Annotated in this window: 45 protein-coding genes and 1 pseudogene (2 of these 46 only partly in view); 24 read left to right on the forward strand and 22 right to left on the reverse strand. The window is 60.8% G+C overall.

The window, feature by feature from the left end; translation table 11 throughout:
• A protein-coding gene (locus tag CRO62_RS05755) for a dipeptidase (protein ID WP_097099525.1) crosses the window boundary here: on the reverse strand, positions 1-385 show its 5' portion. The gene continues 671 nt to the left of window position 1, outside the view; only the first 385 of its 1,056 coding nucleotides appear in the window; it begins with the start codon at positions 383-385; its stop codon lies off the left edge, out of view.
• Between the two features lie 205 nt (positions 386-590).
• On the reverse strand, positions 591-1,283 hold the full coding sequence (locus CRO62_RS05760) for a phosphoribosyltransferase (protein ID WP_097099526.1): 693 nt from the start codon (positions 1,281-1,283) through the stop codon (positions 591-593).
• 207 nt (positions 1,284-1,490) lie between these two features.
• Between CRO62_RS05760 and CRO62_RS05770 the strand changes: the two are divergent.
• Positions 1,491-2,664: pseudogene (locus CRO62_RS05770) on the forward strand (M20 aminoacylase family protein).
• 74 nt (positions 2,665-2,738) lie between these two features.
• Here the strand turns inward: CRO62_RS05770 and cml are convergent.
• From cml to CRO62_RS05815, 9 genes are all read right to left on the reverse strand, one after another.
• Positions 2,739-3,929, reverse strand: a complete 1,191-nt coding sequence (gene cml, locus CRO62_RS05775; protein ID WP_097099528.1) for a CmlA/FloR family chloramphenicol efflux MFS transporter — start codon at positions 3,927-3,929, stop codon at positions 2,739-2,741.
• 213 nt (positions 3,930-4,142) lie between these two features.
• Entirely contained in the window at positions 4,143-5,936 is a 1,794-nt protein-coding gene (locus CRO62_RS05780) for an adenine deaminase (RefSeq protein ID WP_097099529.1), read from the reverse strand.
• A complete protein-coding gene (locus CRO62_RS05785; RefSeq protein WP_097099530.1) occupies positions 5,933-6,853 on the reverse strand; it encodes a nucleoside hydrolase in 921 nt (306 codons plus the stop codon). Before CRO62_RS05785 ends, CRO62_RS05780 begins: the two co-directional genes overlap by 4 nt.
• A 2-nt stretch (positions 6,854-6,855) precedes the next feature.
• Positions 6,856-7,881: an ABC transporter ATP-binding protein gene (locus CRO62_RS05790; RefSeq protein ID WP_097099531.1), complete on the reverse strand. Its 1,026-nt coding sequence runs from the start codon at positions 7,879-7,881 to the stop codon at positions 6,856-6,858.
• Positions 7,874-8,653, reverse strand: coding sequence for an ABC transporter permease (locus tag CRO62_RS05795; RefSeq protein ID WP_003504740.1), 780 nt, complete (start codon positions 8,651-8,653; stop codon positions 7,874-7,876). Before CRO62_RS05795 ends, CRO62_RS05790 begins: the two co-directional genes overlap by 8 nt.
• Positions 8,650-9,477: an ABC transporter permease gene (locus CRO62_RS05800; protein WP_097099532.1), complete on the reverse strand. Its 828-nt coding sequence runs from the start codon at positions 9,475-9,477 to the stop codon at positions 8,650-8,652. The genes CRO62_RS05795 and CRO62_RS05800 overlap by 4 nt, the downstream gene beginning before the upstream one ends.
• Positions 9,478-9,646: 169 nt before the next feature.
• The gene (locus CRO62_RS05805) at positions 9,647-10,669 is read right to left on the reverse strand and encodes an ABC transporter substrate-binding protein (RefSeq protein ID WP_097099533.1); all 1,023 of its coding nucleotides are present in this window, start codon (positions 10,667-10,669) and stop codon (positions 9,647-9,649) included.
• On the reverse strand, positions 10,666-11,733 hold the full coding sequence (locus tag CRO62_RS05810) for a LacI family DNA-binding transcriptional regulator (protein ID WP_097099534.1): 1,068 nt from the start codon (positions 11,731-11,733) through the stop codon (positions 10,666-10,668). The genes CRO62_RS05805 and CRO62_RS05810 overlap by 4 nt, the downstream gene beginning before the upstream one ends.
• 134 nt (positions 11,734-11,867) lie before the next feature.
• The gene (locus CRO62_RS05815) at positions 11,868-12,788 is read right to left on the reverse strand and encodes a LysR family transcriptional regulator (protein WP_097099535.1); all 921 of its coding nucleotides are present in this window, start codon (positions 12,786-12,788) and stop codon (positions 11,868-11,870) included.
• Positions 12,789-12,884: 96 nt separating this feature from the next.
• Between CRO62_RS05815 and CRO62_RS05820 the strand changes: the two genes are divergently transcribed.
• A complete protein-coding gene (locus CRO62_RS05820) occupies positions 12,885-14,072 on the forward strand; it encodes an acyl-CoA dehydrogenase (RefSeq protein ID WP_097099536.1) in 1,188 nt (395 codons plus the stop codon).
• Between the two features lie 88 nt (positions 14,073-14,160).
• Here CRO62_RS05820 and CRO62_RS05825 read toward each other — a convergent pair whose 3' ends face one another.
• On the reverse strand, positions 14,161-16,260 hold the full coding sequence (locus tag CRO62_RS05825) for a TonB-dependent receptor (protein ID WP_097099537.1): 2,100 nt from the start codon (positions 16,258-16,260) through the stop codon (positions 14,161-14,163).
• A 269-nt stretch (positions 16,261-16,529) separates the two neighbouring features.
• Between CRO62_RS05825 and CRO62_RS05830 the strand changes: the two genes are divergently transcribed.
• Positions 16,530-17,306, forward strand: a complete 777-nt coding sequence (locus tag CRO62_RS05830; protein ID WP_097099538.1) for an IclR family transcriptional regulator — start codon at positions 16,530-16,532, stop codon at positions 17,304-17,306.
• 2 nt (positions 17,307-17,308) lie between these two features.
• Here CRO62_RS05830 and CRO62_RS05835 read toward each other — a convergent pair whose 3' ends face one another.
• Complete coding sequence (locus CRO62_RS05835) at positions 17,309-18,610, reverse strand: NtaA/DmoA family FMN-dependent monooxygenase (protein ID WP_097099539.1); 1,302 nt, start codon at positions 18,608-18,610, stop codon at positions 17,309-17,311.
• Positions 18,611-18,810: 200 nt separating this feature from the next.
• On the opposite strand from CRO62_RS05835, the gene CRO62_RS05840 reads away from it, so the two are divergent.
• The 7 genes from CRO62_RS05840 to CRO62_RS05870 all read left to right on the forward strand — a co-directional run bounded on the left by CRO62_RS05840 (position 18,811) and on the right by CRO62_RS05870 (position 26,957).
• The gene (locus CRO62_RS05840) at positions 18,811-19,626 is read left to right on the forward strand and encodes an ABC transporter ATP-binding protein (RefSeq protein WP_097099540.1); all 816 of its coding nucleotides are present in this window, start codon (positions 18,811-18,813) and stop codon (positions 19,624-19,626) included.
• The gene (locus CRO62_RS05845; protein ID WP_097099541.1) at positions 19,623-20,636 is read left to right on the forward strand and encodes a FecCD family ABC transporter permease; all 1,014 of its coding nucleotides are present in this window, start codon (positions 19,623-19,625) and stop codon (positions 20,634-20,636) included. The genes CRO62_RS05840 and CRO62_RS05845 overlap by 4 nt, the downstream gene beginning before the upstream one ends.
• Positions 20,637-20,647: 11 nt before the next feature.
• A complete protein-coding gene (locus CRO62_RS05850) occupies positions 20,648-21,712 on the forward strand; it encodes a FecCD family ABC transporter permease (protein ID WP_097099542.1) in 1,065 nt (354 codons plus the stop codon).
• Positions 21,713-21,735: 23 nt separating this feature from the next.
• A complete protein-coding gene (locus tag CRO62_RS05855; RefSeq protein WP_097099543.1) occupies positions 21,736-22,689 on the forward strand; it encodes an ABC transporter substrate-binding protein in 954 nt (317 codons plus the stop codon).
• 232 nt (positions 22,690-22,921) lie between these two features.
• Positions 22,922-23,761, forward strand: coding sequence for a siderophore-interacting protein (locus CRO62_RS05860; protein WP_097100396.1), 840 nt, complete (start codon positions 22,922-22,924; stop codon positions 23,759-23,761).
• The gene (locus CRO62_RS05865) at positions 23,754-24,032 is read left to right on the forward strand and encodes a phosphopantetheine-binding protein (protein WP_097099544.1); all 279 of its coding nucleotides are present in this window, start codon (positions 23,754-23,756) and stop codon (positions 24,030-24,032) included. Before CRO62_RS05860 ends, CRO62_RS05865 begins: the two co-directional genes overlap by 8 nt.
• A 69-nt stretch (positions 24,033-24,101) precedes the next feature.
• Positions 24,102-26,957, forward strand: a complete 2,856-nt coding sequence (locus CRO62_RS05870; RefSeq protein WP_097099545.1) for a condensation domain-containing protein — start codon at positions 24,102-24,104, stop codon at positions 26,955-26,957.
• A 319-nt stretch (positions 26,958-27,276) separates the two neighbouring features.
• Here the strand turns inward: CRO62_RS05870 and CRO62_RS05875 are convergent, their stop codons facing one another.
• Both CRO62_RS05875 and CRO62_RS05880 read right to left on the reverse strand, forming a co-directional pair.
• On the reverse strand, positions 27,277-28,623 hold the full coding sequence (locus CRO62_RS05875) for a condensation domain-containing protein (protein ID WP_097099546.1): 1,347 nt from the start codon (positions 28,621-28,623) through the stop codon (positions 27,277-27,279).
• 48 nt (positions 28,624-28,671) lie between these two features.
• Complete coding sequence (locus CRO62_RS05880; RefSeq protein WP_097099547.1) at positions 28,672-33,111, reverse strand: amino acid adenylation domain-containing protein; 4,440 nt, start codon at positions 33,109-33,111, stop codon at positions 28,672-28,674.
• An 81-nt stretch (positions 33,112-33,192) separates the two neighbouring features.
• Here CRO62_RS05880 and CRO62_RS05885 point away from each other — a divergent pair, with 81 nt between their 5' ends.
• The 10 genes from CRO62_RS05885 (at position 33,193) to CRO62_RS05930 (ending at position 45,605) form a co-directional block, all read left to right on the forward strand.
• Positions 33,193-34,368 carry an isochorismate synthase MenF gene (locus tag CRO62_RS05885; protein ID WP_097099548.1) on the forward strand — a complete coding sequence of 392 codons (1,176 nt, stop codon included), beginning with the start codon at positions 33,193-33,195 and terminating at the stop codon, positions 34,366-34,368.
• A gap of 18 nt (positions 34,369-34,386) precedes the next feature.
• Positions 34,387-36,006, forward strand: a complete 1,620-nt coding sequence (locus tag CRO62_RS05890; RefSeq protein ID WP_097099549.1) for a (2,3-dihydroxybenzoyl)adenylate synthase — start codon at positions 34,387-34,389, stop codon at positions 36,004-36,006.
• A gap of 73 nt (positions 36,007-36,079) precedes the next feature.
• Positions 36,080-36,949, forward strand: a complete 870-nt coding sequence (locus CRO62_RS05895; RefSeq protein WP_097100397.1) for an isochorismatase — start codon at positions 36,080-36,082, stop codon at positions 36,947-36,949.
• 13 nt (positions 36,950-36,962) lie between these two features.
• Positions 36,963-37,718: a 2,3-dihydro-2,3-dihydroxybenzoate dehydrogenase gene (gene dhbA, locus CRO62_RS05900; RefSeq protein WP_097099550.1), complete on the forward strand. Its 756-nt coding sequence runs from the start codon at positions 36,963-36,965 to the stop codon at positions 37,716-37,718.
• A gap of 30 nt (positions 37,719-37,748) precedes the next feature.
• The gene (locus CRO62_RS05905) at positions 37,749-38,462 is read left to right on the forward strand and encodes a 4'-phosphopantetheinyl transferase family protein (RefSeq protein ID WP_097099551.1); all 714 of its coding nucleotides are present in this window, start codon (positions 37,749-37,751) and stop codon (positions 38,460-38,462) included.
• Between the two features lie 129 nt (positions 38,463-38,591).
• Complete coding sequence (locus CRO62_RS05910) at positions 38,592-40,505, forward strand: PhoX family protein (protein WP_097099552.1); 1,914 nt, start codon at positions 38,592-38,594, stop codon at positions 40,503-40,505.
• A gap of 162 nt (positions 40,506-40,667) precedes the next feature.
• Positions 40,668-41,063, forward strand: coding sequence for a cupin domain-containing protein (locus CRO62_RS05915; protein ID WP_003518141.1), 396 nt, complete (start codon positions 40,668-40,670; stop codon positions 41,061-41,063).
• A gap of 219 nt (positions 41,064-41,282) precedes the next feature.
• On the forward strand, positions 41,283-42,914 hold the full coding sequence (locus tag CRO62_RS05920; protein WP_414896250.1) for a SulP family inorganic anion transporter: 1,632 nt from the start codon (positions 41,283-41,285) through the stop codon (positions 42,912-42,914).
• Positions 42,898-43,515, forward strand: a complete 618-nt coding sequence (locus CRO62_RS05925) for a ParB-like protein (protein WP_097099554.1) — start codon at positions 42,898-42,900, stop codon at positions 43,513-43,515. Before CRO62_RS05920 ends, CRO62_RS05925 begins: the two co-directional genes overlap by 17 nt.
• A complete protein-coding gene (locus tag CRO62_RS05930; protein ID WP_097099555.1) occupies positions 43,512-45,605 on the forward strand; it encodes a mechanosensitive ion channel domain-containing protein in 2,094 nt (697 codons plus the stop codon). The genes CRO62_RS05925 and CRO62_RS05930 overlap by 4 nt, the downstream gene beginning before the upstream one ends.
• Before the next feature lie 24 nt (positions 45,606-45,629).
• Here CRO62_RS05930 and purU read toward each other — a convergent pair whose 3' ends face one another.
• The 6 genes from purU to CRO62_RS05960 form a co-directional block, all read right to left on the reverse strand.
• Positions 45,630-46,514, reverse strand: coding sequence for a formyltetrahydrofolate deformylase (gene purU, locus CRO62_RS05935; RefSeq protein ID WP_013762268.1), 885 nt, complete (start codon positions 46,512-46,514; stop codon positions 45,630-45,632).
• Positions 46,515-46,604: 90 nt separating this feature from the next.
• Entirely contained in the window at positions 46,605-47,873 is a 1,269-nt protein-coding gene (gene glyA, locus CRO62_RS05940; protein WP_097099556.1) for a serine hydroxymethyltransferase, read from the reverse strand.
• A gap of 17 nt (positions 47,874-47,890) precedes the next feature.
• Entirely contained in the window at positions 47,891-48,445 is a 555-nt protein-coding gene (soxG, locus tag CRO62_RS05945) for a sarcosine oxidase subunit gamma family protein (RefSeq protein WP_179784465.1), read from the reverse strand.
• Positions 48,446-48,458: 13 nt separating this feature from the next.
• Entirely contained in the window at positions 48,459-51,449 is a 2,991-nt protein-coding gene (locus CRO62_RS05950; RefSeq protein WP_097099558.1) for a sarcosine oxidase subunit alpha, read from the reverse strand.
• Complete coding sequence (locus CRO62_RS05955; RefSeq protein ID WP_097099559.1) at positions 51,446-51,766, reverse strand: sarcosine oxidase subunit delta; 321 nt, start codon at positions 51,764-51,766, stop codon at positions 51,446-51,448. The genes CRO62_RS05950 and CRO62_RS05955 overlap by 4 nt, the downstream gene beginning before the upstream one ends.
• Positions 51,767-51,777: 11 nt before the next feature.
• Positions 51,778-53,031, reverse strand: coding sequence for a sarcosine oxidase subunit beta family protein (locus tag CRO62_RS05960; protein WP_097099560.1), 1,254 nt, complete (start codon positions 53,029-53,031; stop codon positions 51,778-51,780).
• 85 nt (positions 53,032-53,116) lie between these two features.
• Here CRO62_RS05960 and CRO62_RS05965 point away from each other — a divergent pair, with 85 nt between their 5' ends.
• Both CRO62_RS05965 and CRO62_RS05970 read left to right on the forward strand, forming a co-directional pair.
• On the forward strand, positions 53,117-54,163 hold the full coding sequence (locus tag CRO62_RS05965) for a GlxA family transcriptional regulator (protein WP_179783978.1): 1,047 nt from the start codon (positions 53,117-53,119) through the stop codon (positions 54,161-54,163).
• A gap of 129 nt (positions 54,164-54,292) precedes the next feature.
• Positions 54,293-55,171 (forward strand): hypothetical protein, encoded by an 879-nt coding sequence (locus CRO62_RS05970; RefSeq protein WP_097099562.1) that lies wholly within the window; start codon positions 54,293-54,295, stop codon positions 55,169-55,171.
• An 8-nt stretch (positions 55,172-55,179) separates the two neighbouring features.
• On the opposite strand, the gene CRO62_RS05975 is transcribed toward CRO62_RS05970, so the two are convergent.
• Positions 55,180-56,217 carry a LacI family DNA-binding transcriptional regulator gene (locus CRO62_RS05975; RefSeq protein WP_097099563.1) on the reverse strand — a complete coding sequence of 346 codons (1,038 nt, stop codon included), beginning with the start codon at positions 56,215-56,217 and terminating at the stop codon, positions 55,180-55,182.
• 139 nt (positions 56,218-56,356) lie between these two features.
• Between CRO62_RS05975 and CRO62_RS05980 the strand changes: the two genes are divergently transcribed.
• A complete protein-coding gene (locus CRO62_RS05980; protein ID WP_097099564.1) occupies positions 56,357-57,391 on the forward strand; it encodes a Gfo/Idh/MocA family protein in 1,035 nt (344 codons plus the stop codon).
• Positions 57,392-57,403: 12 nt separating this feature from the next.
• Positions 57,404-57,671: the beginning of a sugar phosphate isomerase/epimerase family protein gene (locus CRO62_RS05985; RefSeq protein WP_097099565.1), read on the forward strand. 635 nt of this gene lie beyond the right edge of the window; 268 of the gene's 903 nt are visible here — the first part of the coding sequence; its start codon is at positions 57,404-57,406; its stop codon lies beyond the right edge, outside the window.

A 57,671-nucleotide genomic window follows, 5' to 3' on the forward strand; every position in this document is an offset into this window, starting at 1 on the left:
GCAGCACGGCCGCGAAAATATCCTCGGCAAAGGCCTTGCGGATATCGGCCGTCGAGCGGCAAAGGCGCCAGGCGCCGGCACGGTCAAGCCTGAGCGCGATCGCAGCCTTTTCCATCGCGATATCGAGCGAGGGCTGGCGTTCGAGCGGCGCCGCAAGCGGTGTATCGTAATGACCCTGCGCGTCCGGCTCCTGCAGGACCAGATCGCCGGAGGGAATGTAGATGGCGCAGATGCCGCCGCCGAGACCGCCTGCACGTGCACGCGGACCATCGATATGGCCTTCGCGCGTGCCGTTCTTGAATTCAGCCACCGGATCGCCACCGGCCTTGCTGTTGCGCCACAACCGAAGCAGCACATCATTATGACCGTCGAACACTGCATGCATGTCAAGAAATTCCAGTAAGCGGCAAAACCAAAGGGGGCGGGCAGACGCCGGAATAACACCGCGCGAGAGCAAACCGGCGCGTTTTTCGCCGACTGCTATAGTCTGTCAGAAACGATCTTAGGACGATCTCTCACGGCTCCGCAAGACGCAAATTAGGCAACGATGAAATTATCACCACTTGCGTTTTGCCGGGAATTGCGCAACGTCAAGCCCGCCAGCCGCCTTCGGCTTTTTTCAGCAGCGGCGTCGCGAAAACACCCCTCACCCGCTCCGGCCATTCCGGCCCGAAAGCAGCAATTTTTTCCACCCAGCGATCCGATTGCAGCATGGCAGCCCCGATTGCCACCGGCTTGATGCCGGATGAGGCGAGAAGCGAAAGACCTGAAATGATGGAACTGCCGCTGGAGATGACATCGTCCACCAGCGCCACCCGCCTGCCCTCGATGAGGGGCAACATGCGCGGATCGATGTAAAGCCGTTTTTCCTGCTTGGTGGTGATTGAGGACATCGGCACCGACAGTTCCTCCAGATACCAGAATTTGCGCGAGGTGCCGAGCGGCACATATCGCGAATGGCCGAGGTGACGGGCAACGGCTGCGGCAAGCGTGAGCCCCAGAGTCGGCAGGCCGATCACGACATCTGGCTTGAGGGGGCGAAGCTTTTCGGCAAGGTCGGCGGCCAGCACTTCCAGCACGTCAAAAGAGGCCTGATTGACGATGAGCGAGGCGAGCGCATGTTCGCCATCCGCCAAGGGCCGGATCGGCAGGCAGATCTGCCGCCCGTCATCGAGCTCCGCCGGAAAGAAGGCCGAATGCGGGCCTGCCGTATCGAATGAACGGGGCGGCAGAACATCCTGCCAGAACTCATGCGGCGCGGCGGGCGATGCGGATTGCGGCATCGTTTTTCCTTTCAGAAGCGGGACGGCAAAAGCGGAAGTGATTTTCATCCGCGCCATCCCCGTTCGGCATATCAGGCATTTCGACAACCGCAGCATGCGGCGGGTTCATTTCATTGGGTTTTTCAGCTAGAAGGAAACAAAGCAACAGGCATTCGGACAAGCCCACCTATGGCGTGGGTTTTCCCCATATTCAAGGACAAGCTACCCATGAGACTGCTGGACCGCATCGGCGAGGACCTGCCATTCCTGACGGAGCTTCGCCACGATCTCCACGCCCATCCGGAACTGGGCTTTGAAGAGGAGAGAACCAGCGCCATCGTTGCCGATCTTCTCGAAAGGGCGGGAGTGAAGGTGCATCGCGGCCTTGGCGGTACCGGCGTGGTCGGTACTTTGCAGGTGGGCAACGGCACCCGCAGCATCGGTCTTCGCGCCGACATGGATGCGCTCGCCATGCCGGAAATTCCAGACCGGCCCTATAAATCGAAGTTCGCCGGCAAGATGCATGCCTGCGGCCATGACGGCCACACCGCTATGCTGCTGGGCGCTGCGCGATACCTCGCCAGTACCCGCGATTTTTCCGGCACCGTCCATTTCATCTTCCAGCCGGCCGAAGAAGGCCGTGGCGGCGCCAAAAAAATGGTTGAGGACGGGCTTTTCGACCTGTTTCCCTGCGATGCAGTTTATGGCCTGCACAACATGCCGGGGCTTGGCGTTGACGAGATGGCCGTGGTGGAAGGACCGCAGCTTGCCTCTTCCGATAGCTGGCGCGTCACCTTCAGGGGCATTGGCACCCACGGCGCCAAGCCGCATCTCGGCCGCGATCCGGTGACGGCAGCGGGCACCTTCCTCGCTTCGCTGCAAACCATCGTCGGCCGCGTCGTCGATCCGCTGCAACCTGCCGTCGTCAGCGCCTGCTCGGTGCAGGCGGGTGACCCGAAGGCGCTCAACGTCATTCCCGATCTCGTCGAAATCGGCGGCACGGCGCGGGCCTATGCGTCGGATGTGCGCAGCCAACTTGAAACGGAAATCGGCAGGCTCGCCAAGGGTACGGCCGCGATGTTCGGCATCGAGGCCAGCTATGAATTCATCCGCCGCATTCCGCCCGTCATAAACGATGCCGATGCGACGAAACGGGCGCTCCGAGCCGCCAAGACCGTCTTCGGCAACAAATCCCGCACCGCCTTCCCACCCTCGACCGCTGGCGACGACTTCGCCTTTTTCGCGGGCGAGGCCCCCGGCTGCTACGTCTGGCTCGGCAACGGCCCCGGCGGTGGATGGCGCGCTGCACCACAACACCTCCTACGACTTCAATGACGCCGCAATCGTTCCAGGGGTCGCCTTCTGGGCGACGCTGGTGGAGCAGGAACTGGCGGCGGAATAAGGCCGCAAGCCACTTTTTGCATTTCCAAAGCCTAAAAGCCGGGCAACAACAATCGTGCTGCCCGGCATTCTGTCTCAGATATTCCGGCGGTTCAGCAAATACAGCGCCGTCAGGACAAGGCAGGCCATGATCGATGAATAAGCGACCACGGGCCATGCCGTATCACCCGGCAGGATGACGACAGCCAGGGTGCCCGCTATTCCCACAAACAGACTTTGAATGCAGAAATAGAAGGCGACGGCTGTTCCAGCCATGTGCCCGAACTCCTCCAGCGCGCCATTGGCGGTGACCGAAACCGTAAAAACGATTCCGACCGCTATGACCCACATCGGTACGATAAACGTCAAAAATGACGGAACCGCCGCGACTTCACCTGTGGTGAACAGAGACGCCCCCACCAACAACACGGCCATGCCCCTCACGAGACTACCCTGCACACCCCATCTGGCAACGAAAAACTTCGCAAAACGGGTGGTAACGATCATTGCGATTGCCACCGTTGCAAAAGCCAGGCTGAACTCCAACTCGGAGAGACCTGCCCTGCCGATCATGACGAGCGGAGCGGTGGAGAAGAATACGAAAAACGTACCCATGGCAGTGCTGAACCCAAGTGTATAGGTCCAGAAGCGACCACTGCCCAACATGCGCAGAGGCGATGGGCGTGACATCGCTGCCGTCGCCGGTCGGGTTTCGCTCCAGTTCATCACGGCGGCAACCGTCGCAATGAAAGCTACCGCGCCCAGGGTGACGAAGATGGCACGCCAGCCGAATTCATTGGCGATGATCGCCCCGACAATCGGACCGAGTGCCGGGACGAATGCGAGAATGGAGCTGAACGTTCCGTATATCGTCGTTGCTTCCGCGCTGTCCGCATAGACGTCGCGAACGGTGGCGAAAGTGGCGACCAATGCCGCCGCCGCTCCAGCCGACTGAAGGAACCGGAAAACGATAAAGGCGCTCGCGGTTGTCACAGCTGCGAGGCAGAACGAGGCCACGACAAACAGTAGGGCGCCGCCGATCAAGACGGGCCGGCGGCCAATGCGGTCGGAGATAGGCCCAAACACGATTTGCCCAAGGCCGAGCATCACCATGTAAACGGTGAGCGTGAGTTGAACCACCATCGGTGTCGTGCCGAGGGCTTCCGGCATGATGGGAACGACCGGCAGGTAAATATCCATGGCCAGCGAGGCGAGAATATCAAAGGGAGCCATGAGCAGCATTGCTGCCAACAGCGATCTCCCCCAAACGGGAGTTGGAATAGACATGAGAATTGATCCGCTCAAATGAGGACATTTGGCGGCGTCTGCCCGATGAAACAGGGATCGCTCGACAGAACGCCGCAACAACGAAATATCGTCGTTGCGGCTTACTTATCTGATGACTTCGAGGCACCCATGTTCAACATCCATATAGAGCGACAGGTAAACAGGGGTTGGATTTAGCAATATGCCGGCTTTTTGGCAACGCTCGACCCTGGTTTACCCCATCACCGCAAGCACCGGGCTTTCCATCACCCGTCCCGTTAACACATCGGCAATGCCCATATCGGTCTGGTGCGGGCCGATGTTGCAGGCGAGCGTGGCGCCGAAGCAGGCTTTGAAAACGAGATAGGGCGGTTGCCATTCCACCACCCTGCCAACGGCGGCGCGCAATTCCTCGAAAGCCTTTGCCACGTCTTCAAGCGGCGCATCGGAAACGAGGCCGGAGAGCGGCAGGGAAAGCAGTGCGGTGACCCTGCCTTCAGAGGCGACAGCCATACCGCCGCCTGCCGCAATCACCGCATTGGCGGCCAGCGCCATGTCTTCGGCATTACCGCCGAAGACAGTGAGGTTGTGGCTGTCGTGCGAGACGGTGGTGGCGAAGGCGCCGTTCCAGCGTCCCCAGCCGGTAAGGAAGCCGGTCCTGGTAACTGGCTCGGCCTTGCCGTGGCGGTGGGTAACGGAAATCATCGCCGCGCCTTCGGGCGGAACGACGAAACCATCCTTCACCTCGGCTTCCGCCTCGCCCCATTGCGTGAAGCGTGGGCGGTCGATGGTGGCAAGGCGCACCCTCGCGCCCTCGCAGGCAACCCGGAAATCATCGGCATTACGCCGCGGCAGCTTCATCGAGCCTTCGAGCACCGCCGCATCACAGGCCGGAACATCGATGAGCATGCGCCCGCCTTCCGCAACCGCCCTGCCCCCTGCCAGAACGTGGCGGGCGGCAAAACCACTCAAATCCTCGAAAACGACGATGTCAGCGCGACGGCCGGCAGCGATGAGGCCGAGATCGGCACGGCCAAGCCTTTGCGCAGCATTCAGTGTTGCGGCGCGCAGCGCCCATTCGGGCCTCAGCCCGTAACCGACGAGCCGGCGCACCACGTCATCCAGCCCACCGCCCCGCAACAGATCGTCCGGGAAAACATCGTCAGTGCAGAGCGTCAGTGTCTGCGGCAGGTGGCCGAGCGTATTCAGCGCCTCCACAAATTCCGGCAGCAGATGATCGTGCGAGCCGCGCAGCTCGATGGTCAATCCCGCCCGAAGCTTCGCCATCAGGTCTTCAGCCGAGACCAGCTCGTGATCGGAAGAAACACCGGCCGCCATGAAGGCGTTGAGATCGGCGTCCTTCAGGCCGCGCGCATGGCCACAGATCAGCTTTTCCGAGACAAGACCGGCCTGTACGATGCCGCTCATGCGCGGATCGCGGTCGATGACGCCGCGCATGTTCATGATTTCCGCAACGCCGCCAATCTGCGGCCATGACAGGATATCAGCGAGAATTCCGGCATCGAAATCAGCGCCGCCGCGCTCCAGACCCGGTGCTGACGGCACTGAGGAGGGTGCAAGCAGAATGGCGCGCAGCGGCAGGTTTTCAATGGATTTCGCCGCCCAGCGCACCCCTTCGACACCATGGACATTGCCGAATTCATGCGGGTCCCAGACGATAGTCGTAACGCCGCGGGCAACCACTGCCGCCGCATAGGCAGCAGGCGTTATCATCGAGCTTTCGATGTGCATATGCGTGTCGATCAGGCCGGGCGAGACAAAGGCGCCCGACGCATCGACGACCTGCGCAGCATCGCTGCGGCTTACCGGTTCGTGAACGCTGGCAATTAGCGGACCGACAATGCCGATATCGGCGGCGCGAAGCTCTCCCGTCACCACATCCACCAGCGTTCCGCCGGTAATGAGAACATCGAAAGCCGCATCGCCGCGCGCAGCGGCAACCGCGCGGGCGCGCAGCGCATCGTCGTTGAGATCGGCCGGCTCGCGTATCGGGAATTGTGCACTCATCGGGCAGCCTCGCGGCGCAACGCCTCGAGAACCGCAGCCTTTGCCGCTTCGGCATTCACGGTGTCGGCGAAATGCGCGTTGAAAGCGGCAACCTTGTCGGCACGCGGCTCAACCACCGTTCGCCCGCGCGTCAGCGCTGCGTGAAGCTCGACATCGATCCGCGTATGGCGCCAGCCAAGCAGGTCGGAGGTGAAGCCGACAGCGGCAACGGGATCGTAAAGCGCCATGGCCGATCTGCCGCGTCTCGTGGCGATGCCGATGAAACCTTCCAGCAGGTCGGCAATCAGGCCGGCGTTTTTGCCGCCGGCATTTCGGATCGGCAGCACGTCGGCTGGCGAGGCGGTGACCTTGCGGCAGACGTCCAGATCGACCATGCGCAGCGGCAGGCCGTGGGAAAGCACGATGGCCAGCGCTTCCGGATCGGCAAAGGCGTTGAATTCGGCAGATGCGGTGTGGTTGCCGCTCGTCACGCCGCCGCCCATCCAGGTCAGGTCGGAAATTCTGGCAACAAGATCGGGCCGGGCAAGGCAAAGTGCTGCGATATTGGTAAGCGGGCCGAGCGCGAGGATACGCTTTTCGCCTGCCCCCTCCAGCCAGCCGCACAGCGCAGTGAAAGCGTCGCTTTGCGGCAGAGCGGGCGCTTCCGGCAGGCTGCGGCCGACGGTCGGAATGCCGCTGTCACCCAGAATGCATTGTGCGGTTTCGAGCGCGCCAAGGACGGGTTTGGCACGGCCCTGATGGATCGGCATGGACCAGCCGAACGCGGCGACCGCGCCTGCGGCGTTGCTGCAGACAGCATCCAGCGTCGCATTGCCGAAGACCAGCGAAATGCCGTCTATGGCAAGGCCTGCCGATTGCACCACCATGATGGCGGCGATATCGTCAAAGCCCATATCGGTATCGATCCACACACCCATGATCAGCCAAACACCTTGAGGCTTGCCGCCTTTTCGACCGGAAGGTCGAAGGCGAGCGTATCACCGATCGTATGGGCGGTCAGCGCAGCATCGGTCTCCGCCTTGATGGGACCAAGCGGCGTATCCAGCAGGTACTCACGGGAATTTCCGGCAAAGGATGTGCCGCGCACGGTTCCCTGGAAAGGACCTGAACCAAGGGTGACCATGCGCGGCCGCCAGGCCAGTCCAGATGCTGAAGGGACTGGTCCGGTAAGCGGTGTTGTGCCGTTTTCGGTTTTCAACGCGCCGCCTTCCAGCGCGAAGATGTTTTCAAAGCCGACGAAATCCGCCACGAAGGCGGAAACCGGCGCATTGTAGATCTCTTCCGGTGTACCGATCTGCTCAATCTTGCCGCCCTTCATGACGACAATACGGTCGGCCAGCGCGAGCGCCTCGATCTGGTCATGGGTGACGAAGATCATCGTCACACCGGTTTCCTTCTGCACGCGCTGCAATTCGGTGCGCATTTCAAGCCTGAGGCGCGCATCGAGGTTGGAGAGCGGCTCATCGAGCAGCAGCACCTTCGGCTCCATGACCATGGAGCGCGCCAGCGCCACGCGCTGCTGCTGGCCGCCGGAAAGCTCGGCGGGCTTGCGCGATGCGAAGTTCGACAATCCCACGGACTTCAGGCCGGAGGCGACCTTGTCATCAAGCGCCTTGCCGTTCATGCCCTTGAGTTTCAGGCCGAAGGCGACGTTTTCGTAAACCGTCAGGTGCGGAAACAGCGCATAGGACTGAAACACCAGCCCGACGGCGCGCTTGTTGGCGGCGACGCGGGTGATATCGGCGCCGTCGAGATCGATGCGTCCGCCCGCCACCGGCATCAGCCCGGCAATGGCGCGCATCGTGGTGGTCTTGCCACAGCCGGAAGGACCGAGCAGTGCGAGAAGTTCACCCTTGCGGATATCGAGGTCGAGATCCTTGACGGCGATGCTGTTGCCGTAGGCGAGCGAGACTTTTTGGAGCGAAAGGTAATTTACGTCAGACATAACGGGAGAACCCCAGAAAACGTTCGGCCAGGAAGACGATGCCGATGGAAAGGAAGGCGAGCAGCGATGAGAGTGCGGCGACAGAAGGATCGAAGACGATCTCCATGTAGCCCAGCATATCGATGGGGAGCGTGCGCACGCCCGGACCCGACAGGAACAGCGACACGGGCACCTGATTGAAACTCGTCACGAAACCGAGGATGAAGGCCGACAGGATGCCGCCGCGAATATTGGGCAGCACCACACGGAAAAATGCGCCAAACCGCGACGAGCCGAGCAGCACCGCCGCCTCCTCGATATCCGAACGCAGATTGTTGAGGCTGGCCGAAACCACCCGTACCGCATAGGGCAGGATGAGCGCCGTGTGCGCGAGAAACAGGGCAAGCGTGATGCCGATGCCGAAGGGCACGACAAAATAGCGCAGCAGCGCCAGACCGACGATGATACCCGGCACGATGATCGGCGCCGAAACAATCGTGCGCACGGTTTCCGCAAAGGGCAGCTTGTAGCGCGACATGGCGTAGGAAGCGGGAATACCGAGGACGAGCGCCGTAAATGTGCCGCCGATGGCGAGGAACATCGACATCGCGAAGCTTTCACGGAAACTTTCGACGGTGAAGACCTTCGCGATCCATTTCAGTGAAAAGCCCTGCGGCGGAAAGGCGAGCGTGTCGCCGGCCGAAAATGAGGCCGCAACGATGATGAGGAACGGCCCGATGAGGAAGCCGACAACGAGCAGGAGCGTGAGCGGAATGAAGAGCTGCCGGGTCATTTCTTGTTCCTTGCGGTGGCGATGCGCTTCAGCAGGATATTGGCGGCAAAGCTCATGACGATCAGGATGAAGGCGATGACGCTGGCGGCGACAAAATTGTTGGAGACTGTCACCTGCTGGTAGAGCAGGGTTTCCAGCATCAGCACCTTGGAGCCGCCGAGAATGGCCGGCGTGATATAGGCCGTGAGCGAACCGGTGAAGACCAGCGTGCCGCCGACAACAAGCCCCTCCTTGGTGAGCGGCAGGATGACCTTCCAGAACACCTGAAGCCAGTTTGCGCCGAGAACGCGGGCGGCTGCGATCGTATCCTTGGGCATATTCTCCAGCGCGCTGATGAGGGAAATGATCATCAATGGCAGGAACAATTGCAGAAGGCCGATGAAAACAGCCGTTTCGGAAAACAGGATGCGGATCGGCGCATCGCTCAGTCCTACCGCCTGAAGCGCCTGGTTGACGATGCCGGTTCTGCCGAGAATGACGATCCAGGCATAGGTGCGGGCAACCGGCGAGATCATCAGCGGCAAGACGACCAGATTGACGACATGGCCTTTCGCGCCCTGCGACAGATTGACGATGGCGAAAGCCGCCGCATAACCCACCACCGCAGATACGATGGTGACGAGCGCGCCAAGCTTCAGGGTGCGCAGGAAAACCGCCCTGTTCAGCGGATCGGAGAAGAAATCGGCGTAAGCGGACAATGTCCAGCCGTCAGCGGTGTGAAAGCCCTCCGACAGGAGCATGAAGACCGGCACAAGAAAGACCGCCGCCGCGAAAATAGCGGCGGGCAAGGCAAGCGCCAGCGCTTCGGCCCGGTTCTGAAACATCGCTTTATTCCCTGAACGGCCCGCGGCCGATTGTTACTGCAACCGGCCAGAGCCAGCTTGCGGAATTGAGAGGTGGAAAAGCGGTCAGGGGACGACCAAACCGCTTTTCCGGGAATGGAGCCGCCCTTTCGGACGTTTTAAATGCCCCATTCCAAACCTTGATAAGGACTTACTGGCCGACCTTGGCGTTCCACTCCGACAGCCACTTGTCGCGGTTGTCGAGCGTCACGTCGGAAGGAATGAGCTGCAGGCTTTTTGCGGTTTCGTCGCCATAGGTGATGTTGTTCGCCACCTCGTCGGACACCTTGACTTCCCTGTTGGTCGGGCTGTCCACCAGCTTTTCGGCCAGCGCCTTCTGAACTTCGGTCGAGAGCCAGAAATCCATGAACTGCAGCGCCAGCTCTTCGTTCTTCGTGCCCTTCGGCACCACGAGCACGTTCATGCCGCCGGTCTGGCCTTCCTTGGGGGTTGCCCAGGCAAGCGGCAGATCGAGCTTGGTGAAGGGCGCCCAGGAGAAGCGGCCGATGGGGGCGGCCCAGATTTCTTCCTGCTGCATCAGCTGCACCAGCTGCGACGATTTCACGTAGAACGTGACGATATCGTCCTTCTTTTCGCCCACGGCTTCGATAGCGCCGGAAAGATCAGGCGTGTCCTTGCCGATGGCCTTGCCCAGCATGTAAAGCGCCGGCGGGCCCTGATTGGTGGTGACATTCGGGAAAGCGACGTGGTCGACGATACCGTCCTTCAAAAGATCGGCCCAGCTATCGATCTTCATCTTGTCTGTGCGGTAAACGATTGACGTGGCGTAGAAATTGACGCCGACGCTCATGCCGTCGCCATTCGGATCCTTGGCGATGTCATAGAGCTTGCCGATATTCGGCACCTTGGCGGCATCGATCTTCTGGATCAGGTCCTTGCGGGTGGCGGAAAGCGCATCCGCCATGGAAACGATGGCGAGATCGACCACCGGATTGGCCTTGTTGGCCTCCATCTTGGCCAGACGCTCAACGCTGTTGCCGGTCTCGACGACCAGCTTGCAGCCGCATTGTTTCTCGAACGGTGTATAGACCAGTTCCTTGAATTCGTCCTGCGCGAAGGCGTAGACCGAGATCGTCAGCGTCTTGTCCTGCGCCTGCGCGGCACCCATCGTCAGCATCAGGGCGGCGCCCGATGCAAGAATGATTTTTTTCATGGTGTGAGTTCTCCTGCTGTCGTGTTTTTGGCTTCAATCGCATCATGCTTTTTTTCGCCGGTGGAGCCGCGCATGATCAGCGCCATCGGTACTTTCGAGATTTCTGCCGTAACCTCGGCAGCAATGCCGTTTTCGAAACCCGCCTCGCCATCGATCGCGCGCAACAGTGCGTCCACGGCCAGATCGGCGATGCGGCGCATATCCATGCGCATCGTCGTCAGCGGCGGCGTCACAACGGCGGAAAAAATCAGATCGTCGAAGCCGGTTACACTCGCCTCTTCCGGCACCTCGATGCCCTCGCGCTGCAATTCGGTGAGCGCGCGCAACGCATGCAGGTCGGATACGGCAGCAAAGGCAGTGAAACCATCCCTCACCTTTTCGGCAAGGCCGAGACGGCAGCCCGCACCATCAGCCTTTTCAATGGCGTCCACCCACAGCGTCTCCGTGACGCAGGCTTTGCCCAGACCATCGCGAATGCCGCCGAGGCGGTCGTTCTGCACATTGGAGTCGCGGTTTTTGCCGACCAGCACCACCTTGTCGTGTCCAAGGGCTGTCAGGTATTCGCCGATCTGCCGGCCGCCATCCCAGTGGTCAGCGGCTACCGTGTTTCCGGGCGTCGAGGGGCTATCGATCACCGCCACCGGGCAATCGACATCCGCGATACGCGTGCCGCGGCGGGGAACGACGACCATGCCATCCACTCCACGCTCGATCAGCCGGTTGATGGCATCCGTCTGCATGGCGATCTCGCCGCGCGAGTCGGCGATCAGAACACCGTAACCGGCATTGACGGCTGCCTTTTCGATGGCCTGCGCGATCTGTGGGAAGAGTGGATTGGCGATATCCGGCAGCACCAGCCCGAGAACTCCTGACCTGCCGGTGCGCAACGCCCTGCCCGCCGAACTCGGCACATAACCAAGTTCGCTTGCGGTCCTGCGGATGCGCTCCACCAGTTCCGGCGAAACACGGCCCTTGCCCGACAGCGCATTGGACACGGTTGCAACCGACACGCCGAGTGCCGCTGCTATCGCGCTCAGATTGGTGGCAGGCCGTGAAGACGCCATGATGGTCCGAAAGGGCTGATTAAACGTTTAATCACGATAGTCGACCAAAACCGTCCTGTCGAGTCCGGCCACAGACAAAACCGGGCAAAAATCGAGGCACGAACTCTAAATGCCCGAAAAAAGTGCGCTTATTTTTACAGTGGCAGATTGCCCGCCGCACGATAGGCCTCGACCTGCCGTACCAGCCAGTCCCGAAACAGCACGACTGGAACGTGGTTGGCACGGGATAGCGGCGCCACCGCATAATAGGAACTCGGGCTTTTGGCCTGATGATCGTAGGCTTTCACCAGTTGCCGCGATTTCAATTCGTTATCAATCAGGAAAAGCGGCATCAAAGCCACGCCAAGCCCGGCGATACAGGCCTGTGCCACGCTGGAAAACTGCTCAAACCGCATGCCCTGCGGCAAGGCGAGCGAATGGCCGAGACTCTCGAACCAGTGGCTCCAGGCACCCGGCCGCGAGGCCATGTGCAGCAGTGGCAGGCCGGCAATATCCTCACCCTTTTCGACCGGATGCGCCTTCAGGAATTCGGGGCTGCACACCGGCGCAACCATCTCATGCATCAGAAAGGTGCTTTCCGCCCCCGGCCAATCCGCCTGCCCGATGTGGATCGCCATATCCAGTTGCTCACGCTCGAAGTCGAACTGGCCGATGCGGGTGGCGAAATTGATGGTGATTTCCGGATGACTGGAGACGAAATCAGGAATGCGCGGCAGAAGCCAACGGGTGCCGAATGTCGGCAGCATCGCCAGATTGAGCGTATTGCCATGCGTTTTGGTCATGATCTGCAGCGAGGCGGCGCGTATCTCGCCAAGGGCTGCGGCAATCGATTTCGCGTAAGCACCACCCTCGGTCGTCAGTGACACTCCACGCGCGCCGCGCTCGAACAGGCGCACGCCAAGCTGTTCTTCCAGTGACATAACCTGACGGCTGATCGCCCCTTGCGTCAAGGCAAGTTCATCGGCAGCGGCTGAAAAGCTGCCAAGCCGAGCAACGGAATCAAAGGCGGCAAGCGCACTGGTGGAAGGCAGGAGTTTGCGGCTGAGAGACGTCATGAGCCATTACTATATGTAATGCAAAAATGAGTAAACATGGCTTGTGCCATCAGGGGCTAACACGAATAATCCGGCCAGCAAATCCGGAGGCATAACGTGAGCGAACGCGCAGCATTCAATTGGCAGGACCCTTTTCTGCTGGAAGACCAACTGACCGACGACGAGCGGATGATCCGCGACGCCGCCGCAGCCTTCGGCAAATCGGAACTTATGCCGCGTGTGTCCGAGGCCTATCTTTCCGAGACCACCGAACCGGAACTGTTCCGCCTGATGGGCCGTACCGGCCTGCTCGGCATCACCCTGCCGGAAGAATATGGCGCCGCAAATGCCAGCTATGTGGCCTATGGCCTTGTAGCGCGTGAGGTGGAGCGCATCGACAGCGGTTATCGCTCGATGATGAGCGTGCAGTCCTCGCTCGTCATCCATCCGATCTTCGCTTATGGCTCGGACGAACAGAAGAAGAAATACCTGCCCGGTCTCGTCTCCGGCGAGCTGATCGGCTGTTTCGGCCTGACCGAACCGGATGCCGGCTCCGATCCGGGCGGAATGAAGACCCGTGCCGAAAAGATCGCCGGCGGATATCGCCTGCGCGGTTCGAAAATGTGGATTTCCAATGCGCCCATCGCCGATGTCTTCGTCGTCTGGGCGAAATCCGAAGCCCACGACAACCAGATTCGCGGCTTCGTGCTGGAAAAGGGCATGAAGGGTCTGTCTGCTCCGAAGATCGGCGGCAAGCTTTCGCTGCGCGCCTCCATAACAGGCGAGATCGTCATGGATGGCGTGGAAGTGGGCGAAGATGCGCTGCTTCCGAATGTTTCCGGCCTGAAAGGCCCGTTCGGCTGCCTCAACCGCGCCCGCTACGGCATTTCCTGGGGCGTGTTGGGCGCTGCGGAAGATTGCTGGTTCCGCGCCCTGCAATATGGTCTCGACCGCAAGCAGTTCGGCAAGCCGCTGGCCGGCATGCAGCTTTACCAGAAAAAGCTGGCCGACATGCAGACCGAGATCGCTCTCGGCCTCCAAGCATCGCTGCGCGTCGGCCGCCTGATGGACGAGCACAAAATGGCGCCGGAAATGATCTCCATCATCAAGCGCAACAATTGCGGCAAGGCGCTGGATATCGCCCGCCAGGCCCGCGACATGCACGGCGGCAACGGCATCCAGATCGAGTACCACGTGATGCGCCACGCCCAGAACCTCGAAACGGTCAACACCTATGAGGGCACGCACGATGTTCACGCGCTGATCCTCGGCCGGGCACAGACGGGCATTCAGGCGTTTTTCTGAGACCTTCTCCGCATCATTTCCTTCTTGAAAAAAAGGCCTTCGAAAATCACTTCGAAGGCCTTTTTAGTTTTCCGGTTCAGGCAATCGCTTAGAACGTGCCTCTGACACCTATGCCAAACATGCGCGGTTCGGTCATGCTGGCCTCGATGCCGCCAATGCCGCGGTTCTGCTGCATATAGGTCGGCGCACGCTCGTCGAAGACGTTTTTCACGTAAGCGTAGACCTCCATCTCCTCCTGGAACTTGTAGCTCGCGCGTACATCGGCGATGGTGTAGGGGTCGATCGCATAGGCAGCCGTGTTGGCCGTATCGGAATAATAACCATCGATATGACGCACCTGACCCGAGACGGTGAACTTGTCGGTCACATCCCAGCTTGCCCCGATGCTGAACATGTAACCAGGCGATTTCGCGAATTCATTGCCTGCATAGCTGACATTGCTGGAAATCTGGTCGATTTCGGTCTTCAGCACGCCGGCACTTGCCTTCAGCGTCAGATTGTCGAGAACCTGATAATCGGCGCCGACTTCCAGACCATAGGCATGCGCCTTCTGCGCATTGATGGTGTAGGATTGAGTAATGCCTGACGAGATAACGACCGGAATATTGTACTGGGCGTTCTTGTAATCCATGTAGAACAGGTTGCTGTTGAGCGTCAGCCTGTCATCCAGCAACTTCGCGCGCGTGTAGAGTTCGTAGTTCCAGATGGTTTCCTTCTCAAAGGGCAACCATTGGCCCGACGAGATGTTCAGCGATATGCCGCCGGGATTGTAACCACGGCTGATCATGCCGCCAACGGTCCAGTCATCATTGATCGCGTAAGCGAGCGAGGCCTTGGGAAGCAGTTCGGAGAATGTCTCGTCAAAATCCACCGCCCTGGCCGAATAGACGGATCGGCCCGCCCGCTGGATACGGTCGGTCTGGTAACGCAGGCCGCCGGTAAGCGTCCACTGGTCCGTCAAACGATAGCTCAGCTCGCTGAAGATACCCAGATTGTCCTTGGTATCATCGAATGTCGAAACGCTGTTGTTGTAGGTACCCCGCAGATAAAGAACTTCATCGGCCTGCGTGTGGGCGTAAAATATGCCCGCGACGCCGCTCAGCACATCTTCCTGATCACCGAAGGTCACACGGGTCTCGTGGGACGTGTTCGTCTGATCGATATTGGCATCGCCATTATTGACCACACCCACCCTGCGGCGCGCATCGGAAGCGGAAAATTGCGTCTGGTTGAAGAGTTTTACGCCGTTTTCAAAGTCGTAATTGATGTCGAGAATGCCGGTGTGGGTATTCTGGCTCCAGCTCGGCATGGTGGTGGTGATGTGGTTGAGATCCTCGAAAGGACGCGACGCCGCTTCCTGGCTCGGCCGATTGGCGGCGTTATAGGAATAGGTCAGCTTGGTCGTCAGGCCCGGAATTTCCGGCGGTTCCCACAGAAGCTTGAAACGCGCGTTGAATTCCTTGAAATCCTGGTTGGTGCCTGCGTGGGCAAAACCGGAATTGATGTAATCGATAAAGGTATCGCGACCCGAATAATCGATTGCCAGACGCGCCGCCAGCTCGTCTTCGATCAACGGGCCTGAGACCGCAAAGGACGCCCGCTTCTGGTGATAGTTCCCGATTTCGGCCTGATAGCTTGCTTCCGGCGTAAACGTCGGGTCCTTGGTATTGACGAGAATGGCGCCGGCAATGGCGTTGGCGCCCTGCGATGTGGTCTGCGGCCCACGGAAGACCTCGATGCTTTCGACATCCCAGATGGAGGTCGCGCCATAGATGAACTCGTTATAACCGAGATAGTGACCATCGACGTTGATGGTGGCGCGCGGCACGGTGCCGGCGAAGAACGCCGTTGCTCCGGTGTTCGGTCCCTGCGTGTCGAGACCGCGAATGATCGGGGCGCTGACATTGTCGGTATAAACAACGTTTGGAATGTCCTTGATCGCATCTGAGACCGTTGGGTCGCCGGTCTTTTCCTTTTTCAGTTCATCGCTGGATTTGACCGAGACGGAAGACGCCGTGTTCTTCATGTCGCGCGCGACTTTTTCGCCGGTCACCACAATCGGCTTGAGAACGGTCGTTCCCGAGGCCTCGGCCTGTTGCTCCTGACCGAAAACCGGCGTCACAAACAGGGCGGCCAGCGTCAAAACGCTGACCCCGCCCATCAAACGGCCGCTAGTACGAAACCCCATAACACACCCCTAAAACATGAGTATTAAAGTCATATTCAAGTAACGGAAGCGTTATCCGTTTCGCAATAGAGAATGCGTTCCGTATTGTGGACGGACAGGGTTCCGTAACGGGATGTGCCATATTTACAACAAAGTTTATCGACTGGCCGTTGTCATGCAGTTCCCGCCTCAAGGGGAAGGCGTTGAAATGGCTCAGAAATCGATTTCGATTTCCGGTCGGATGCGCTAGGCATGTTCACGACATAAATCGGGGAGCGGACTTGGACGCCATGGATGACGAGCGGGACAATCTGCCTGAAAACGACGGAGAGAAGCGCTCTGCCCTCATTCAATCGGTCTCTATTGCTGCACGCTTTCTCGACCTTCTGGCAAAATCGGACGGGGCGCTAGCACTCGGCGAACTCGCCAAACGCGCCGGCACAGGCCGCTCCACAGCTCATCGTTACCTGCAAAGCCTCGTGCGGGAAGGACTGGTGGGGCAGGATCCTGCAACCGGCAGCTACGACCTCGGCCCAACCGCGCTCTCGATAGGCGTCAGCGCGCTCAGACGAATCAATCCGGTCGAAACCGCCGGTCGACAGATGAAAGCACTGGCCTCGAAGATCGGCGCCAGTTGCGGTGTGGCGATCTGGACGGATCGCGGCCCGACCGTGGTGCAGTGGCACAGGAGTGCCAGCTTCTCCATCAGCACCGTGGCGCTGGGGGATGTTCTACCGCTGGATAACAGCGCCTGCGGGCTGGTTTTTCAGGCTTATTTGCCACCGGATAGGACAGCGTCGGTGCGCAAGCTGCAGCCGCCCGCCTTTCGCGGGTCCTGTCCAGACGCTAAAGTCCTGCACGCCATTCGTGAGACAGGCGGCGCGGAACTCAACGAACACCTGTTCTCCGCCCTGACCGGCAAGGCCGCCCCGGTTTTCGACGCGCAGGGCGAAATCTGTTGCGTCGTCACCACCGTTTCTTTCCTCGCGACCGCCGAGACGGAGCGGCACTTTCCGCAGCTTCTTGAAGCGGCCGGAAAGGCGACGGCAGAATCCGGCGGCTCGTAAACCTATCCGGCCAGGTGGTCGGCGAAGGTGCGGCCGGAATAGGCGGTGCGGAAGAGCCTGGCATCACCAAGCCTTGGAAGCAGCCGCTCCAGCACCAGCCGCATCGATGCGACCGAACCGCCGGGCACCGCGACGAAACCATCTATCGCGCTGGCCGCCACCCATTCGCGGATGCTTTCAAAAGCATCCTCGACCGTGCCGATGATCTGCCAGTGGCCCGATCCCATCACTTCCGGTCGCCGCAACAATTCGGCAACGCTCAGCGTTTCCCGTTCGATCAGCCGGCGGAGCAGATTGGCATGGGTGCGGCTTCTCGGTGTCTCGGGCGGCGGCGGCAAGTCAGACGGGGTGACGATCCGCGTGAGCGACCAGTCGGAAAGGTCAAGACCCGTCAGATTTTGAATGGATGCAAATACGCGGCCACGGTTGGCCCTTGCATGGGTCTCCGCAAACAGCTCCAGCGCCTCGTTCCTGGTGTCCGCCAGATAAAGACTGAGACCCGGCATCAACTTCACCACATCTGGTGAGCGTCCATGCCGCTCAGCCCTCTGCCGCAAATCCGCCCGAAGTTCGATTGCAGCCTGCATATCCGGCGTCGAGGCAAAGACCGCGTCCGCAACGGAGGCTGCGAAATCGCGGCCTTCGGGGGAAGCTCCAGCCTGCACCAGTGGAATACGGCTGGAATGGGCCGGCAGGTTGAGCGGGCCTTTGACGCTGAAGTGCTTTCCTTCATGTGCGATTGGCTGGACCATCGACGAATCGGCAAAACGCCCGCTCTCTTTGTCCAGCTTCAGCGCCTCGTTGGGAAAGCTCGACCAGAGCTGCTGTACTACCTGCGTGAACTCGGCGGCGCGTTCATAACGCTCCTGCGGCGACGGCATTTCTTTCAAGCCGAAATTTTCGTGGCCGTCCAGCGCCGTGACGATGTTCCATCCCGCCCGGCCGTTGCTCAGCCAGTTCAGCGATTGCAGTTGGCGGGCAACCACATAAGGCGGCAGGAATGTCGTCGAAACCGTGGATAACAGGCCGACATGGCTGGTCTCCCGTGCGATGGCGGCCAGAAGCATGGTCGGATCCATGCTCGCAAATCCGCCGCCGGTCTCCAGCCCCTCGGTGCGCAGAAACAGCGTGTCGGGCCGGAAGACAAAATCCACATGCGCAGCCTCGGCGCGCTTTGCAAGATCGACGAAATAATCGCTGGAGAAAACCCCGTCTATACCGCTGTCTTGACGCCGCCATGCCTCGCCGCTGAGCCAGGTTGGCGCCAGCGACATGCCGACGTGAAGCTTGAGCGCGACTGACATGAAATACCTCGAATGAAAAAATCATCACGAAATCCGCGATGTGAATCGGCAAATTTCGATTTGTGGAGAATTTTACTATAGTTTAGTGTCGCTTCAAGACCAGCCTGTCGCGCTTGCCGGTACGGAACCCGATTTCCGCAAGTTCTATATGTGAATTCAACAGCTTAGATAAGACGTGCGTCGTGTCGACGCATGGCCCTATGAATAACAGGAGTTGTAATCCGGTGCTTGATGCCACGGACCTTCATGCGAGTTACGGACACATCCCCGTATTGCAGGGCCTGTCTGCCCGCTTTCAAACCGGCCGCGTCACAGCGCTGGTCGGACCCAACGGCTGTGGCAAGTCGACGCTGTTGAAGACCATCATGGGTTTCGTGCCTTTATCATCAGGCAGGGTAAGCCTCGGTGACCGCCTGATCGGCGAGATCGGACGCCGCGAACTCGCCCGCCGCATCTCCTACCTGCCGCAGGAATGCCATTGCCCTGACTATATGACGCTTGGCGAATTGATCGAGCTTGCGGGTTATGCCCGCTACGGGCTTGGCGGCGGTCCATCCGAACGCGACCGGGCGCTTTTTGCCGAAGCGCTGAAGACCGTCGGGCTGGAAGACAAGGCCAGGGCGCAGGTCAACACGCTGTCCGGCGGTCAGCGCCAGCGCGCCTTCATCGCCATGGTGCTCGCTCAGGACACGGAGGTGATCCTGATGGACGAGCCGGTCAACCATCTCGACATGAAATATCAATATGCCGTTCTCAGCCTCGTGCGCGAACTGACGGACAGGCACGGCAAAACTGTTATCGTCGTGCTGCACGATCTCAACCTCGCCTCCACCTTCGCCGATGACGTCATCATGCTGAAAGCCGGACGGGTTCTCGCCTCCGGGCCTGTCGCGAATACGGTCACATCAGCCAATGTTGCCGACGTCTTTGATCTCGAGGCCGACATATTTTCCCGGGAGGGGCGGCTCATCTGCGTACCGCGGCTGGAGCGGCAGGAACAGGCCATTCCGGCATGACATCTAAAATAATGCTGATCTTTGCCGCCGCGATCTTGCTGGCCGTTGTTCTCGTCATCAACCTCGTGCTGATGACTGGCGACCTGCCTCTTGCCGAAATCGCGACGACGCTCCTGCATGGCGAGGCCGAAACCTATGAACAGTCGGTTCTCCTCTATCAGCAAATCCCGCGCTCACTGATTGCGATCTATGTCGGCGCCACCACGGCCGTCAGTGGCTGCGTGCTGCAGGGGCTTGCCCGCAATCCTCTCGCCTCGCCCTCCACCCTGGGCCTGAATGCCGGTGCGACGCTTTTTGTGGTCGCCGGTGCGCTGGTGTTCGATTTCTCGCCCGAAATACAGGGGCTCGTCGCGCTTATCGGCGCCGGCTTCGGCTTTGGCGCCTGCTTCCTCGTTGCCCGGCTGGCCGGGCGGTCAAACGATCCGCGCGGCCTGTCGCTCATCCTGTCCGGTGCGCTTGTCTCCATGCTGCTGATCGGGGTCACCAATGCCCTCCTTTTGTCAAACCCCACACGTCGCGCCGAATTCCTGAGTTGGGTCGGCGGCAATATCAACCACGTCTATGCCGAGCGCCTCACCGATTTCTGGTGGATTGGCGCCATTGCGATGGTGATGCTGTGGTCGGTCGCCCGCCCGCTGACGCTGGTTCTGCTGGGTGCGGAAAAAGCCGCTTCCGCCGGCGTCAACGTCACGCGCGTATCCCGGATCGCACTTTTCGCCACCATGCTGGCCTCCGCCTCGGCCGTGGCCATCTGCGGCCCCATCGGCTTCGTCGGCCTCATCGTTCCACATATGGTCCGGCCGCTGGTCGGGGTGAATTTCACCCTCGCTTTACCCGCTTCCGCCCTTGTCGGGGCGAGTCTCTGCGTGCTGGCCGATCTCGGCGCGCAAACCCTGTTCAGGCCGTATGTGGTCAATACCGGACTGTTCATGGACCTGCTCGGCGGTCTCGTCTTCATCGTCATCGTCAAGCGCTTCTATCTTTCGCCTTTGGCCAATAGACTGTCATGAAGAGGGATGTCATGAAAAGGCAATTGGCCACCGATGGCAAAGCGGTCCTGCGGCTGCCGAGCGGTCTGCAGATCGGCATCGGCAACCTGAAGGCCGGCCTTGCACTGATCCTGCTGGCGTTGGTGCTGGCCGCCATTTCCATTAGTCTCGGAAATACACAGACCGGTCTCATTGACCTCCTGCACGGCCTTGCCGGTGGGCAATTGAGCGACGATCAGGCCTATGCGCTGTGGACGGTGCGGCTGCCGCGCATCCTGCTTGGTTTCATGGCCGGATGGAGCGTTGCGCTGGCCGGGGCCATGCTGCAATCGGTCGCGCGCAATCCGCTTGCCGATCCCGGCTTGTTCGGTCTGAGCCAGGGGTCGATGACCACCATCATGCTGCTTCTGGTGCTGGTGCCGGCGGCGCCCAAGACCATGGTGGCGCTTGCGGCCGTCGGCGGTGGCCTTGCGGTGGCCTTCCTACTCATAGCGCTTGTCGGACGCGAACGTTCCAGCGGGCTCGCCATCCTGCTGATGGGCATCGCGATCGAATCCGCCCTTTCATCAGTCTCATCAGTGCTTTTGCTCTACACGCCAACGGAAACATCGCTGTCGCTTGCCGACTGGATGGCGGGTTCGCTGTTTCAGGCGAGCTGGCCGATCATCCTCGTATTCGCGCCCCTTTTCGCGGCCAGCCTTGTGGGCATTTTTCTCATCGGCCGGGCGCTTGCGATTTTTGATCTCGGTAACGAGATGGCCATGGCGCTCGGCGAAACGGTCAAACGGTCGCGCCCGCTCGTCATCGTTTTTGCGGTCATCCTCAGCTCCGCTTCCGTCACCGCTGTCGGCCCCTTGACCTTTCTCGGCGTCATCGCCCCGCATCTCGCCACCTTCGTGTCGCCCGCCGTCGGCCGCGCCAGGCTTTTCCTGTCGGGGCTGACGGGCGGCATTCTGGTGGTGACCGCCGATACGCTTTCGCGTGGGCTGGTGGCCGATACGCCGATGCCGATAGGCCTTGCGCTGACGCTGATCGGCGTGCCGCTTTTCATCCTCACGCTGCGCCTGCAGGCGCTGCGCAGAACCAACAGCCACTGAAAAAATTCAACAAAGGGTATGCCATGCGATTTGCCATCCTCGTTGCAGCACTTATGACCGCCGGAAGCAGCCTTGCCGCTGAGCGAACCGTCACCGATGCCTCCGGCCGCACGGTCTCCGTCCCCGAGCAGCCGCAGCGCATCGTCGTCATGCACGAACCGCTGCTGGGCGTGCCGCTGATGGATCTTGGCGCCAATGTGGTAGGCGCCTATGGCCGTAACAGCGACGGCAAATTCGCAACCGCCGTTGATTTCATCGACACCGTTCTCGGTGAAGGCCGCACCAAACCAAAAGGTTTCGGCGCGGTGGGTCAGATCGATCTCGAAAAGCTGCGGGCGCTGCAACCCGACCTGATCGTCGCCACGGAAATGGACAGCGGCAAGGCCGAGCAACTTTCCACCGTCGCGCCCGTCTATCTGCAAAAGGTAAGCACTGGCCACACCTATGGCTTCAGCGTCGAGGAGAATCTTTCGGGTCTCGTTGGCAGAAGTGACGCTTTTGCCGAGCGCCGGAAGACCTATGATGAGAAACTCGCGACCGTCAAAAAAGCACTCGGCGAAGACGCGAAAGGCAAGACCTATCTCGCAATTCTGCTGACCGACCAGATCAACGCGGTCGGCGACATGTCCGGTGCGGTGCAGGCGCTCGAGGATCTGGGTTATGCACGGCTGAAAATCGACAATGCCACCTCGTCGGGCGGGCTGGGCTCCACCCTGACGATGCCGCTCAGTGCCGAGGCTTTTGGCAAGCTCAACCCGGATCTGCTGGTCGTGATGAACAGCTATAACAGCCCCGCCCGAGGCGAAGCCGGAACGCGCGCCGCACTTGAAAAGATCATTCCCGGCTGGGAACGCTTCGTCAAACCGGCGCGTGACGGCCGGATCGTCTTCCTCGATTCCAGCCGGGTCACGACGCCGTCCATCCCCAGCGCGCTGCATACGCTGGACGCGGTGGAAAGCTGGGCAGGCCGCCGTTAAACGCCCCTTCGACGAGCGCAATTCCGGCGCAAACCATGCGCCGGACATAAACTTGAGTTTTTGACGAAACTTATATTGCGACGGCTGGAACCGCCTGTTATGGTTTGGGCATCTTGACACAACGACGTCGGATCTCCCGCCGGAAAACTCCGGTGCGCGATTGTCCGGCATGCCGATCCGGGAAAGCGAAACTGCCGATCCCCATCGGCGATATCCCAGGGAAGACAGCAACATGAGCATTGCACAAAGCATCGAAACCGGCGTTCCGGACCGGACCCCCAAACGCCATCGTTACGCCGTCAAGCTACGCTGCCTTGACGTGGCCCGCGTGGAAAAACTCAGCCGGTCCATGGTGCGCATCGTATTGACCGGGCCTGAGCTGGAGGGCTTTGCCAGTCTCGGTTTTGACGACCACGTTAAGATGTTCTTCCCGCTTCCCGGCGAAACCGAACCTAACCTGCCGGTGATCGGCCCGAACGGCCTCGAATTTCCCGAAGGCGCACCGCGCCCGCTCGCGCGCGATTACACGCCGCGCAGCTTCGATGCCGAGAAGGGTGAACTCGCCATCGATTTCGCCACACACCATGATGGCCCCGCCAGCAACTGGGCAAAATCCGCCAGGGTGGGTGACAAGGCATGGATTGCAGGCCCGCGCGGCTCGTTCACCATTCCCTTCACCTTCGACTGGCATCTGCTGATTGCCGACGATACCGGCCTTCCCGCCCTTGCACGGCGACTGGAAGAAATGCCCGAGGGCACCCGTGTCGTAGCGCTGATCGAAGTCGAGACGGAGGCTGATCGCCTGGACCTCGCCACGAAAGCTGACGCGTCGATCATCTGGGTAACGCAGAAGGCCGCGGGCGGCGGCGATCACGACGCCCTGACGGAGGCGCTGCGTACGCTTGAACTGCCTGAGGGCGATTTCTTCAGCTGGGTCGCCTGCGAATCGAAAGCGGCGAAAGACCTGCGCGCCATCCTGATCGGCGAGTACGGCGCGAACCCCAAATGGACGCGCGCTTCCGGCTACTGGCGGCGCGGGGCAAGCGGCGTCCACGATCATTTCGATGAATGAACCGGCAATCGCGGCGGCTGGCAAGCTGGAGGCGGACATGATGACGACGGAACTCAAAGCCCATCTCGCCAAGGTTCTGGACGATGAGGTGGGACATATCGGCCCGAACGCCAACCTGTTCGGTTGCGGACTTCATTCCCTCGCTCTCATGCGCCTCATCCCGCCGCTTTCGCAGCTCGCCGGCACGCGACTTTACTATGACGATCTCGCCCGTCAGCCCACGCTTGCCGCCTGGCAGGCGCTGATCGAGCAGTCGCGCGCGGGCTGCTGATCCCCGTAAGAGGGGACTTTTCCCGCCAGGCGCGACGTACCTCAACATTAGATTTCCAAGGAGAGGACCATGGCAGCAGATAATTCGCGCATGCTTGCGCGCCGCATCGAACAAACCTTCGACAATGCGGACGAAGCCCCACGGAGCGGATCGCAGCCAAGCCAATATGAGGAGCGGGTCTGGTTCCAGCAGTTTCAGGACCCCGATCAGGTCTTCCGGCATATTCTCACCTACCGCATCGGCGGCGAGAGCGACCTTCTGCGCCTGACATCGGCACTGGAGACGGTTTGCGAGGCATGGCCCGAACTGCGCGTGCGGTTTTCCTTTGGAGAAGACGGCACCCTTGCCAAGAGCATAGAGGCCCCTTCGGCATCTCTCGTGCAACTGTTTCAGACGGCATCGAAAGACGAAGCGGTGGCCCTTCTGCACGACCTTCAGGCAAGCCCGTTCGACGCGGAAATCGATCCGCCGTTTCAGGCCATCGTGCTCTTGAGCGAAGGAGAGGTACTGCTGGCGCTTCTGGTGCATGGCCTGCTTGGTGAATCCCTCTCGCCGCAGATTTTGCTGGGCGCTATTGCCGCAGCCTATGCTGGCGAGGCGCCGAAGCCGCTTTCGCCACGCATCACCGAAAACGCCATCGTCAATCCAGTTCCGCTCCCCTGGCTGCAAGGACAGGCCTCCGGCACGCCCGTCGTCTCTCTGCGTGATAGCGGGACCAAGCCGGCGAGCCACTGCCACGGCGTCGATCTTCCGGCTGCCCTTCTCGACCCAAACGGCTCGGCCGCAACGGACGCGCTTCTGGCACGCACCGGTGCCCGTTTCGCGCTTTTTCTGGCGACCAGTGGCGCTCTCGACACTGTTACCTTGCGCCTGCCCCTGCAACCCGGGAACGAGGCCGGCTTGCCGCTTCCGGCAGATGCGGTCGCCCGCGTCTCGATCTCGCGTGGCCAGTCGCCGCAGGAGGCCGAAAGAGCCGTGCTGGCTGGGTTGGCCCGACATGGCGAACACAACGACGAGGTTGCCACCTTCACGCTTCAGACGCTGCCAACATCGGCTGAAACCTCATCCGTCGAGCGGCTCCGGTTCGAGCGCCTGCCGCTCCCCTCTCTCCAGTCGGGCCTTGGCCTGACGCTCGCTGCCGGCAGCACGGTTGATGGCCACATCCGTCTGGAACTGACCGGCGGCAAGGAGGCCTCGCCGCATGCGACGGCATTCCTGCTGGAGCGTTTCATCGCCCATCTCGAAGGCGGTGCGGATTTTTCCGGCATTACGCATCAAACCTCGTCCGCAGGGCCGGAGGCTGCAGCATCCCTGCCCGCAGCGTCCCGCTCAAGCGACGACGAGACTGCCGCGACAATTCTTGCCGAATTCCGCGAAGCGCTTGCGTCGCCAGACATGGGACCGGATGACGATTTCTTCGATTTTGGCGGCCATTCGCTGATCGCGACCCGCATCATCGGACGCCTTTTGAGCAATCACGGCATCGAGCTGCGTTTCAACGACCTGTTCAGCTATCCCACCGCCGCATCGCTCGCAAAACAGGCGACGCGTCTCGAAACCGCCGCCCCTGCACAGGCGGAAGCAACCGCGACCGGGTCGCTGACGGCACCGCTTTCGCTTGCGCAGATGTCGCTCTGGAAAGCCTATGCCGCCTTTGGTTTCGGCGAGATTTTCAACATCCCCTTCGCGCTCGATTTCCTCGATCCGGTGGATGAGAGCGCTTTCGAATGCGCATTCCTCGATATTATCGAGCGTCATCCCGGCCTGCGAACCCATTTCTACGTCGAGGATGGCACGGTTCTGCAGAAGATCGTGCCAATGCACGACCTGCCCGGCTACAAGTGGTTCTGGACGAGCGAGAAAAGCGAAGGCGTGGACCGGCACACGGAAGCGTCCTGGCGGTTCGACCTTGCCCGCGAATTGCCGATGCGGCTGCGTTTCCTGCGCAATCCCCAAACCGGCGGCCAGGTGCTCTCTTTCCTCTTCCACCATATCGTGCTGGACGAATGGTCGGTAAACCTGATGATGGACGAGTTGACCGAGGCCTATAGGGCAAGAGCCACGGGCAAGGCTCCCGTCTTTGCGAGCAAGCCCGCTCCCTTCCATGAATTCGCCAGAAAACAGGTGGCATCCGGCGTCAACGGCGACCACCTTGCCTACTGGACCGATATGCTGCGGGACGCGCCGAAGGGCCTGGTTCTCACCGCACAGAACAGCACGCCGACAGATGCTGCACACGACGAGGCGCCGGCGGGCGGCTGGATCGAGTTCAAACTGGAAAAACACGTCAGCGACGGACTTTACGCCATCGCCAAGCAGAACAGCGCTTCCCTGTTCAACGTCGTTTATGCCGCCATCGCCGCGTCGCTGCGCCATCTGGGCGGGCTGACCGATCTCGTGGTCGGCACGTCGGCGTCCGGCCGCACCGACAGCGGTTACTTCGATACGATCGGTTATTTCACCACGGTCGTTGCCCATCGTGTGCGTTTCCGCGAGGAGATGACTGTCGGCGAACTGATCTCCTCGGTGAAGAACACGGTCAACGGCTCTCTGGAACACAGCGAAATCCCGATCGATCTCGTCGAAGAGGCGCTTGGCATGACACCGGGTCGAGATCATCTGTTCGAGGTATTCATCCAGATCCACGCCAAGAACAAGCTGAACGGCACTCTTACAGGACCGGACGGCAAAACTGTCGAGTTCCGCCAGATCGATCCCGACAAGCACGAATCCATGCTGGGGCTGCAATTCGAGGTGATGGAAGAAACGATTGGCGGCGAACGCTCCATCCGCGTGTTGATGAGCTACCGCTCCGACCGTTACGGCCCCGAGGATGTCGACCGGCTGCGTACGACCACCAGCGGCGTCTTCAGCCGTTTCGCCGAAGCGGGCGCTTCGGGCCGGGTGCTGACAACGCTGGCCTGAGTGCTGGCGAGGCTGCCCAATAAACCCGGCTCCGCGTGGCGGCGCCGGGTTTTGCTTTTTGACAAATGTCCTGAAAGCTCTCTTCCGTCATGCTCGGGCCTGTCCCGAGCATCTGCGACGTCTGGATTTAATTGGACGTGATTGGATCCTTGGGACAAACCCAAGGATGACGTTGTGTGGGAGGACAGCGTGTCACCCCATCAGGCCAGGTTTTGCATAACGGAGCTGGGTTTACCCCATCCGCACCCAGTCACTCCCGACCAAATGCAGAGTGACGGCAGAGAGATTTCCGTCCCCTTTTTGCAGAGTACCCGGCTTCTCAAACCGCCAGACGGAACGCCGCGGAAACCTCTTCGGCCGGAACCGCCAGCGCCTCGTCGCGCAGCATGGCATCCAGAAACAGCGGCAACTCCTCGCGGTAACGCGCGAAATCGTCGGCTTCGGTCAGTGCGGAATCCGCGTCGATATGCAGGTTCAGATCACTGCCGTCATCCTCGCCACGGAAGGTCAGGTTGAACCCGTCGCCCGGACCATTGGCGAGAATGTGCCTGATAACGGTAAGCCCTGCAAATACCGGCGCGCTGAAGGGCAGGACGTTGATAAGCGGTGAGAAGAAAAACCGCCGGCCCTTTGATATGTTGCGATCGGCGGCGATCTGTTCGATGCGGTAGCGGCCATGCAGGCGTTGCCGGCGCAGATTGGCGGCATTGCGCGCAAGGAAGCTCCCGAGGCTCTCCTGCGGTTCTATCGTCAGATGGAAAGGCAGGATATTGACGAGCATGGCGGGCATATGCGCGCCGACGCTGCCCCAGCGGCTCATGAATGGCAACCACAGCGTCAGCACATCGCGATCCGGGCGCGGCAATACACGGTGAAGATAAAGGCCTGAAAGCAGCACCAGCAGGTCCGGCCAGCCTATCTCCAGTGCGCCGGATATCTGTTGCAGTCTTGTGCTGAAACCTTCCGGCAATCCCGCATCGGCATGCAGGCCGCCGCCGCCGTAATCCTCGCAATCCTTGTCCAGCACGGGCAAATCCACCGGCGGCGCGAGATAGGCCGTCCAGAACTCGCGGTCCTTTTCGAAACGGCGGCTTTGCCGGTAGGCGTCCTCTTCGGCAAGAAAACTGGGGAAAGGATGGAAATCCGGACCCGCCTCGCCCTTGCCGCAATAGTGCCCGTAAAGCTGCCCGCAGCGCTGCTCCACCAGCGTAAGACCATAACCGTCGACGACGATATGATGGGCACGGATATACCAGAGGTAGCGATCGTCGGCGATGCGGTAAAGCACCTGGGCGGACAGCTTGTCGGTTCGAAGATCAAGCCTTGCCTCGACATCCGCGTTCATGCGCCCCAGCGCTTCTTCGAAGGGCGCTGTATGGGCACGGAGATCGACAAGCTCGACCATCGGAGCGTGGAGCGGATCGCAACGTTGCTGCGGCGTCTCGCCATCCTCACCGATGCGAAAACGGATCAACAGCACTTCCGATTCGCGCACGGTGCGCCTGATTGCCTCAAGCAGGGCGCCTTCGTTCACGACACCGGAAAGCTCGATGTAATGGGCGACGGTGGAGACCGGCTCGTCGGGATGGAAGGAAAACTCCTCCCAGAAATCGAGTTGCGGCTGGGTCAGGGGAAGCCAGCCGCCGGCAGGATCGATATGCGCCATCTGTTTTTCCTTGAATTATTTCCGTGATTTTGGCCGCAATGACGCGGCTCATGCCGCAGAAGCGGGTAAAAGCGAACTGACCTGTTTGGCGTTTCGGCACCGTAAAAGCTGTTGCGGCGTCAATTCCACGCCAAAGGCAGTGCGTATCTCGGCCGAGACGGTTTTCAGATGCGAAGGCAAAAGGCCAAGCGCCAGCAGATCGCTGCTCGTGTCCACATTCGCCGGTTTTTTGCCCAGCACGCCGAGATAGATATCCAGCACCCGGCGATCGCCCTGATCGGCGGCTTTGACTGTTACAGCCGCGGGTGCCTTTACCGGTTCCGCTGCCATCAGCAATTCGCGGGCGCGGCGGCGATCCGGCTTGCCATTGGCCGAGAGCGGCAGATCGGCCACATTGAGAAAGCGGCCGGGCACATGCGATTCCGGCAGATGCCTGCGGGCGAAATTGCGCAGATCGGCGGTGGAAAGCTCAAGACCGGGCATCGGAACATAAAGCACGCCGATAGCGGCCTCACCCTTTTGCTCGGCACCGTAATCCACCACCAATACACGCTGGATGGAGGGGTGGCGGATAAGTTCATTTTCCACATCCGGCAGCGAGACCCGCACCCCGCGAACCTTGACGTAACCGTTGACCCGGCTTGCGAACATGATCTTGCCATCCGGCCGGTAACGGCCCCGGTCTCCGGTGCGGAAAGCGCGCACCGCATATCCATCCGTATCGCTGACCGTTACGAAATCCGTCTGGGTAATGGCACCATTTTCCAGATAGCCGATCGCCACATTCACGCCCACTGTGTGGATGCGTCCGACAACGCCCTCCGGGCAATGGCCGCCCCGATCGTTGAGGATGAAGTAGCGATTGCCGGGCAAGGGATGCCCGTAGGGTATCGCCGTGGTATCGGCTGCCACGATCTCGTGCCAGATGCTCCAGATGGTCGTTTCCGTCGGCCCGCCCAGCGATATCAGCCGAAGCTCAGGTTTCAGCCGGCGCAACTCCTCGACAACCACGGGCTTGATGTAATCACCGCCCTGCGCGACGAGCCGGAGCGAGCCGAGCTGGTCGCCACGACGGCAGGACAAGAGCATCTCAAGGATCGCCGGCACCGAGCACCACAGCGTAACGCCGTGTTCGGCCACCAACTCGTTCCAGCGGACCGCATCCTTTTCCTCGCCGGGTTCCGGCAGCACCAGCGTCGCACCGGCGGCAAGTGCACCGAAAACATCGAAAACCGACATGTCGTGGTGCAAGGGCGTGACCGAGATGAAGACGTCGTTTTCCGTCACCGCCCATTCCGAAAGCGTGCTGCCGATGACATTGGCCGTGGCCCTGTTAGAGAGCACGACGCATTTCGGTTTGCCAGTGGTGCCGGAGGTGTAGAGGTAATAGGCGGGCGCTTCGCTTGCCGAAAGTGCCGCCAGTTCCGCCGCGTTAACGGGCAAGCTGGAGGCGGCTGGCGCGGAGAGAAGTTCATCGGGATTGATGGCGTCGAAGCCTTCAGGAACACTACGGGCAACGATCATGGCCGGGCGGCAATTGGTCAGCAAATACCGCAGGCGGTCTTCCGGCGAGCTCGCATCGATCGGCACCCAGATGGCGCCGATAAGTGCAGCGGCCAGCGTGACGGCCGTGTGCTCCGGGCTGCGCGGCAGGCACACCGCTACGACATCGCCCCGGCCAATGCCGCGCGTCTTAAGGCCCGCCATCGCCCGCGCCACCGCGTCGCCAAGTTCGTGATAGGAGATGCGCCGTTTGCCGTTGATGAGGGCCGTGCGCGATCCGTCTCCTTCGAAAAGATGCGAGGCGATCCGTTCCAGGAATGGCGGGCAGACGAAGTTCCGCTCGTCGCCATTCAGCCGATAGTGAGACAGGTCGACGATCTCGCGGAAATTCATCGAAAACGTCCCGCTGGCGGTGATCGCGGTAATCGCACGCTCTATGGCACCGAGAATGCCAGCTACCATTCCGGCATCGATCGCCTGCTCCGCATAGTCGATAGCAAGGACGAGATCGCCATTCGGATCTTGCGAAAAACGGAAATCCAACGCGACTTGGGGCGTCTGGGTAAGCCCGTCCGTCCACCGAAGCGTCGAAGCTTGCGAAAGCGTGGGCCATGAAAGACCGTTGGTGATGACGACAGGCAGGGCGAGCCCACCCGGATTGGCGTTGAGAAGGATGCGATTGAGATCGATCCCTGAAAAAGCCAGATGATTGAGGCCCTCAAGCACATCGGTTTGCAAAGCTGCGGCCCGCTCCGCAAAATCGCCCTTGCCCGCATCCCATTTGACCGCGATGAAGCTCGAGCGATTGGCAAACGCGCCTTCCACCTGCGGGGCGACGGGAATGCCGACGACGAGGGCACCTTCGTTCAGCCAAAGCGACAGCACATCGAGGATTACCGCCGTCAGCGCCGAATTCTTGAACAGCCGCTCTTTCGCGCCGATCCGTGAAAAGGCGGTAAAGCATTGTTTTTCCACGGTCAGGCTCTGGCGGCTGTAACGCGAAACGGCAATGGTTTCGAGCGGGGCTTTCCACGGCAGTTGCGAGGGCACTTCCGCACCCTCAAGTTTCTCAGCCCAGTATGCGGCATCCTCGGCACGGGCCGCTGCTACATCTTGCTGCGCGGCGGTGGCTGCGACGGCTAATGCGGGCGGCACAACATCATCGAAGAGGTCCGCCGCAAGGCTGGCTATTCCCCGTCCGTCGAGAATGAGGGCGTCGAAACGCAGGAAGACCGCCACGCTGTCCCCCACCGCAACCTCCGGCAGACGAAACACCGTGACCTGCCAGGGAGAGGCGGCAAGATCGAAATGGGAATGGGAGAAATCCTGCCGCACGGTGCCGATCCGCTGTTCGGCTTCGGCAGCGGACAGGTCCGAAAGATCAACAATATCAAGGTTTAGCTTCGGCTCCTCCGAGACCACCTGCACCAGACGCCGCTCATCGATGTGGGTGCGCAGGCTTTCATGCCGCTCGACCATTGCGGTGAGGCGCGAGCGAAACAATGCCGGATCGATATTGCCGCGATATTCGCGGAACTCCTGCATCGCCACGCCGCTCAGCGGCAGATGGGTGCCGCGACCGAGCAGATAGGCCTTTTGCAAGGCTGAGAGTGGCCGTTCCATGGATTTTCCTTTTGTCTGCGCTGTCGCTTCCGGCGCTTGCAAGCCTAATCGCGCCACGGTCTCGGAAACGAGATCGGGACTGGCGGCGAGGTGGCGAAGAAGGGCGGTATAGGCGTCGAACAGGGCTCGCAGCCAGCTTTCCGGCAGCGCATCGAGCCGCACATCCCAGTTGATCAAAAGCCCGCCATCGAGTGCTGCGACCTGCGCATCCAGCGCAACTCCAGGCCCCTGCGAGACGGTGTGGATCATCGGGCCGAACACGCGCCCCACATTTTCAGAAAACAACTCGCCCCCGGGCAAATCGACACCCGCGGTAAAGACAACCGGTGAGGTCTGCAAACCGCCGCGCAGGCGGGACAGGTCGCGCATGACGCTGACCCCGGGATAGGACTGGTGCGCCAGGAGCCCGTTCATCTCTCCGAACAGCCGTCCAAGCAGTCGCTCAAGGCTCTCCTCAGGCCGGATATCAACGCCAAGCATGAGCACATTGGAGAATTCGCCGACGATGCCATCGACCCCTTCCACCAGCGGCGCACGCCAGAAAGCCGGCACGGAAAGCCGGAACTTTTCCGCATTCGTCGCCTGCGAAAGCACCACTGCAAAGACACCAAGCAACAGGGTCGACGTGGTCACACCGCAGCGCCGCGCCACCCGTTCCAGACTGCTGCGTTCAGCCGGAGAAAGTCTTGCTGCAAGGCGATCGGTGTGAACGGCGCGTGACGGGTCGTCGGGCAAAAACGGCAGTGGTGGTGCCTCCGGAATATCGGCAACATGTTGCCGCCACCACAGCCGGTCCCGCTCACGCCGGGCTTTGAGTTCCGGATCGGATGCAAGACGTTCCGCCCAGCTGAAAAACGATGGTGGTGTATCCCCCAATGGCTCGAGTTCGTTCGCGTCGGCGTCATAAAAGCGGGCGAGATCTTCCAGCACGATACGCATACTGGCGGGATCGATGGCCAGCATGTCGGTATCCACATGCAGCCTGGCGCGACCTGCGGGCAGCAGGCTGAGCGACACTGCCGCCGGCGGGGCAACGTGCAGATCGATCTGGCGATGGCTCCACGCCTCACGTTTGGCGGCAAGACGGTGCGCAAGCGCCTCCTCATTGAGAGCCGCCATGTCCTCCACGTCGAGGCGGAGCGGCCGGCCGGCGGGGTCCACCGTCTGTCGCCCTTCCACATCGATCCTGAGGCTGAGCATGGGGTGACGCCGGCAAAGCCTTTCGACCGCGACGGCCAGTCTTTCCGCCTCCAGCCCCCTGCCTTCGAACTCGAGATAAAGATGCGGCGTAACTTTTCCGAGTATCCCGTCCGCCTCTCGGCCGACCCAGTAGGCAACCTGCATGGGGGTTAAATTTAGCATGTGAATTTGCACCGATTGACAAAACATGATTATCATAATCAAGTATAAGCCACCGTCAACCACTCGCACAGGAGGCATCCCATGAAAACGGGAGCACTCAGGACGAATGACGTCGATTCCGACGAAATTACTGATTTTGATAGAGAATTTCTGTTCACTTCTGGCTCGGGCGAACTGCGTGCCAGAGGCATTCGCGAAAGGATAACGATTCCTGCCCATGGCGCCGAAGACGCGGGAAGCCCTTTGCAGAAGGCGATAAGGGCCGCTTTTGAGAGGGCGCGCAGGGCCGGACAGGACAATCCCATCGCCATTGGCGCCATCCCCTTCGATGTCAACGAGCCATCCTGCTTATATATCCCCAACAACCATGAGTGGAATCCAAAGGGTACCGCTTCGATCTCGACTGATTCGGCCATGCCAGCGCTTCTCGGCCAGAACAGCCTGCCCGATGAAAATGGTTTCAAGCGCGCCGTCGAGCATGCCATCGTCAATTTCCGCCATTCCGATGTCCGCAAGGCAGTGCTTTCGGTAGTGCGCGAACTGACCTTCGCCTCCGAGGTCAATGTCGAAAGATTGCTGGCCAGCCTCGCCAAACAGAACCGCGAGGGTTACCAGTTTCGCATTCCGCTGCCCGATGGCGGCGATCTGATTGGCGTGAGCCCCGAACTCCTCATCCGCAAGCAGGGTGAAAAAGTCATCTCGAACCCGCTCGCGGGCTCGGCAAAACGCATGGCTGACCCGGTGGCGGACAAGGCCAATGCAGACCGGCTTTCGGCTTCGGAAAAAGACCATTACGAGCATAGCCTCGTGATCGAGGATATCCGCTCGCTGCTTACACCTTGCTGCACTGAAATCGACGTTCCCGAAAAACCCTCCCTCATCAACACGGCCGCTCTCTGGCATCTTTCGACGCGCATCGAGGGCCGCCTTGCTGATCCCGACACCAATGCGCTGCAACTCGCGTGCCTGCTGCATCCCACACCTGCTGTTTGCGGTTTCCCCACCGAGCGCGCCCGCCGGCTTATTCGCTTCGTCGAGCCTTTCGAGCGTGGGCTGTTCACCGGCATGGTCGGCTGGACGGATGCCGAGGGTAACGGCGAATGGGTGGTGACAATCCGTTGCGGCACTGTGCAACAGCAAACTGTGCGGCTGTTCGCAGGCGCCGGCATCGTTGAAGCCTCGGAACCTGAATCCGAATGGGCCGAGGTGCAGACCAAGCTCAAGACCATGCTGAACGCCTGCGGTCTTTCTGCCTAATTTTCCCAGGGACACACCATGACAATCGAATTTGAACGCTGGCCCGAAGATCTGGCGCGCCGATACCGCGACCGCGGCTACTGGATCGACAGACCGCTCAGCGACATCCTCACCCAGCAGGTGGAACTTCGGCCGGACGCGACCGCGCTGATCTGCGGCGACCGCCGCTTCACCTATGCCGATCTCGACCGGCAATCTTCCAATCTTGCCGGGCATCTGGCTGCCGCCGGTATCGGCACGGGCGATACGGCACTGGTGCAATTGCCTAATATCGCGGAGTTCTATCTCGTCTTTTTCGCTCTGATGAAAATCGGCGCTGCACCCGTCAATGCGCTTTTCAGCCATCGCCGGCTGGAGATGACCTCCTATGCGGAACAGATTGCGCCAAAGCTGGTGATCGGCTCGCGTTCCCACGAGCTTTTTGCCAATGACACGTTTCTGGAGGCGCTGAAGCTTACCTCTCCGCAGCTTGCCGTAACGCTGCTGCTTGGTGAGACGGAACCGCAGCGCAGCCTCGAACAATGGCTCTCATCACCCGCCGAAAATGCGCCGCATTACGGCCCTTCGGCAGCCGATGAGGTAGCGTTGTTCCAGCTTTCCGGCGGCAGCACCGGAACACCGAAACTGATCCCCCGCACGCATAACGACTATGACTACAGCGCCCGGGCCAGTGCGGAAATCTGCGAGCTGACGCCGCAGACCCGTTTCCTCTGCGCCATTCCGGTGGCGCATAATTACCCCATGAGTTCGCCGGGTGCGCTTGGCGTGTTCCACGCTGGCGGCACCGTGGTAATGGCGGCCAATCCCGAGCCGCTTGCCTGCTTTGACCTCATCGAAAAACATGGCATCGACATTGTGCCTCTGGTGCCGCCGGCCGTGGCGCTGTGGTTGCAGGTGGCGCCCGCCCATCGCGAACGGCTGAAATCCCTCAAGCTGCTGCAGGTCGGCGGCGCAAGCTTTGCTGAAGCTTTAGCCCGTCAGGTGCCGCAGGTGCTGGGTTGCGCCCTCCAGCAGGTCTTCGGCATGGCGGAAGGTCTGGTGAACTATACCCGCGCCGGTGATCCCGACCATATTGTCTTCACCACGCAAGGGCGGCCGATCAGCCCGGATGACGAGATCCGCATCGTTGACGAGGACGGCAACGACGTTCCAGAAGGCGAAGCCGGCATGCTGGCGACGCGCGGCCCCTATACGTTCCGCGGATATTACCGCGCCGCCGAGCACAGCGCCCGCGTCTTCGACAACCAGGGTTTTTATTATTCCGGCGATGTCGTTCAGCGCACGCCCGAAGGTTACCTGCGGGTGGTTGGCCGGGTGAAGGACCAGATCAATCGCGGCGGCGAGAAGGTCGCATCGGAAGAGGTGGAAAACCTGATCCTGCGGCATCCGGATGTGACGCATGCCGCACTGGTGGCGATGCAGGACGAACTCCTCGGTGAAAAAAGCTGCGTCTTCGTCGTTTCCCGCAATCCCGCTCTGAAGGCACCGGCCATCCGCCAGCATCTCTCCGGTCTGGGTGTTGCGGATTACAAGCTGCCGGACCGGGTGCGTTTCATCGACACCATGCCGCTCACTGCCGTCGGCAAGATCGACAAGAAACGTCTGCGCGACATGCTCGCAGCGCCCGTCCCGGCGTAACGGAGCGTGCACGCCTCAACCATTTGAAAACTGCGTGTCGCCCATGCCGATGCGCCAAACCCTCGAGGTCAATATGACGATCCCCACCATTTCTGATTATCCGATGCCGGTCGCAGCAAGCTTTCCGGCCAACAAGACCAAATGGCAGCCGGACGCCAAGCGCGCCGTGCTGCTCATCCACGACATGCAGCGTTATTTCCTGCGGTTCTACGAGGCCGACGGCAAGTTGATGACAACCCTCATCGACAATCTTGCAAAGGTAAAGGCATGGGCAGTTCAGAACGGCGTGCCGGTCATCTACACCGCCCAGCCGCACGACCAGCCTGCCGCCGACCGCGCGCTTCTGAACGACATGTGGGGACCGGGCCTGACCGTGGTCGACCCGGAGTTGCAGAAGGTCGTGGACAAGCTTGCGCCGACGCCCGACGATGTGGTGCTGACCAAATGGCGCTACAGCGCCTTCCAGCGTTCAGACCTTGCCGAGCGCATGAAGGGGTGGGGCCGCGACCAGATCATCATCGGCGGCGTCTATGCCCATATCGGCTGCATGATGACGGCTGTTGAAGCCTTCATGAAGGATATTCAGCCCTTCATGCTGGGTGATGCCGTCGCCGATTTTTCCGAAGCCGAACACCGCATGGCGCTGCAATATGTGGCAACACGCTGCGGCGTGGTGATCGACACCGCAAGCCTTGCCGGCGCGGGAGAGACCACCGATATCAGCGAATGGCTGAAGGCCCGCGTCCTGCAAATGGTGGAGGACGAGAGCGACATCGACCCGGATGAGAACCTCATCTTCTATGGGCTGGATTCGCTGCAGGTGATGAAGCTTGCCGGCGAACTGAAGGAACGTGGCGTCATCGTGGGCTTCGAAGAGCTTGCCCGCGTACCGACGCTATCTGCCTGGTGGGCGCTGATCGAAGAAAAGCGGCTCGCGGCCTGAGCGGACGGACAAGATGATGCAGAACAGATTTAACGGGCGGCGCGTGCTGGTGACGGGTGCCGCGCAGGGCATCGGTCGCCGCATCGCCGAGCGTTTCACCGAGGAAGGGGCCGAGGTCATCGGCCTTGACCTCATTGCCGATGCAACCGATGCAACCTTCCGCCAGATCACGCTCGACATCACGGACGCGGCGGCAGTGGCGGCGGCGAGCAAGGCGATCGAGAAGGAATGGGGCGGGCTAGACATTCTCGTCAACGCCGCCGGCATCCTACGGCTCGGCGACAGCGAAAGCCTGACACCGCAGGACTGGAACGCCTGCATGGATGTCAATGCTGCGGGGCCGTTCTACCTGCTGCGGCAATGGAGCGGCGTCTTCAAGCGGCAGCGGCGTGGGGCAATCGTCAACATTGCCTCCAACGCCGCCGTTGTGCCGCGCATCGGCATGCTCGCCTATTGTGCTTCCAAGGCCGCACTTGTCAGCCTCAGCCATTGTGCAGCACTTGAACTCGCGCCCTATGGCGTGCGCTGCAATGTGGTGTCGCCCGGCTCCACCGATACGCCGATGCTGGCCGGCATGCTGAACGATCCTAGCGGCAAACAGCGACTGGTCGCCGGTCTTCCCGAGCAGTTCAAGCTCGGTATTCCGCTGGGCAAGATCGCGCGGCCGGACGACATCGCCGATACGGTGCTGTACCTCGCCTCCGATCAGGCAGGCCATGTGACGATGCAACAGATCGTGGTCGATGGCGGCGCCACGCTTGCCGCCTGAGCATCGGTCCGCGTGATGAGGATGACAGACATGGCCAACGCGCCGGCGTTTCACGGCGAAGCTGTTTCCGGCGATCCACCCCAGGCCATCTGGCCTTGGCCGGACGACAGATGCGATTGTCATTGCGTCAGCCTTCATTACAGCGCCGAAGAAGGGCGCGGCGGCAGGGTCCCTCCCTTGCCGCCGCAGCTTTTGCGCGCTGCGCCCAGACGCAAGGCGGAATTTATCGCCGGGCGCAGATGTGCTGCAGAAGCCATACGCCGTCTCACCGGCCGCGCCGCCTTTCCCGGCATGGGAGAGGATCGCGCCCCTATCTGGCCCGAAGGCGTGGTCGGCGCGATTTCCCACAGCCACGAGCGGGCAATTGCGCTTGCAGGCTCTTCCGAGCGGTTCTGCGGCATTGGCATCGATATCGAAAGGCTTCTGAACGAGGAGGAAGCTTGCGATATTGCCCCGCAGGTACTGACCGCGAACGAACGCCTCAGTCTTGGAAACGACATCGATCCCTTCATGACCGGGCTGATCTTTTCGGCCAAGGAAAGCCTGTTCAAAGCGCTTTATCCGACCGTCAGACGTTTGTTCTTTTTCGAGGCGGCGGAGTTATGCGGCTATGAAGAGTGCGGTTCAGCATCCCTTCGGCTGACGACCGACATCAGCGGCGAGTGGCGCAAGGGAAAGGACATTCCTTTCCGCTTCTGCCGCTTCGAAGGCTTCCTGCTCACCCGTATCCTTCTCCCGCACTAAGGGAAAAATACAGAATTCTCTCCTGTGAAGATCATATTTAAAGCCGTTCTTCCCGTCATTTGTGTGAAACACTGAAACGGTACGCACCGTGTTGGAATGATTCCAAACATGCAACGGTGGAGATACGATATGACCGACATCGATACGAGCAAGCTTTCCTGGGATGCGTGGGACGAGCTGCAAAACCCGCCGCCGGCCGAAACCGATTTCGACCGCGTGGTCGAAACCGCGATTTCCCGCCGCGGCTTTCTCGGTGGCGTGCTTGCCTTCGGTTCGGCCGCAGCAGCCATGGGCACGCTCGGCAACCTGATGACCAGCACCTCGGCGGAAGCGCAAGAAGCCACAGCCGGCCGTTTCCCCTTCAAGCCGGTGGCTGCCGCGACCGACCACACCATTCACGTGCCGGAAGGCTACAGCTGGAAGCCGGTCGCCAAGTGGGGCCAGCCGCTGTTCTCCAACGTGCCCGACCTCGACCCTGCCAAGGGTGTCAGCGTTGAAAACTCCGACAAGGTCTTCGGCGAAAACACTGACGGCATGGAACTGTTCATGGTCGGCAATCACCAGCTGATCGCCGTCAACCATGAATATGTGAACCCCGAAACCAACCTGCCGCATGCCGAAAAGGGCAACCCGAAAACGGCCGACGACGTCAAGATCCTGCAGAACATGCAGGGCGTCACCGTCATGGAAGTTGCGGAAGGCACCGAAGGCTGGGAAATCGTTCTCGACAGCCCGTTCAACCGCCGTATTCACCACAACACCCCGATGAAGCTTTCCGGCCCGGCCGCAGGCTCGGACCTCGTCAAGACCGCCGCCGATCCGAAGGGTATCGACTGTCTGGGGACCTTCAACAATTGCGGCGCCGGCCGCACGCCCTGGGGCACCTACCTCACCTGCGAGGAAAACTTCAACGGCTATTTCGGCACCGCTGATGCCGCCTTCAAGCTGCCGGATGACTACAAGCGCTACGGCATCGTCGCCGAGACCCGTTACGCCTATGAGAAGTTCGATGCGCGTTTCGATGTCGCCAAGAACCCCAACGAGCCGCGCCGCGCCGGTTACGTGGTCGAGATCGATCCTTCGGACGCCTCCTCCACCCCGATCAAGCGCACCGCACTCGGCCGTATCAAGCACGAAAACGCCGCTGTGGTGATCGCCCGTGACGGCCGCGTGGTGGTTTACATGGGCGATGACGAGCGTGGCGAATTCCTCTACAAATTCGTCTCCAACGGCATTTACGTGCCCGGTGGCGACACCTCGAAACTGCTAGACGAAGGCACGCTCTACGTCGCCAAGTTCTCGGACGACGGCGCTGGTGAATGGCTGGCTCTCACGCCTGAGACGACAGGCATGAAGATCGATGAAATCTGCGTCTTCACCCGTCAGGCCGCTTCCAAGGTGGGCGCGACAACGATGGACCGCCCGGAATGGGTCGCCATCAACCCGGTCGCCATCGAAGCCTATTGCGCCCTTACCAACAACAGCCGTCGCGGCGAAATGAAAGACGGCAAGTTGCGCGCCAATGCTGGCGGCGACGCCATGGCGATCAATGCCGCCAACCCGCGCGAGAAGAACGAATACGGCCAGATCGTGCGCTGGTACCCGGAAAACGACGACCACGCGGACGGCAAATTCAAGTGGGACCTGTTCTGCATGGCCGGCAACCCCACCGTTCACAAGGATGCCTATGCCGGCTCTTCGAACATCAACGAAGGCAACATGTTCAACTCGCCCGATGGCATGATGTTCGACTCGACCGGTCTCCTTTGGATCCAGACCGACGGAGAGGACAGCAACGAGGGCAACTTCGCCGGCCAGGGCAATAACCAGATGCTGGCAGGCGATCCGGCCACCGGCCGTATCGAGCGTTTCCTGACCGCGCCGAAGGGTTCCGAAGTCACCGGCCAGACATGGTCCGGCGACAAGCGCACCCACTTCGTCGGCATCCAGCACCCCGACGCCCCCTTCCCGGATGGCGAAGGCAAGCTGCCGCGCTCCACCGTTATCGCCATCAAGCGTGACGACAACGCGCAGATCGGCTGACGCTTTGGCTTAGGCGGAACCGGGTCTCGGCATAGCGGAGATCCGGTTCCTGTCACCGTGACCAAGGGTCGATCCGGCCTGACTGAATTTTCACTCGCCAGTGGACAAGAGAGGCATTCCCGCTTCAAATCCCCCCACACGATACCAGTCAGGAGAATGACCATGGAAATATTGCGCGCGGGAACACGGGCCTCAACCAAAGGCCCCGAGGCATGGTTTACCGGCACGGTCCGTATCGATCCTCTGTTCAACCCGTTCGATGCAGAGCGGGTGCAGGGCGCTCAGGTCACCTTCGAACCAGGCGCGCGAACCGCATGGCACACGCACCCGCTCGGACAGACCCTGATCGTGGTTTCAGGGTTTGGAAGGGTGCAGCGCGAGGGTGGCCCCGTGGAAGAAATCCGCCCCGGCGATACCGTGTGGTTCGCACCGGGCGAAAGGCACTGGCACGGGGCGGCACCCGATGTCGCCATGACGCATATCGCGCTTCAGGAAGTGAAAGACGGCAAGGTCGTGGACTGGATGGAGCACGTCACGGACGATCAGTATGGTGGCTGAAGCGGCCTGGCCGAAATGGCGCTCGTCCTGCCTGCCGGACGATCTCTAGCGTTAAGCAACATCCGTAAGGGCCGAAATATTTCGGGGGCGCGATTTAAACTTTGACTCGTATGTGCATTGGGTGAACCTTCATCGCGTCGCGGGAACATGGTGGAGAATCGTGATCTTAACCGGTAGAATTGTCCTTGCCCTTATTGCCGCCAATGCGGTTGCAATTCCATGCCCATGACACTCAACCGGCGCGATGTGGTGGCGGGGTTGTCGATTGCCGGCCTGATGTTACCGGAAGCGATCGCCTATTCGGGGATTGCCGGCGTTCCAGCCCAGCACGCCATCCTTGCCGCCATCATGGGCTGCATCGTCTATGCCATTTTTGGCCAGAGCCGTTTTGCGGTCGTCTCGCCCACATCCTCCTCCGCCGCAATCCTGGCGGCAATGCTTGCGACGCTCTCGGTCACACCAGCGCAAAAGATGCTGCTCGTTGCCATTACGGTCATTCTGGTGGGCCTGCTGTTTCTGCTTGCGGCTGCCACGCGGCTCGGCGCCCTGTCGAGTGTGATCTCGCGCCCGGTGCTGCGCGGTTTTGCCTTCGGCCTCGCCATTCTGATCACCATAAAGCAATTGCCGAGCCTCTTCGGGATAAAGGCGCAGTCGGGCGAGCCGCTTTCCATTCTCCTGCAAATCCTCTCCCGCCCGCAGGACTGGAGCCTTGAAAGCATCGCCGTCGGCGTTGCGGCACTTGCCGTGCTGCTTCTCCTGCGCAGGCGTCCCGCCATTCCCGGCAGCCTCGTCGTCATCGTGGCAGGCATTGCCATCTCGATCCTGCTCAACCTTCAAAGTCGGGGCGTCGCCGTCGTCGGCCAGATCGATCTTGCCGGCATATGGGCCGGCCCGTTTTCGGTGTCGCTCGATGATGTCGCGCATGTTGCCCGCTTCGCGCCGCCACTCGTCCTCATTCTCTTTGCGGAATCATGGGGCACCATCCGAAGCTTTTCGCTTCGCCATGGCGAGATTGTCGATTCCAATCGCGAACTCAGAGCATTCGGGCTTGCCAATATCGCCAGCGCGGCCATGCAGGGCATGCCGGTTGGTGCGGGTTTTTCCGCAGGCGCAGCAAGCGAGGCGGTTGGGCCGCAAAGCCGGCTTGCCTCTGCCATCGCCGCAATCGGCCTTGCGGTCTTCAGCCTGCTCGCCGCCAGCTGGTTCGCTTTCATCCCGGAAGCGGTCCTTGCCGCCGTGATTGCCGTGGCGCTGCTGCATGCGCTCGACCCCGCGCCGATCATCCGTTTATGGCGGCTCGGCAACGACGCCTATCTGGCACTTGCCGCTGCAGCCGGCGTACTTGCCTTCGGTGTGCTGAACGGCATGCTTGTCGCAGTCGCCCTTTCCTTCGCCGTCTTCGTTCGCCGGCTTTCCCTGCCGCATGTCATGCATCTTGGCCGGCTGGGCGATAGCCATGACTTTGTCGACATGGAACGCCACACGGATGCGAAGGATGTGTCAGGCATGATTATTCTCCGGCCCGCACAGCCGCTTTTCTTCGGCAATGCGGAACCGATCCTTGCCGCCGTTACCAAATACATCGTTGCGCGGGCGGAACTGCACATCGCGATTGTCAGCCTTGAGGAAACATTCGAACTGGATTCCACCGCGCTTGATGCGTTGCTGGAGTTCGATGCAGCGATGCAGCGCAGCAGCATCGTCGTCTATTATGCGCGCATGCACGACCATGTGCAGGATCTGCTGCTTGCCGGCGGCGGATCCGACATGGTGGCGCGCAGCAATTTCAGTGTCGATGATGCCGTGACGGCGGCCATGCATCGGGAGGACAGCCGTGCCACACAATCTTGAACCGCATCTCACCCCGGTTGAAATCACCTCACTCAAACCAACGCAGATGACAGTCGGTCTGCGCGAGGTGAAGGACAAGCGCCGGCAATGGGCCGCCATCCGTGAGGAAAAGGGAGCCGACTTCCTCGGACACCACATGGTACCCGTCGTCCTTGGTCACAAACAACGTCTTTATCTGGTGGACCACCACCACCTCGCTTTGGCTTTGCATGAGGAAGGCGTGAAACATGTCCTGACCAGCATCGTAGCCGATCTTTCCCATCTCGGCCGACAGGAATTCTGGTCGGTGATGGACCATCGCAACTTCGTCTATCCTTTCGACGTGGATGGCGTGCGCCATCCCATCGAAAACCTTCCCAAACGGATCGTCGATCTCGAGGACGATCCGTTCCGCGCGCTGGCCGGCGCGGTTCGCGACGCTGGCAGTTTTGCCAAAATAGACGCTCCCTTCAGTGAATTCCTCTGGGCGGATTTCCTGCGCCGCCGGGTGGGTGGCAAGAAGGTGCGACATTCCTTCGAGGACGCTGTGGAGGAAGCGATGCAACTGGCACGCTCGCGCGATGCGCGGCATCTGCCTGGATGGTGTGGAGCGGACCGATGACCACCCTTCCCTCCCTTTTCCGATTGATGGCGGCTGCCATCGCAGTTTTCGTGCTGGGCGCGGCGAGCCTGCCTGCGCAGGAACTGCCGCCGCCAGCGAAACCGGCCCCTACGGAACAGACGACAGAGCAGAAAGTCGACCAGTTGCTACAGCTTCTGGGACAGGACGATGTTCGTGCCCTTCTCACACAGAAGCTTGCAGCAGCCGGCACAGAGCAGCCGCCAGAACTGACGCCGCAGAGCCAGTTGAGCGATCTCGACCAATGGGCAAGCAAGCGGCGCGAACACCTAGGCCGCCTCGCAAGGGACCTGCCCGGCATGTCCACGCAGATCATCGCGGCGCTGGGAAGGCTTTGCGACGAGATCAGCAACTACGGTGCAGCCGTCTTTTTACTGCATGTATCCATCCTGTTCGGTGCGGGCCTTGCCGGCGGCATTGCCACGAACCGGATCATAGCGATGCAGGCCTCCCGCAGGAACGGAGCGGATATCGGCAAGGAGGCCTCGGCTGTCGTATCGCGGAGGCTTTTGCCTGTCTTGGGCTACGGCATTGCTGCCACCGCCATGTTCCTTGCCATCCAGTGGTCACCTTTGCTGAGCGCCGTTCTCCTGCCCTGGCTTGCAACCAGCATCGTGCTGCCGCTGCTTTTTGCCTTCACGGGCCTGCTGCGGAGGGTCGTTGGCCGCGAGGCCAATGCCCGGCGCGATTTCTGGATCGTCCGCTGGACATGGCTCCTGACGCTTGCCGGCATCTTCTGGGCATTGCTCAGGACGCTCGAGAATCTCGATGTCCCGCGTGACACGCTCGGGCTTCTGTCCTCCGCCATGGTCGGCCTACTGTTCCTGCTCGCATGCATCTGGATCTGGCGTCGGCCGGTCGGCGATCCCGGTTCGGAGCGGGCAAGGTCAATCGATATCGCGCTGATCTTCGGCCTCATCATCCTCTTCGGGTTGCGGCTCGCCGGCGCCGGGGTCCTGTTCTGGATCGGGCTTTATGCGTTGGTTCTACCCGGCCTTGCCTCGACGCTTGGCATCGCGGCGCGAAAGCTGGCAACCGACATCGGCACCTATGGGGAAAGCGATCTTCGCCCGGTACTGGTCGAGCGAGGCGTGCGGCTTGCAATCGTCGGGACTGCCATCCTGTGGCTGATCTTCCTCGTGCGCGCCCATCCGAATTCCCTGCCCGATGGCGCATTGCTGACGTCGATCGTCGTCGGCGTCCTGCACGGGGCGCTGATCCTGCTTCTTGCCGATCTCGTCTGGATCGCCATCAAGTCGATGATCGCACGGCGGCTGGAGTTGAGTACACCCGCCGGCAACCCGATGAGCGGCCAACCGGGCGGGGGCCAGCCGCAAGATGACCGGCTTTTGACCATTCTGCCGATCCTGCGCAACATGCTCGGCATCATCATCGCCGCGGTTGCAGTGATGACGGCGCTTTCGGAACTCGGCGTCAATATCGGGCCACTGCTGGCAAGCGCCGGCATCTTCGGCATCGCCATCGGTTTCGGTTCGCAGACGCTGGTCAAGGACATCATCAGCGGCGTGTTCTACATGATCGACGACGCCTTCCGCGTCGGCGAATACATCCAGAGCGGTTCCTACCGCGGCACGGTGGAATCCTTCAGCATCCGCTCTGTCAAACTGCGGCACCATCGCGGCCCGATTTTCACCGTTCCGTTCGGATCGCTCGGCGCCGTCGAAAATATGAGCCGCGACTGGTCGATCGACAAATTCCTCGTCACCGTCGCCTTCGATACTGACATTGCCAAGGTCCGGGCCATCGCCAAGGATATCGGCAAGGCGCTGAAGGAAGACCCGGAATTCGGACCGTTCCTGATCGAAACCGTCAAGCTGAAGGGCGTCGAGCAATTCGGCAAATATGGCATGACGCTTGGTTTCGGCATGATGCTGCGCGCCGGCGGGCAATCCTCGATGGTGCGCCGCAAGGCCTATTCGATGCTGAAGGATGCCTTTGCGCAAAACGACATCCAGTTCGCGAGCATGGCGGGCGCTTATCCCGCATCTACACGAAGCGCGCGGCCACAGGAGCCCGAAGCAGGCGACGGGACGGGGCCGGTGGAAGAATAGGCCACCGGCAGCCGCGCCCCAACCTTAGCCCATTCGTTCGGACATATATTCGCCCGGCGAAGCGGGAAAAACCACGGTCTTGTTGCCGTTGAGGAAGACACGGTGATGGATATGGGCATGAATGGCGCGCGCCAGAACCTGGCTTTCCACGTCCCTCCCGAGGCTCACATAATCCATGCCGCTCTGGGCATGGGTGACGCGGATCGTGTCCTGTTCGATGATCGGGCCTTCATCGAGATCAGCGGTGACGTAATGGGCCGTCGCGCCGATCAGTCGCACGCCGCGCTCATAGGCCTGCTTGTAAGGGTTTGCGCCCTTGAAGGAAGGCAGGAATGAATGGTGGATGTTGATGATGCGGCCAGACATTTCCTGGCACAGCCGTTCTGACAGAACCTGCATGTAACGCGCCAGCACGACGAGTTCCGCGCCTGCATCGCGCACCACCTGCAGTATGGCCGCCTCGGCTTCCGGTTTCGTCTCCGGCGTGACGCGAATGTGGTGAAAGGGAATATCCTCGTTCACCACCTGCTTTTGGTATTCGAGGTGATTGGAGATGACAGCGACAATCTCCACAGGCAATGCACCAATGTGGGAACGATAGAGCAGATCGTTCAGGCAATGGCCGAAGCGTGAAACCATGATCACGACTTTCGTTTTCCGCGAGAGATCATGGATATCGTATTCCATGTCGAAATCGGCGGCGACGGAAGCGAACCCTGCGACGAGAGCAGCGGGTTCCATCCCTTCTTCAGAAACGAAGCTCAGCCGCATGAAGAAGCGGCCCGTTTCCAGGTCGGTGAATTGCGAACTGTCGTTGATGTTGCAGCCGGACCGCGCGAGATATCCGGACACGGCGGCAACGATGCCGCTGCGTGCCGGGCACGAAACTTTCATGACATAGCTGGTCAAATCCTGCTCCCCTTGATGGATCAGCGATCGGGCACATTGGCGGTGATGCCGCCCAGCCCGATCATGGCTAACGAGACCGATAATAGCGTGTTACGCGCCGTAGATCGGGAAGTCCTCACACAGCGCTGCAACCTCGGCCCGCACGTTCGCCTCAATCTCAGCATTGCCTTCGGCACTGACAGCCAGCGCGTCGATGACGCGCAGGATCAGCACGCCGATCCGCTCGAATTCGGCCACGCCGAAACCGCGCGTGGTGCCGGCCGAACTGCCGAGCCGGATACCCGAGGTGACGAAGGGCTTTTCCGGGTCGTTGGGAATTGAGTTTTTGTTGCAGGTGAGGCCTGCCCGCTCAAGAGCGATTTCGGCAACCTTGCCGGTGACGCCCTTCGGACGCAGGTCGACCAGAACCATGTGGCTGTCGGTTCCACCAGAAACGATCCCCAGACCGCCATCCGTCAGCACTCGCGCCAGAGCCTGTGCATTGGCGATGACCTGACCGGCGTAGTCGGCAAAGTCCGGCCTCAGCGCCTCGCCGAAGGCCACGGCCTTGGCGGCGATGACATGCATCAGCGGGCCGCCCTGATTGCCGGGGAAGACGGCCGAATTCAGCTTCTTCGCCAGATCGGCGTCGTTGGTCAGGATGAAGCCGCCGCGTGGGCCGCGCAGGGTCTTGTGGGTCGTGGAGGTGACGACATGAGCGTGCGGCACCGGATTTGGATATTTGCCGCCAGCGATCAGGCCGGCATAATGGGCCATATCGACCATCAGATAGGCCCCTACCTCGTCGGCGATCTTGCGGAAGCCTTCGAAATCAATCTGACGCGGATAGGCCGAGGCGCCTGCGACGATCAGCTTCGGTTTCGTCTCCAGCGCCTTTGCCCGCACCTTTTCCATATCGATCAGATGCGTCTCGGCATCCACCTCATAGGAGACGACATCGAACCACTTGCCCGACATGGTGACCGGCGAACCGTGGGTCAGGTGGCCGCCATGGGCCAGCGAAAGCCCCATGATCCGGTCGCCCGGCTGAAGAAGCGCCAGAAACACCGCCTGATTGGCCTGCGCGCCGGAATGCGGCTGAACGTTCGCGAACTCCGCGCCGAAAAGTTGCTTCAGCCGGTCGATGGCGACCTGCTCGACCTTGTCGACGAATTCGCAGCCGCCATAATAGCGTTTGCCGGGATAACCTTCGGCATATTTGTTGGTCAGCACCGAGCCTTGCGCCGCTAGAACGTCGGCGGACACGATGTTTTCCGAAGCGATCAGCTCGATCTGGGTTTTCTGGCGATCGAGTTCCTCGGCGATGGCGTCGGCGATCACCGTATCCGAAACGGCATTATGGGACAGACGGTTGAGCATTGTTTCCTCCTCAAGGATCAGGCGATTTCGGCGGCAAGTTCCTTGCAGCCGGTTTCAAGCAAATGGCCGAGATGCGGCGCGAAACTGTTCCAGATATCCATACGGAAACCATCCGGCGCATCGCGCCACAGCACCACGGTCACGCCATCGAAAATCGTTCTGCGGGCCTCGCCAACCGGAATGGTGTCGAGGTCACGGGCGCAGCCGAGTGTCAAAAGCTCGGCGGCGAGCGGCCCCTTGATCGAGAGCGTCACTTCCCGCCCGGAAATATCGACGAGACTATGCGGATGGCCGGCATAAACGCCTGCACAGGCCGCAATCACCCCGTCGACCGCGCCAACGGGAGCAAGGATCGTCCATTCGTCGGGGCCAAGGCGCACGGCCTCGATTTCGCCTGCAGCAGTGCGAGCGCCGATCCGGTCGGGCAAGGTCAGGCCAAGGGCGGTATTGAGCGGTACCAGATCGCCGCGCGCACGCAGCGACAGCCGCCCTTGCGCGGCCAATATGCTGACCCGGGCTGCTTTGCTCTCGGCCAGCGTGCCGGGAACGGGGGAGGAAACGCGCATGTTCATTGTCATCTCCGGGTCAGATCTTCAGGCGGGTGTTTTCGGGATCGACAAAGACCATCCCGGTGATTTTTGCGGCAATCGTGCGTTCGGGCATCGGAATATAGACGGTCTCGCCCATCCGCTCATGGCCGCCCTCGACCAGCGCCAGCGCAATCGGCTGGCCAACAGCATCCGAATGATAGGATGAGGTGACATGACCGACCATTTTCATCGGGATCGGCTGTTTTGGATCGAAGACGATCTGCGCGCCCTCTTCCAGCTTCGAGCGGTCTTCGGTCAGAAGACCGACGAGGTGACCGCGGCCCTTGGCCACGAGATCGGGGCGAGCGAGACCGCGCTTGCCGACGAAATCCGGTTTGGTCTTGCCCACCGCCCAGCCCATCGCGGCATCATAGGGCGTGACCGTGCCGTCGGTATCCTGGCCGACGATGATGTAACCCTTTTCGGCACGCAGCACATGCATGGTTTCCGTGCCATAGGCGGTGATGCCGTATTGCTGACCCGCCTCCCACAGGATTTCCCAGAGCTTGCGGCCAAGCCGCGCGGGCACGTTGACTTCGAAGCCGATCTCGCCGGTGAACGACACCCGGAACAGCCGCGTCGGCATGCCGGCCACCGTGCATTCCGCGCAGGACATATGCGGGAAAGCCTCTTCCGTCAGCTCGACGCCTTCGACCAGCGGAGCGAGCAGCTTTGCCGCGTTCGGGCCGTTCAGCGCAATGGTAGACCATTGCTCGGTGGTGGAGGTGAGCCAGACGTTTAGATCCGGCCATTCGGTCTGGAGGTAATCCTCCATCATGTTCATCACCCTTGCCGCACCGCCGGTGGTGGTGGTGACGTGGAAGCGATCCTCGGTCATGCGGCCGATGACGCCGTCGTCGCGAATGAAGCCGTCATCACCCAGAAGCAGGCCGTAACGGCAGCGGCCGGGCGCGAGCTTCGACCACGGGTTGGTGTACATGCGGTTCATGAACTCTACCGCATCCGGCCCGACGACCTCGATCTTGCCGAGCGTCGAGGCGTCGAACATGCCGAGGCTTTGCCGCACCGCCCGGCATTCGCGGCCGACTGCCGCATCCATGTCCTCACCTGGTTTGGGGAAGTACCAGGCGCGCCGCCATTGGCCGACCGGTTCGTAAACCGCGCCATGCTCCTCAGCCCAGCCGTCGATCTGCGTCTTGCGCGTAACCTCGAAATGCTGGCCGCGATGATAACCGGCGAAAGCGCCGAAGGTCGTCGGCGTATAGGGTGGGCGGAAGGTCGTCAGGCCGACTTCCGGCTGGCGTTTGCCGAGCGCTTCGGCAGCGATGTTGAGGCCGTTGATATTGGACATTTTGCCCTGATCGGTCGCCATGCCGTTGGTGGTGTAGCGCTTGACGTGCTCGATGGAGCGCATGCCCTCGCGCACGGCCAGCCGCAGATCCTTGGCGGTCACGTCGTTCTGGTAATCGACGAAGGCCTTGGCCTTGCCGGCATCGCGATCGCTCGGCAATTCCGTCAGCGATACGCCGCTGCCGGTGCGGTCGTGCTCCACCGCATAGTCGCGGGTATCGCCCGTCTTGCCCAGGGCTGCAGCGATCTTCCGGCCCTGCTCGGCGCCATCCTTCAGCGCCGCTTCAATGCCCCAAAGCCCGCGCCCGGCGCCGGCAATTGCGCAATCCTCATTGGTCATGGCAGGCAGGAAGGTGGTCCGCTGGTCGTCCCAGGCAAGCTTGCCCTGCGTATGGGAAAACAGATGCAGCGACGGCGTCCAACCGCCAGACATCAGCAACGCATCACAGGCGATTTCCTGCCCCGCGCCGACTGTGGGGCCATTCACCGGATTGACGCGGACCGATTTGACACGCAGCCGGCCCGAAGTCGCCGTCACGGTATGCGACAGCCGCACCGGAATGCCGAGCGCGCGCGCCTCGTTCACCAGTTCCTCGCGCACCTTCGCACGGGTATCGACGATGGCCTGCACCCGCGCGCCTGCGCCATGAAGATCGAAGGCGGCATACCAGGCGCTGTCATGGCTCGTCACCACTACCGGCCTGTTGCCGACCTTGACGCCGTAGCGGTTCAGATAGGTCTGGGCGGAGCCCGCCAGCATCACGCCCGGCCGGTCGTTGCCATGGAAGACCAGCGGTTTTTCGAGAGCCCCCTGCGCCAGCACCACATGGCGCGCCCGCACCCGCCACAGGCGTTCACGCGGCATGTCCTTGGGCACGGTTTCGAGATGGTCGGTCAGCTTTTCGCAAAGGCCGATCATGTTCTGGTGGTAATAGGCAATCGCCGTCGTGCGGGTCATGACCCTGACACCGCGCTCCTTCAGCGCCTTCAACTCGTCCGCCAGCCAGTTCCATGCTGGCTGGCCGTCGATCTGCGTCTGCGGCTCGGACAGCAATGTGCCGCCGGCTTCGGCATTTTCGTCCACCAGCACGACCTTCAGGCCTTCCACCGCAGCTGCGCGCGCCGCAGCAAGACCCGCAGGACCGGCGCCGACGATCAGCACGTCGCAATGCAGGTTGCGCGAGGCATAGGTATCTGGGTCTTCTTCCGTGGGCGAGACACCGAGACCGGCCGCCGCGCGGATGAAGGGCTCATAGACCTTGTTCCAGAAGCTCTTCGGCCACATGAAGGTCTTGTAGTAAAAGCCCGCAGAAAACAGCATATAGGCCATATCGTTGACTGCGCCGATATCGAATTTCAGGCTCGGATATTTGTTCTGCGAGGTGGTTTCCAGCCCGCTCCAGATTTCCTGCACCGTGGCGCGCGTGTTCGGCTCGAACCGGCCGGAGCCGCGGCGGGTGCCGATCAGCGCATTCGGCTCCTCGGAACCCGCCGCAACAGGGCCGCGCGGGCGGTGGTATTTGAACGAGCGGCCCATGAGATGTACGCCATTGGCGAGAAGCGCGGAGGCGACCGTATCCCCCTTTACACCGCGATAGGTCTTCCCATCGAAGGTAAAGCTTACCGAGCGGGCGGCATCCACCCGGCCATGGCCGGAAACGCGATAGGAACTCATTTCGACACCTCAGAGCTGGCTGGTGCGCTGGATAGGGAGGAGAGATCAGGACGCGGCTCGCCTGCGCTATAGGTCGTCAGGAAACGGTCGCTCACCGTGTCGCGCACCGCATTGAAGAAGCGGCCGCAGCCATGCAGGTGCCGCCAGCGCTCGAAATGCGGACCCCTAGCGTTTTCGCGGATGAACAGGAATTCTTCCCACTGTTCATCACTCTGAGATGAGGGGTCGGCCGCGCGCACGACATGGGCCTGCCCGGCATAGGTGAATTCGGCTTCGGGCAGCGTTTCATGGCAATAGGGGCAACGGATCAGCAGCATGGGTTAGCTCCTCAGTGCGCCACGGCAGCGGCAGCGGCCTCGTCGATCAGGCGGCCGGAGCGGAAACGCTCCAGCGTGAAAGGCGCGTTGATCGGGTGCGGTTCGTTTTTCGCAATGGTCCAGGCGAAGGTGTGGGCAGCGCCCGGCGTGGCCTTGAAACCGCCCGTGCCCCAGCCGCAATTGACATAAAGCCCGTCGACCGGCGTCTTGCCGAGAATGGCCGAGCGATCCGGCGTGACATCGACGATACCGCCCCATTTGCGCAGCATCCGCATGCGGTTGAAGATCGGGAAGATTTCGACGATGGCGGCGATCGTATGTTCGATCAGCGGCAGGCCGCCGCGCTGCGAATAGGAGGTATACTGGTCCGTACCCGAACCGATCACCAGTTCGCCCTTGTCGGACTGGCTGATATAGGCGTGAACCGCATTCGACATGACCACGCAGGGGAAGATCGGCTTGATCGGCTCGGATACCAAAGCCTGCAGCGGATAGCTTTCGAGCGGCAAGCGCACGCCTGCGGTATCCATGACCACCGAGGTGTGACCGGCAGCGGAAACCGCCACCTTCTTCGCCTTGATGAAACCCCGTGCCGTTTCGACACCCGCGACGGACCCGTCGGCATTGCGGCGAATGGCGGTGACCGGGCAATTCTGGATGATATCGACGCCACGGGCAGCAGCACCGCGGGCATAACCCCAGGCAACCGCATCGTGGCGCGCCGTTCCCGCCCGCTCTTGCAACGCACCGCCCATCACCGGGTAACGGGCGTTTGGCGATATGCTCAAGGGCGGGCAATATTCCTTGCACTCCTCGACGCTCAGCCAGCGATTGTCGACACCGTTCAGACGGTTGGAATGGATGTGGCGCTTGAAGCTCTGCACGTCGTGGACATTATGGGCGAGCATCAGCACGCCGCGCCGGGAATACATGACGTTGTAATTCAGCTCCTGGCTCAAGTTCTCCCACAGATCGACGGCGTGATCGTAAAGACGCGCGCTTTCGTCGTAGAGATAGTTGGAGCGGATGATGGTCGTGTTGCGGCCGGTATTACCGCCGCCGAGCCAGCCCTTGTCGATGACGGCGACATTGGTGATACCGTGCTGGCTGGCCAGATAATAGGCCGCACCCAGACCGTGCCCACCGGCGCCGACGATGACCACGTCATATTCGGCTTTTGGCTGGCTGTCGGGCCATTGCTCGTCCCAGTTCTTGTGGCCGGTCAGGGCATTCCGCAAGAGATTGAAGGCATTAAAACGCGTCATGAGCGGGCCTGCTGGTTGGAACTCTCGGTATTCAAAAGCCTACGGAGATTTATAGCGGCCGGGCTGGACAATAGCGTCTGTTTGCATGAATATTTGCGCCATGAGCTCTCATCGCGCCAAGAAACGCCTCAGCGTCGCCTTCCTGCTCGCCGACCGGTTCACGCTGTCGGCCTTCGCCAATTTCGTCGATGTGCTGCGTCTTGCTGCCGACGAGGCTGACCGTTCCCGGCCGATCCTGTGCGAATGGTCCGTGCTGTCGGCGACCCTCGGCAATGTGCAATCCAGCTGTGGTGTGAAGGTGCAACCGGATACGCGGCTCATCGACGCCGTGCATTACGACTATATCGTCGTTGTCGGCGGATTGATTAGCGACCACAGCGCCCTGCCGCCGGAGGCATTACGGTTCCTGAAAGACCGTGCGGCAGCGGGCACTCCCCTTGTCGGGCTCTGCACCGGCGTTTTTATTCTACATGAAGCCGGCCTGCTGGATGGTTATCGCTGCTGCGTGAGCTGGTTCCACCATCAGGATTTTCTCGACCGCTTCGACGCCGAGCAGATGGTCTCCGACCAGCTCTTCGTCATAGATCGCAACCGCCTGACCTGTTCGGGCGGCCATGGTGCTGCGCATCTGGCGGCGTTCCTTGTGGAGCGCCATGTCGGTCAGTCGGCCGCCATCAAGAGCCTCAATATCATGATGATCGACAGTGCGCTCAGCGGCGAAAAACCCCAGCCCGGCCAGCAGAGCGCCAGAACGGCAACCGATCCCCTGGTCAGAAAGGCGATCCTGCGCATGCAGCAGAACATCGAGGTTCCGAGAACCGTGCTGGAACTTGCGCGCGATCTCGGCCTTGGCCGACGCAGTCTCGAACGGCGTTTCCTTGGAGACCTGAAGGCAACGCCCTCCAAAGTCTATCTCGAGCTGCGGCTCGACCGCGCCCTTTCCCTCCTGCGCACCACGCGGGACCCGATCACCCAGATTGCGCTCGCTACCGGATTTTGCGATGCCCCACACCTTTCCCGCACACTTCGTGCCGAGCGCGGCTTCAGCCCCAGCGAATATCGCAAGACGCAGATTGGCCACACGACAACGGACGAAGAATTCGCCGTCGGCGTGTTGTTGCCGCAACCCTGAGGCTTTGCTGTTCACCTGCGAAAAGCCGGGCCCTGCAAAAAATAGATCAATGTAATTGATATGGTCAGACTTGCCCGTACAGGTATAAAAGTCCTCGATCCTGTTTAGGGGAGCCGTGGGGGGTATGGGATGAATTCAGAGCGTCGTGGCGTTCTCGCGCTTTTAGGTGGCCTTGTGCTGGGAAGACCGTCTGTCGGCAAGGCCGCGAGCAACGTTCCGGCAGTTGCCAAATCCCGCTCCGAATACAAACCCCGCCATGTCCTTTGTTTTCTCGGCCCGGAAAATGGTCTGGCAGCGCTGCAGCAGAGCGCTCGCGCCGCTATCGATAAATTTGCCGGCGATTTCAGTCTCGATGAGGATTATTCGCAGGATGAACCGGACGACAGGATGGAACGCTCCTTCAATGTTTGCTGGGATCGTGTCGAGCCGGACGCCTATCGGGAGAGTGACGAGGAGGCAGTCGCAAGCCACGGCTCTGTTCTTTATGTGCTTGGCCCGTCAATGGCCGCGGAAACAGCCGTGGCGACCTGCGGTAAAGCCCTGATGTTCGTGCACCACATGCTCGATAGTGGCGCAGTTGCCGTAAAGGGTGAAAGCGCCGGCGTTGCCCATGGCGTGCAGCGGTGGAAGGAACTCTTCGAACAGTCGCGCCGTAACGCGGCCGCAAACGACGCCCTGGCATTCGCCAGAACCTGCCGTCTAGCCTTCGCGCGCCGGCCCATTGGCGGCGATGCCGACGGAATGGGGAGCGTCGGCTTTCATCTGGTCGGATTGCCTGACGTGGAGATACACTTCACCCGAAAAGACCAGCAGCAGCCCTCAACCAATAGCGAGCAGCTGAAGATCGCCGCGCTGATTGACGATATTGCCGATCAAATGACCCGCGACGGCGTTGAAGCGGCCGTGAAGGATCGTCGTACCGACCTGTCCGATGACACGCGGTATGAGGAGGACGAATATAAATTCAATCCGTTTGGTGTTGCGACCATTCGAGGCTACAAGCCTTGACGCCACGCTTATAAAGATGCGGGGCCTGGGTCGCTCTCTCCGGCGACAAGCTGCATCGGCCAGACGCAGTAACGCGCCTGATTTGGGTAAAACGGCGCATAGGCCGGCATGGTAGACAGAAGCGTCTGGGCGACCATTACGCCGAGATCGTGCAGGGACATGCGGAAACTGGTCAATCGCGGTTCGAGAAACTGGCCGCGTGGACCATCACGAAAACCGATGACCGCAAGATCCCGTCCCGGTTTCAGACCCACTTCCGCCAGACGGCGATAAAGGCCAAGGGCCATCAACTCATAGATCAGCACAAGCGCGGTTGGCCGCGGCCGCATCTGTAGCCACTCGCTGGCGGCGTGATATCCACCCTGCTCGCTCGATTTCGCCCGGATGACCAGAGAAGGATCGTAAGCAATGCCGTTCTCCTCCAGTCCGCGCCGGTACCCGTCCATGAAAACATAACCGAGATTGACGTCGCTATCGGGTGCGGCAACCGCAATGGTGCGATGGCCGGCAGCGGCGAGCCGGTTGACGGCACTGCGCGCAACCTCCTCGAAATCGAGATCGATCCATGCATGATCGGCGCTGGAAGAGGTGCGGCCGAGCGTTACGAAAGGCAAGCGGGTCTGCTTTAAAAAATCGACACGCTTGTCGACACGGCAGGTCGAGGAAATGATCATCGCATCCACCATACGGCGCGCCACCATGCGCTTGAGATATTCGTCCGGGTCTTCCTCTCCGGGACACGGCAGAACGATAAGATCGAGATTGTGAGCGGAAAACACGCTTTGCAGACCATCCGTCACTCCCATGAAGAAGTTGTCGGAGTTCTCCACCGTCTGCGCGTCGCTGCCGGTCATCAGGCCGATGACGTTAGTCGTCCCCTGCCTGAGGCTGCGGCCTGACTGGTTTGCGACATAGCCAAGCTTTTCCGCCGCCTCCAGAACACGCCGCCGCGTCTCCTCGTTAACGTCGGGCTTGCCGTTCAAGGCACGGGAAACGGTGCCTATCGATATCTCCAGATAATCGGCAAGCTGACGAATTCCTTTCATGCACTCCCCCTCCTGAGCCGGGTACGAAATATGCGTCCCCAATAACGGTATTGACATATCTAACATGATCATCCTAGTGTCGTAAACGTTTACGAAGCTCTGCGCAAAGAGGAGTTTGCCCAGAGACCGGGGAGAGAAGATGACATACAACGCCGTTTTATGCGGGTGCGGAGCAATGGCCAAAGGCTGGCTGCGCGCCATTCAATCGACGCCGGACATTCTCGGCGCGGTCAAGATCGTCGGTCTCGTCGATCTGAACGAAGATACGGCACGCGCGCTTGCCGAAGAATTCTCCCTCACCGGCGTCATCATCGGCACCGATCTCCGCGATGTTCTCGCACGGACCAAAGCCGACATCCTGTTCGATATCGTCATCCCGCAGGCACGGTATGCCGTGGTTGAAACCGGTCTTGCAGCCGGGTGCCATGTGCTCAGCGAAAAGCCGCTTGCGGCCTCGATGGAAGAAGCCGAAAAGCTGGTGGAACTGGCGAAAAAGGCCGGAAAAATTCATGCTGTGGTGCAAAACAGGCGCTTTATCTCCGGCATCCGAAGGCTGCGCCGGGCCGTGGAAGACCGCATTATCGGTGATTTGACGGCCATTCACTGCGACTTTTTCCTCGGGCCCCATTTCGGCGGTTTCCGCGAGGAGATGAAGAACGTTCTTCTTCTCGACATGGCGATCCACACTTTCGATGCGGCACGTTTCGTCGCCGATGAAAAGCCGCTCTCCGTGTTTTGCGTGGAGAAAAATCCGGCTGGCTCCTGGTATGCACATGGGGCAAGCGCCAATGCCATATTCGAATTCTCCAACGATGTGGTCTTCACCTATCGCGGCTCCTGGTGCGCGGAAGGCGAAAGAACCAGCTGGGAAGCCCGCTGGCGGCTGATTGGCTCCAAGGGCATGATCCTCTGGGACGGCGAAGACAATTTCTCCGCATCCGTCGCCGGCAAAGAGCCGGGTCTTCTACGCGGATTCAAGACCGTAAACGTTTCCGATAGTATTTCCGAGAGGGATACGCACGGCCACGCCAGCGTCATACTCTCGTTTCTTCAATCCATCCGTACCGGCCAGATGCCGGAAACGGCCTCCTTCGACAACATCAACAGCCTGGCAATGGTGATCGGCGCGATTGAAAGCGCCCGCATCGGCCAGCGCGTTTCCATCGCAGCATAAGGACCGACAGACGTGAGCAATCCGGCAAAATCCATCCGCATCGGCACCATGGTCAGCGCCACCAAGGGACAGGCGGCTGAACGCATCGGGCAGATAGCCGATCTTGGTTTCGAAAGCTTCGAACCGTTCTTCTGGCAGACGACCAACGGTCAAGACCTTGCCGATCTGGGCAAGCGCTGCCTTGATGCGATCGGTGACCGCGACATCACCATCGGCACGCTCGGCATGTTCGGCAACCCGCTGGAGGAAACGGAAATCGACCTTCAGACCTTGCAGGGCT

The organism is Rhizobium sp. AN6A (genome assembly GCF_900215635.1).
Taxonomy (GTDB): Bacteria; Pseudomonadota; Alphaproteobacteria; order Rhizobiales; family Rhizobiaceae; genus Agrobacterium; species Agrobacterium tumefaciens.

What these genes read in the sequence shown, in the direction of transcription:
- CRO62_RS05895 (WP_097100397.1), top strand. Translation starts at nt 36,080, where the DNA reads ATGACGATCCCCACCATTTCTGATTATCCGATGCCGGTCGCAGCAAGC.
- CRO62_RS05880 (WP_097099547.1), bottom strand. Translation starts at nt 33,111, where the DNA reads ATGCTAAATTTAACCCCCATGCAGGTTGCCTACTGGGTCGGCCGAGAG.
- CRO62_RS05960 (WP_097099560.1), bottom strand. Translation starts at nt 53,031, where the DNA reads ATGACGCGTTTTAATGCCTTCAATCTCTTGCGGAATGCCCTGACCGGC.
- CRO62_RS05845 (WP_097099541.1), top strand. Translation starts at nt 19,623, where the DNA reads ATGACATCTAAAATAATGCTGATCTTTGCCGCCGCGATCTTGCTGGCC.
- CRO62_RS05780 (WP_097099529.1), bottom strand. Translation starts at nt 5,936, where the DNA reads ATGAGTGCACAATTCCCGATACGCGAGCCGGCCGATCTCAACGACGAT.
- dhbA (WP_097099550.1), top strand. Translation starts at nt 36,963, where the DNA reads ATGATGCAGAACAGATTTAACGGGCGGCGCGTGCTGGTGACGGGTGCC.
- CRO62_RS05975 (WP_097099563.1), bottom strand. Translation starts at nt 56,217, where the DNA reads ATGAAAGGAATTCGTCAGCTTGCCGATTATCTGGAGATATCGATAGGC.
- CRO62_RS05790 (WP_097099531.1), bottom strand. Translation starts at nt 7,881, where the DNA reads ATGTCTGACGTAAATTACCTTTCGCTCCAAAAAGTCTCGCTCGCCTAC.
- CRO62_RS05875 (WP_097099546.1), bottom strand. Translation starts at nt 28,623, where the DNA reads ATGGCGCATATCGATCCTGCCGGCGGCTGGCTTCCCCTGACCCAGCCG.
- CRO62_RS05915 (WP_003518141.1), top strand. Translation starts at nt 40,668, where the DNA reads ATGGAAATATTGCGCGCGGGAACACGGGCCTCAACCAAAGGCCCCGAG.
- CRO62_RS05950 (WP_097099558.1), bottom strand. Translation starts at nt 51,449, where the DNA reads ATGAGTTCCTATCGCGTTTCCGGCCATGGCCGGGTGGATGCCGCCCGC.
- soxG (WP_179784465.1), bottom strand. Translation starts at nt 48,445, where the DNA reads ATGAACATGCGCGTTTCCTCCCCCGTTCCCGGCACGCTGGCCGAGAGC.
- CRO62_RS05825 (WP_097099537.1), bottom strand. Translation starts at nt 16,260, where the DNA reads ATGGGGTTTCGTACTAGCGGCCGTTTGATGGGCGGGGTCAGCGTTTTG.
- CRO62_RS05840 (WP_097099540.1), top strand. Translation starts at nt 18,811, where the DNA reads ATGAATAACAGGAGTTGTAATCCGGTGCTTGATGCCACGGACCTTCAT.
- CRO62_RS05805 (WP_097099533.1), bottom strand. Translation starts at nt 10,669, where the DNA reads ATGAAAAAAATCATTCTTGCATCGGGCGCCGCCCTGATGCTGACGATG.
- cml (WP_097099528.1), bottom strand. Translation starts at nt 3,929, where the DNA reads ATGTCTATTCCAACTCCCGTTTGGGGGAGATCGCTGTTGGCAGCAATG.
- CRO62_RS05785 (WP_097099530.1), bottom strand. Translation starts at nt 6,853, where the DNA reads ATGGGTGTGTGGATCGATACCGATATGGGCTTTGACGATATCGCCGCC.
- CRO62_RS05760 (WP_097099526.1), bottom strand. Translation starts at nt 1,283, where the DNA reads ATGCCGCAATCCGCATCGCCCGCCGCGCCGCATGAGTTCTGGCAGGAT.
- CRO62_RS05910 (WP_097099552.1), top strand. Translation starts at nt 38,592, where the DNA reads ATGACCGACATCGATACGAGCAAGCTTTCCTGGGATGCGTGGGACGAG.
- CRO62_RS05815 (WP_097099535.1), bottom strand. Translation starts at nt 12,788, where the DNA reads ATGACGTCTCTCAGCCGCAAACTCCTGCCTTCCACCAGTGCGCTTGCC.
- CRO62_RS05890 (WP_097099549.1), top strand. Translation starts at nt 34,387, where the DNA reads ATGACAATCGAATTTGAACGCTGGCCCGAAGATCTGGCGCGCCGATAC.
- CRO62_RS05970 (WP_097099562.1), top strand. Translation starts at nt 54,293, where the DNA reads ATGAATTCAGAGCGTCGTGGCGTTCTCGCGCTTTTAGGTGGCCTTGTG.
- CRO62_RS05865 (WP_097099544.1), top strand. Translation starts at nt 23,754, where the DNA reads ATGAATGAACCGGCAATCGCGGCGGCTGGCAAGCTGGAGGCGGACATG.
- CRO62_RS05850 (WP_097099542.1), top strand. Translation starts at nt 20,648, where the DNA reads ATGAAAAGGCAATTGGCCACCGATGGCAAAGCGGTCCTGCGGCTGCCG.
- CRO62_RS05800 (WP_097099532.1), bottom strand. Translation starts at nt 9,477, where the DNA reads ATGTTTCAGAACCGGGCCGAAGCGCTGGCGCTTGCCTTGCCCGCCGCT.
- CRO62_RS05920 (WP_414896250.1), top strand. Translation starts at nt 41,283, where the DNA reads ATGCCCATGACACTCAACCGGCGCGATGTGGTGGCGGGGTTGTCGATT.
- CRO62_RS05870 (WP_097099545.1), top strand. Translation starts at nt 24,102, where the DNA reads ATGGCAGCAGATAATTCGCGCATGCTTGCGCGCCGCATCGAACAAACC.
- CRO62_RS05835 (WP_097099539.1), bottom strand. Translation starts at nt 18,610, where the DNA reads ATGTCAGTCGCGCTCAAGCTTCACGTCGGCATGTCGCTGGCGCCAACC.
- CRO62_RS05930 (WP_097099555.1), top strand. Translation starts at nt 43,512, where the DNA reads ATGACCACCCTTCCCTCCCTTTTCCGATTGATGGCGGCTGCCATCGCA.
- CRO62_RS05860 (WP_097100396.1), top strand. Translation starts at nt 22,922, where the DNA reads ATGAGCATTGCACAAAGCATCGAAACCGGCGTTCCGGACCGGACCCCC.
- CRO62_RS05810 (WP_097099534.1), bottom strand. Translation starts at nt 11,733, where the DNA reads ATGGCGTCTTCACGGCCTGCCACCAATCTGAGCGCGATAGCAGCGGCA.
- CRO62_RS05830 (WP_097099538.1), top strand. Translation starts at nt 16,530, where the DNA reads ATGGATGACGAGCGGGACAATCTGCCTGAAAACGACGGAGAGAAGCGC.
- CRO62_RS05885 (WP_097099548.1), top strand. Translation starts at nt 33,193, where the DNA reads ATGAAAACGGGAGCACTCAGGACGAATGACGTCGATTCCGACGAAATT.
- CRO62_RS05955 (WP_097099559.1), bottom strand. Translation starts at nt 51,766, where the DNA reads ATGCTGCTGATCCGTTGCCCCTATTGCCATGAAACGCTGCCCGAAGCC.
- CRO62_RS05905 (WP_097099551.1), top strand. Translation starts at nt 37,749, where the DNA reads ATGGCCAACGCGCCGGCGTTTCACGGCGAAGCTGTTTCCGGCGATCCA.
- CRO62_RS05855 (WP_097099543.1), top strand. Translation starts at nt 21,736, where the DNA reads ATGCGATTTGCCATCCTCGTTGCAGCACTTATGACCGCCGGAAGCAGC.
- CRO62_RS05965 (WP_179783978.1), top strand. Translation starts at nt 53,117, where the DNA reads ATGAATATTTGCGCCATGAGCTCTCATCGCGCCAAGAAACGCCTCAGC.
- glyA (WP_097099556.1), bottom strand. Translation starts at nt 47,873, where the DNA reads ATGCTCAACCGTCTGTCCCATAATGCCGTTTCGGATACGGTGATCGCC.
- CRO62_RS05980 (WP_097099564.1), top strand. Translation starts at nt 56,357, where the DNA reads ATGACATACAACGCCGTTTTATGCGGGTGCGGAGCAATGGCCAAAGGC.
- CRO62_RS05795 (WP_003504740.1), bottom strand. Translation starts at nt 8,653, where the DNA reads ATGACCCGGCAGCTCTTCATTCCGCTCACGCTCCTGCTCGTTGTCGGC.